Annotated in this window: 58 protein-coding genes, 1 tRNA gene, 1 pseudogene and 1 other annotated feature (2 of these 61 running past the window's edge); of the genes and pseudogenes, 15 read left to right on the top strand and 45 right to left on the bottom strand. The window is 37.7% G+C overall.

The genetic code is table 11. The features are described 5' to 3' along the window. The 8 genes from IGK70_RS02005 to IGK70_RS01970 all read right to left on the bottom strand — a co-directional run. Positions 1-777: the 5' portion of an MATE family efflux transporter gene (locus IGK70_RS02005; protein ID WP_220421677.1), read on the bottom strand. It extends 564 nt beyond the left edge of the window; 777 of the gene's 1341 nt are visible here — the first part of the coding sequence; the start codon lies at positions 775-777; its stop codon lies off the left edge, out of view. A gap of 174 nt (positions 778-951) precedes the next feature. Continuing rightward, positions 952-1602 (bottom strand): uracil-DNA glycosylase, encoded by a 651-nt coding sequence (locus IGK70_RS02000; protein ID WP_002361229.1) that lies wholly within the window; start codon positions 1600-1602, stop codon positions 952-954. 86 nt (positions 1603-1688) lie between these two features. After that, entirely contained in the window at positions 1689-3089 is a 1401-nt protein-coding gene (locus tag IGK70_RS01995) for a M24 family metallopeptidase (RefSeq protein WP_104874317.1), read from the bottom strand. Between the two features lie 12 nt (positions 3090-3101). Then, entirely contained in the window at positions 3102-3863 is a 762-nt protein-coding gene (locus IGK70_RS01990; protein WP_104855763.1) for a DeoR/GlpR family DNA-binding transcription regulator, read from the bottom strand. 128 nt (positions 3864-3991) lie between these two features. Next, positions 3992-4837: a VOC family protein gene (locus IGK70_RS01985; protein WP_002355476.1), complete on the bottom strand. Its 846-nt coding sequence runs from the start codon at positions 4835-4837 to the stop codon at positions 3992-3994. Positions 4838-4879: 42 nt separating this feature from the next. Beyond that, a complete protein-coding gene (locus IGK70_RS01980) occupies positions 4880-5476 on the bottom strand; it encodes a nitroreductase family protein (protein ID WP_002355475.1) in 597 nt (198 codons plus the stop codon). 170 nt (positions 5477-5646) lie between these two features. Continuing rightward, the gene (locus IGK70_RS01975) at positions 5647-6582 is read right to left on the bottom strand and encodes a LacI family DNA-binding transcriptional regulator (protein ID WP_220421676.1); all 936 of its coding nucleotides are present in this window, start codon (positions 6580-6582) and stop codon (positions 5647-5649) included. Positions 6583-6586: 4 nt separating this feature from the next. Beyond that, the gene (locus IGK70_RS01970; RefSeq protein ID WP_002366136.1) at positions 6587-6871 is read right to left on the bottom strand and encodes a hypothetical protein; all 285 of its coding nucleotides are present in this window, start codon (positions 6869-6871) and stop codon (positions 6587-6589) included. Between the two features lie 115 nt (positions 6872-6986). Between IGK70_RS01970 and IGK70_RS01965 the strand changes: the two genes are divergently transcribed. Next, positions 6987-7322 (top strand): hypothetical protein, encoded by a 336-nt coding sequence (locus IGK70_RS01965; protein WP_162783041.1) that lies wholly within the window; start codon positions 6987-6989, stop codon positions 7320-7322. 182 nt (positions 7323-7504) lie between these two features. After that, positions 7505-8359: pseudogene (locus IGK70_RS01960) on the top strand (M48 family metallopeptidase). Positions 8360-8429: 70 nt separating this feature from the next. On the opposite strand, the gene IGK70_RS01955 reads toward IGK70_RS01960, so the two are convergent. Together IGK70_RS01955 and IGK70_RS01950 are read right to left on the bottom strand one after the other, a co-directional pair. Further along, entirely contained in the window at positions 8430-9443 is a 1014-nt protein-coding gene (locus IGK70_RS01955; RefSeq protein ID WP_010774439.1) for a lipoate--protein ligase, read from the bottom strand. 187 nt (positions 9444-9630) lie between these two features. After that, positions 9631-10248, bottom strand: coding sequence for a nitroreductase family protein (locus IGK70_RS01950; protein ID WP_010774438.1), 618 nt, complete (start codon positions 10246-10248; stop codon positions 9631-9633). Between the two features lie 111 nt (positions 10249-10359). Between IGK70_RS01950 and IGK70_RS01945 the strand changes: the two genes are divergently transcribed. Continuing rightward, positions 10360-10707 (top strand): winged helix-turn-helix transcriptional regulator, encoded by a 348-nt coding sequence (locus IGK70_RS01945; protein WP_002355464.1) that lies wholly within the window; start codon positions 10360-10362, stop codon positions 10705-10707. A gap of 13 nt (positions 10708-10720) precedes the next feature. Here IGK70_RS01945 and IGK70_RS01940 read toward each other — a convergent pair whose 3' ends face one another. Both IGK70_RS01940 and IGK70_RS01935 read right to left on the bottom strand, forming a co-directional pair. Continuing rightward, a complete protein-coding gene (locus IGK70_RS01940) occupies positions 10721-11689 on the bottom strand; it encodes a GDP-mannose 4,6-dehydratase (protein ID WP_438775153.1) in 969 nt (322 codons plus the stop codon). Positions 11690-11710: 21 nt separating this feature from the next. Then, positions 11711-12679, bottom strand: coding sequence for a TDT family transporter (locus IGK70_RS01935; protein ID WP_002355462.1), 969 nt, complete (start codon positions 12677-12679; stop codon positions 11711-11713). 141 nt (positions 12680-12820) lie between these two features. Here IGK70_RS01935 and IGK70_RS01930 point away from each other — a divergent pair, with 141 nt between their 5' ends. Continuing rightward, positions 12821-13648, top strand: a complete 828-nt coding sequence (locus IGK70_RS01930; protein ID WP_002355461.1) for a LysR family transcriptional regulator — start codon at positions 12821-12823, stop codon at positions 13646-13648. Positions 13649-13694: 46 nt separating this feature from the next. Here IGK70_RS01930 and IGK70_RS01925 read toward each other — a convergent pair whose 3' ends face one another. Continuing rightward, positions 13695-14105: a DUF4809 family protein gene (locus IGK70_RS01925; protein WP_002361221.1), complete on the bottom strand. Its 411-nt coding sequence runs from the start codon at positions 14103-14105 to the stop codon at positions 13695-13697. Between the two features lie 15 nt (positions 14106-14120). Further along, positions 14121-14483 (bottom strand): DUF4809 family protein, encoded by a 363-nt coding sequence (locus IGK70_RS01920; protein ID WP_104855931.1) that lies wholly within the window; start codon positions 14481-14483, stop codon positions 14121-14123. Positions 14484-14650: 167 nt separating this feature from the next. On the opposite strand from IGK70_RS01920, the gene IGK70_RS01915 reads away from it, so the two are divergent. The 3 genes from IGK70_RS01915 (at position 14651) to IGK70_RS01905 (ending at position 16842) form a co-directional block, all read left to right on the top strand. Beyond that, entirely contained in the window at positions 14651-15604 is a 954-nt protein-coding gene (locus IGK70_RS01915) for an L-lactate dehydrogenase (protein WP_002358635.1), read from the top strand. A gap of 131 nt (positions 15605-15735) precedes the next feature. Beyond that, entirely contained in the window at positions 15736-16242 is a 507-nt protein-coding gene (locus IGK70_RS01910) for a phosphatidylglycerophosphatase A family protein (RefSeq protein ID WP_010710809.1), read from the top strand. Between the two features lie 150 nt (positions 16243-16392). Beyond that, complete coding sequence (locus IGK70_RS01905) at positions 16393-16842, top strand: YehR family lipoprotein (RefSeq protein ID WP_002382937.1); 450 nt, start codon at positions 16393-16395, stop codon at positions 16840-16842. Positions 16843-16894: 52 nt separating this feature from the next. Here IGK70_RS01905 and IGK70_RS01900 read toward each other — a convergent pair whose 3' ends face one another. The 12 genes from IGK70_RS01900 to IGK70_RS01845 form a co-directional block, all read right to left on the bottom strand. Continuing rightward, positions 16895-17812 (bottom strand): hypothetical protein, encoded by a 918-nt coding sequence (locus tag IGK70_RS01900; RefSeq protein WP_104855977.1) that lies wholly within the window; start codon positions 17810-17812, stop codon positions 16895-16897. A 355-nt stretch (positions 17813-18167) separates the two neighbouring features. Then, on the bottom strand, positions 18168-19574 hold the full coding sequence (gene nhaC / locus IGK70_RS01895) for a Na+/H+ antiporter NhaC (protein WP_002363118.1): 1407 nt from the start codon (positions 19572-19574) through the stop codon (positions 18168-18170). A 124-nt stretch (positions 19575-19698) separates the two neighbouring features. After that, entirely contained in the window at positions 19699-21117 is a 1419-nt protein-coding gene (tyrP, locus tag IGK70_RS01890) for a tyrosine-tyramine antiporter (RefSeq protein WP_002355453.1), read from the bottom strand. A 202-nt stretch (positions 21118-21319) separates the two neighbouring features. Next, positions 21320-23182 carry a tyrosine decarboxylase gene (gene tdc, locus IGK70_RS01885; RefSeq protein ID WP_002355450.1) on the bottom strand — a complete coding sequence of 621 codons (1863 nt, stop codon included), beginning with the start codon at positions 23180-23182 and terminating at the stop codon, positions 21320-21322. Positions 23183-23480: 298 nt separating this feature from the next. Further along, positions 23481-24737, bottom strand: a complete 1257-nt coding sequence (tyrS, locus tag IGK70_RS01880; protein WP_002355444.1) for a tyrosine--tRNA ligase — start codon at positions 24735-24737, stop codon at positions 23481-23483. Between the two features lie 191 nt (positions 24738-24928). Next, positions 24929-25143 (bottom strand) — a binding site (T-box leader). Between the two features lie 291 nt (positions 25144-25434). Continuing rightward, complete coding sequence (cls, locus tag IGK70_RS01875; RefSeq protein ID WP_002361214.1) at positions 25435-26880, bottom strand: cardiolipin synthase; 1446 nt, start codon at positions 26878-26880, stop codon at positions 25435-25437. A 166-nt stretch (positions 26881-27046) separates the two neighbouring features. Continuing rightward, positions 27047-27529: a VOC family protein gene (locus tag IGK70_RS01870; RefSeq protein WP_002382933.1), complete on the bottom strand. Its 483-nt coding sequence runs from the start codon at positions 27527-27529 to the stop codon at positions 27047-27049. A gap of 22 nt (positions 27530-27551) precedes the next feature. Further along, positions 27552-28427, bottom strand: coding sequence for an aldo/keto reductase (locus IGK70_RS01865; RefSeq protein ID WP_275887625.1), 876 nt, complete (start codon positions 28425-28427; stop codon positions 27552-27554). A gap of 277 nt (positions 28428-28704) precedes the next feature. Next, positions 28705-28778: transfer RNA gene (locus tag IGK70_RS01860), tRNA-Lys, on the bottom strand. A gap of 81 nt (positions 28779-28859) precedes the next feature. Further along, positions 28860-28997, bottom strand: a complete 138-nt coding sequence (locus IGK70_RS01855; RefSeq protein WP_002383714.1) for a hypothetical protein — start codon at positions 28995-28997, stop codon at positions 28860-28862. 6 nt (positions 28998-29003) lie between these two features. Continuing rightward, positions 29004-31154, bottom strand: a complete 2151-nt coding sequence (gene feoB, locus IGK70_RS01850) for a ferrous iron transport protein B (protein WP_002355363.1) — start codon at positions 31152-31154, stop codon at positions 29004-29006. Then, on the bottom strand, positions 31151-31624 hold the full coding sequence (locus IGK70_RS01845; protein ID WP_002355361.1) for a ferrous iron transport protein A: 474 nt from the start codon (positions 31622-31624) through the stop codon (positions 31151-31153). Before IGK70_RS01845 ends, feoB begins: the two co-directional genes overlap by 4 nt. A 512-nt stretch (positions 31625-32136) precedes the next feature. Here IGK70_RS01845 and IGK70_RS01840 point away from each other — a divergent pair. From IGK70_RS01840 to nrdF, 4 genes are all read left to right on the top strand, one after another. Then, positions 32137-32361: a redoxin NrdH gene (locus tag IGK70_RS01840; protein WP_002355360.1), complete on the top strand. Its 225-nt coding sequence runs from the start codon at positions 32137-32139 to the stop codon at positions 32359-32361. A gap of 1 nt (position 32362) precedes the next feature. Then, on the top strand, positions 32363-32740 hold the full coding sequence (nrdI, locus tag IGK70_RS01835) for a class Ib ribonucleoside-diphosphate reductase assembly flavoprotein NrdI (protein ID WP_010827138.1): 378 nt from the start codon (positions 32363-32365) through the stop codon (positions 32738-32740). Then, positions 32721-34880: a class 1b ribonucleoside-diphosphate reductase subunit alpha gene (nrdE, locus tag IGK70_RS01830; protein ID WP_002355358.1), complete on the top strand. Its 2160-nt coding sequence runs from the start codon at positions 32721-32723 to the stop codon at positions 34878-34880. Before nrdI ends, nrdE begins: the two co-directional genes overlap by 20 nt. Positions 34881-35080: 200 nt before the next feature. Continuing rightward, positions 35081-36046 carry a class 1b ribonucleoside-diphosphate reductase subunit beta gene (gene nrdF / locus IGK70_RS01825; protein ID WP_104855385.1) on the top strand — a complete coding sequence of 322 codons (966 nt, stop codon included), beginning with the start codon at positions 35081-35083 and terminating at the stop codon, positions 36044-36046. Between the two features lie 39 nt (positions 36047-36085). On the opposite strand, the gene IGK70_RS01820 is transcribed toward nrdF, so the two are convergent. The 7 genes from IGK70_RS01820 to IGK70_RS01790 form a co-directional block, all read right to left on the bottom strand. After that, a complete protein-coding gene (locus IGK70_RS01820; RefSeq protein ID WP_010827137.1) occupies positions 36086-37372 on the bottom strand; it encodes a TPM domain-containing protein in 1287 nt (428 codons plus the stop codon). Between the two features lie 45 nt (positions 37373-37417). After that, on the bottom strand, positions 37418-37987 hold the full coding sequence (locus IGK70_RS01815; protein ID WP_002386098.1) for a LemA family protein: 570 nt from the start codon (positions 37985-37987) through the stop codon (positions 37418-37420). Between the two features lie 158 nt (positions 37988-38145). After that, positions 38146-38847, bottom strand: a complete 702-nt coding sequence (locus IGK70_RS01810; protein ID WP_002355354.1) for an MgtC/SapB family protein — start codon at positions 38845-38847, stop codon at positions 38146-38148. A 95-nt stretch (positions 38848-38942) separates the two neighbouring features. Beyond that, a complete protein-coding gene (nagB, locus tag IGK70_RS01805; RefSeq protein ID WP_002379080.1) occupies positions 38943-39644 on the bottom strand; it encodes a glucosamine-6-phosphate deaminase in 702 nt (233 codons plus the stop codon). A 129-nt stretch (positions 39645-39773) separates the two neighbouring features. After that, positions 39774-40982: an LCP family glycopolymer transferase gene (locus IGK70_RS01800; RefSeq protein ID WP_002383706.1), complete on the bottom strand. Its 1209-nt coding sequence runs from the start codon at positions 40980-40982 to the stop codon at positions 39774-39776. A 149-nt stretch (positions 40983-41131) separates the two neighbouring features. Then, on the bottom strand, positions 41132-42112 hold the full coding sequence (dapF, locus tag IGK70_RS01795) for a diaminopimelate epimerase (RefSeq protein ID WP_002367903.1): 981 nt from the start codon (positions 42110-42112) through the stop codon (positions 41132-41134). A 147-nt stretch (positions 42113-42259) separates the two neighbouring features. Beyond that, positions 42260-42868 carry a superoxide dismutase gene (locus IGK70_RS01790; RefSeq protein WP_104855979.1) on the bottom strand — a complete coding sequence of 203 codons (609 nt, stop codon included), beginning with the start codon at positions 42866-42868 and terminating at the stop codon, positions 42260-42262. 193 nt (positions 42869-43061) lie between these two features. On the opposite strand from IGK70_RS01790, the gene IGK70_RS01785 reads away from it, so the two are divergent. Further along, the gene (locus IGK70_RS01785) at positions 43062-43871 is read left to right on the top strand and encodes a DUF1189 domain-containing protein (protein WP_104855978.1); all 810 of its coding nucleotides are present in this window, start codon (positions 43062-43064) and stop codon (positions 43869-43871) included. A 126-nt stretch (positions 43872-43997) separates the two neighbouring features. Here the strand turns inward: IGK70_RS01785 and tnpA are convergent, their stop codons facing one another. From tnpA to IGK70_RS01745, 8 genes are all read right to left on the bottom strand, one after another. Beyond that, positions 43998-44453 (bottom strand): IS200/IS605 family transposase, encoded by a 456-nt coding sequence (gene tnpA, locus IGK70_RS01780; protein WP_000063801.1) that lies wholly within the window; start codon positions 44451-44453, stop codon positions 43998-44000. Between the two features lie 330 nt (positions 44454-44783). Further along, positions 44784-45203, bottom strand: coding sequence for a PTS sugar transporter subunit IIA (locus IGK70_RS01775; RefSeq protein ID WP_002363016.1), 420 nt, complete (start codon positions 45201-45203; stop codon positions 44784-44786). A 9-nt stretch (positions 45204-45212) separates the two neighbouring features. After that, positions 45213-46202 carry a serine hydrolase domain-containing protein gene (locus IGK70_RS01770; protein ID WP_104855526.1) on the bottom strand — a complete coding sequence of 330 codons (990 nt, stop codon included), beginning with the start codon at positions 46200-46202 and terminating at the stop codon, positions 45213-45215. A gap of 12 nt (positions 46203-46214) precedes the next feature. Further along, positions 46215-47105 (bottom strand): N-acetylmuramic acid 6-phosphate etherase, encoded by an 891-nt coding sequence (murQ, locus tag IGK70_RS01765; protein WP_002409113.1) that lies wholly within the window; start codon positions 47103-47105, stop codon positions 46215-46217. 14 nt (positions 47106-47119) lie between these two features. Next, positions 47120-47971, bottom strand: a complete 852-nt coding sequence (locus tag IGK70_RS01760; RefSeq protein ID WP_002355339.1) for a MurR/RpiR family transcriptional regulator — start codon at positions 47969-47971, stop codon at positions 47120-47122. Between the two features lie 16 nt (positions 47972-47987). Further along, the gene (locus tag IGK70_RS01755) at positions 47988-48464 is read right to left on the bottom strand and encodes a PTS system mannose/fructose/N-acetylgalactosamine-transporter subunit IIB (RefSeq protein WP_220421674.1); all 477 of its coding nucleotides are present in this window, start codon (positions 48462-48464) and stop codon (positions 47988-47990) included. A 30-nt stretch (positions 48465-48494) separates the two neighbouring features. Then, the gene (locus IGK70_RS01750; RefSeq protein WP_104855525.1) at positions 48495-49313 is read right to left on the bottom strand and encodes a PTS system mannose/fructose/sorbose family transporter subunit IID; all 819 of its coding nucleotides are present in this window, start codon (positions 49311-49313) and stop codon (positions 48495-48497) included. Beyond that, on the bottom strand, positions 49306-50109 hold the full coding sequence (locus IGK70_RS01745; RefSeq protein ID WP_438775152.1) for a PTS mannose/fructose/sorbose/N-acetylgalactosamine transporter subunit IIC: 804 nt from the start codon (positions 50107-50109) through the stop codon (positions 49306-49308). Before IGK70_RS01745 ends, IGK70_RS01750 begins: the two co-directional genes overlap by 8 nt. Positions 50110-50278: 169 nt before the next feature. On the opposite strand from IGK70_RS01745, the gene IGK70_RS01740 reads away from it, so the two are divergent. Then, entirely contained in the window at positions 50279-51049 is a 771-nt protein-coding gene (locus IGK70_RS01740) for a sulfite exporter TauE/SafE family protein (protein ID WP_189656411.1), read from the top strand. 43 nt (positions 51050-51092) lie between these two features. On the opposite strand, the gene IGK70_RS01735 is transcribed toward IGK70_RS01740, so the two are convergent. Further along, a complete protein-coding gene (locus IGK70_RS01735) occupies positions 51093-51494 on the bottom strand; it encodes an organic hydroperoxide resistance protein (protein ID WP_002355332.1) in 402 nt (133 codons plus the stop codon). A 220-nt stretch (positions 51495-51714) separates the two neighbouring features. Between IGK70_RS01735 and IGK70_RS01730 the strand changes: the two genes are divergently transcribed. Both IGK70_RS01730 and IGK70_RS01725 read left to right on the top strand, forming a co-directional pair. Next, positions 51715-53241 (top strand): AMP-binding protein, encoded by a 1527-nt coding sequence (locus tag IGK70_RS01730; RefSeq protein ID WP_104855964.1) that lies wholly within the window; start codon positions 51715-51717, stop codon positions 53239-53241. Between the two features lie 251 nt (positions 53242-53492). Further along, on the top strand, positions 53493-54191 hold the full coding sequence (locus IGK70_RS01725) for a glucosamine-6-phosphate deaminase (protein ID WP_002355326.1): 699 nt from the start codon (positions 53493-53495) through the stop codon (positions 54189-54191). Positions 54192-54247: 56 nt separating this feature from the next. Here the strand turns inward: IGK70_RS01725 and menC are convergent, their stop codons facing one another. The 3 genes in view from menC to menD are tightly spaced (each overlapping or abutting the next) and all read right to left on the bottom strand, a layout consistent with a single transcriptional unit that may run on beyond the window. Continuing rightward, on the bottom strand, positions 54248-55351 hold the full coding sequence (menC, locus tag IGK70_RS01720) for an o-succinylbenzoate synthase (protein ID WP_002373222.1): 1104 nt from the start codon (positions 55349-55351) through the stop codon (positions 54248-54250). Next, a complete protein-coding gene (gene menH / locus IGK70_RS01715) occupies positions 55352-56176 on the bottom strand; it encodes a 2-succinyl-6-hydroxy-2,4-cyclohexadiene-1-carboxylate synthase (protein WP_002373220.1) in 825 nt (274 codons plus the stop codon). It abuts the gene before it with no gap. Next, positions 56164-57671, bottom strand: the 3' portion of a protein-coding gene (menD, locus tag IGK70_RS01710; protein WP_002373218.1) for a 2-succinyl-5-enolpyruvyl-6-hydroxy-3-cyclohexene-1-carboxylic-acid synthase. The gene runs 226 nt beyond the window's last position; 1508 of the gene's 1734 nt are visible here — the last part of the coding sequence; its start codon lies off the right edge, out of view; it ends in the stop codon at positions 56164-56166. The genes menH and menD overlap by 13 nt, the downstream gene beginning before the upstream one ends.

Genomic DNA, 57671 nt, shown 5'->3' with positions numbered 1-57671 from the left:
TAACAAAACAATATTAAATAAAAACATGACAAAGGCCGAAGAAAATTCATTTAAAAAGGAGGAAAAACCAATCGACATAATTTCTCGAACATCCTGAAATTTCACTTTAAACTTTTCAAAACGTAAAACTCGTTGCGGCGACCACTTATGCAACGTAATCAGGATTAAGCTTGTTAAAGGTGACATCACCGTTGCAATGGCCGCGCCTGCCATGCCCCACCCAAATTGATAAATAAAGACATAATCCAAAATAATATTGACAATTCCCCCACTGACAAAAGCAATCGTTGCCAAACGAGGATTATGGTCATTTCTTAAAAAAGTAATCAGGCAATTGTTTAAAATAAATAATAATGAACAGCTAAGGTAAATCATATAATATTCCTTTGCCAAACCAAACAAGACACCGGTCCCCTGAAGTCCCCGAATAATTTGATCGGAAAAAATCAAACTCGCTAAAGTAAAGAGACTTCCTATAACGAAAACTAACCCAATCGTTAAACTAAAATACTGATTAGCTTTTTTGATTTCTTTTTGCGCAACCGTGGTCGAAAACAACGTAGCGCCGCCAACCCCAAACATCCAACCTAATCCATTAATAATATTAATGAGTGGTAAGACAATGTTAAGCCCCGCCAACGCCTCGGTGCCGATCCCATTTGCAATGAAAAATGTGTCCGCCAAAATAAAAATTGATTGCGCCGCCATACTTAAAATTCCTAACAGAACATTTTTATAAAACAACGCAGTAAAATGGTTTTGCTGTGTTTGCTCCATACCCAAATCTCCTTCTAACAAAAAAAGGACTCATTCTTTTTGCTTCAAGGCTTACGCAAAAATCAGAATCCTTCAATTATTCAACCCAGCGATTAAATAATCTGTCTATTTATTGATACTTCTAGGTTAGCATTCTCTCTTCGAAAAAACAACCATCCTTTTATTTTTCTCATTTTAAACTTTCTTAAGCAGTTGCAGTTGTTTTTGAACCACTTGCCAATCTTCTTTCACGACTTCTTTTAAACGATAATTATAAAAGACAGCCGCTGGATGGAAGAGTGGAATGATTTGATAGGTTTTCTGCGTCCAATGATAGTTTTGTGATTGCTCATCAAATGTTTGAATGGGCGACTGAATGACCGTTCCGTGCACTGCAGTGATTGTTGGCTTTGGTCCTAAAAGTCGTTGCAACCCAATATTCCCCAGTGTCAAAATTAGTTCAGGTTGGCAAACAGCGATTTCCCAATCAAGCAAAGGCGCAAAAATTTTGATTTCTTCTTTGGTTGGCGTTCGATTAGGAAATTTGGTTACTCTTTCTCCCGTTTTTGCAATCTGCTTCGTTTTTACAGAAAAAGGCCGACTCCTAACCGCACTGGTGATATACACCGTTTCACGACTTAAGCCAACTTGTTGTAATTGTTCCATCAACAATTGACCTGAACGCCCTATAAATGGTACGTTTTCTTTAATTTCTTCTTTTCCAGGGGCTTCCCCAATCAGCATCACTTTTGGCTGTTGCGGGCCTTGCCCTTCCACAAAACCTTCTAATGGTAAGTCTTTCGCTTTAGCTAAAACTGCTTGTTTCAGATGTTCAGGATAATGCATTTACCATCACGCCTCTCTTCTGGTGTTCTTCCTTCGCTATATTGATTATAAATAAGGCCCAAAAGAAACTCAAAAAAGGAGCCTACTCATTTAGGAGCTGGTTTTTCTACACACAAAGCTTTGTCTTTAGCTAAATAAAAAGGCCGTAAGTAACCAACTAAATTAGACATTGGTAAAACCTCCGTTGGTAAGTCAATCTTCAATGTCTCTTTTAAATAGGCTCTGCGTGTCGCAATCCGTTGCCACATGTCTGGATAAGTTTGCTGAATCTCTTTTTGCAATGTTTCATCAGCCAAAGCCACACATTCTTCTGCACTCACCCCTGTATAACCAGGTACAGAAGGAATAATATCCACTTGAAAGAGCATGCCACTTTCCAAGCGAATGGCTGAATCTGGATAAATAGGCGACGACATCCATTCATCATCCGAAACTAAATGCCCAGGATTCAAATGCCAGTGATAGATTTCTTTTGGTAACTGTTCTTCAATCGCTTGGTACATTTCTCGCCCTAACAGTCCGATTCGAATGGTTTCAAGCCAGTGAACGACAGCTTGAAAATAGGGTTTTGCTACGCGCTCTAAATAATCACGTTGCGCTTCTGGCAATTGCTGCTCGTTTTCAATAACAAAACCTGTTCGGCTAGACAAGCCGCCTTTGTAGCCTGTAGTTAATGATAAGGCATCACCTAACTGAATTTTTTTGGCAGTCGGATACATGTTTGCATATTCAAAACGTTGACCAGTTGCCGCAATGGTTACTACCGTCGGCGTTTGACCTTCATCATTTAACAAAGCCCCAATGTCCGTTTCACGCTGTCCTACTTCAATTGCATTTAAGGCCTTTAACATACTGCGAGAAGCCAAATTCGCCCCATATTCATAGTGCGCCAATTCGTTGGCATTATTTGTTGTGCGGGCCCCCTTTGCTCCAATCAATAAGTGGGTCCCATTTAGTAAACGAGCTTCTTTCGGCAGCGCTTTTTTCAGTGCTTCGACAATAAAATGTGGCACATCAAACATAGTAGCAGGTTCTTGCTGTTGTGTCGTAAACATTTTCCACCCAACGATACCTATTTTTTGAGCAGTTTCATCGAGAAGCGTTTCAAAAATCTGCGCCAACTTTTGTTCTCCAGCCATTGGTTGATTCGGTAGCGAAAAAGCTGGATAATGAATTAAATCGGCTGAGATGCGGGCATGTTGGCACAGTTTTAAATTTTCATTGCCTAAAATAAGTGTCGCCGCACCATCCTTATTTAACACAAGGAGTCCTTCTTCAAACCTCGGAATAAAGCCAGTTAAGTATTCAAAATTACTGCCATGCTCTTTGTCTGCATAGAAGACCAATTGATCGAATTTTTCTGTTTTCATTCGTTGTAATACTTTCTGCTTACGCGCCATCATCGTTTCATTCGTCAAATACGTTGGAAAAACATTCTCAAAAACAGTAGGTTCAGCAATATGTGTATAATTAATTTTTCGCTTCATTATTATCCTCCATTATTCATCTGCAACAATCAACGTTACGCCTGCTTTCGCTAACTGCTCGCAAAATTTTTCATCAGGTCGTGTATCTGTCACTAAACAATCAATTTCTGTTAATTCGCAAATTTTAAATAAACCCGTTTTGTTTAATTTCGTTTGGTCTGCTAAGGCAATGACTTGTTTGCCTTGTTGAATCATTCGCCGTTTGACTTGACCTTCTTCTTCTGTGTGAATAAATAATCCTTGTTCAGATAACGCAAACACACCTAATAATGTATAGTCAGGGGCAAATTCCCCAACCTTAGCGACTGTTTCTGCCCCAAACAAAAAGAGTTGTTGTTTATGCAGTTGCCCAGGTAATACTGTAATTTTGGTTTGATCCATTTGCGCTAGAAGTAGCGCATGACTGAGAGAGTTCGTGATCGCGTGAACCGGACTATTTTCCATCGCTCGAATAGCTTCTTCCACCGTGGTTGATGAATCAAAAAAAATGGACGCTTGTTTGGGAATGGTTGCCCAAACTTTTTGGGCAATCGCTTGTTTTTTCTCTGGATGCTTCACTATTCGTTGAGCATAATCGTAAATAGTTGCTTCAGACTGCACTGAGATAGCACCACCGTGCGTTCTCTTTAAATGTCCTTCCTTTTCTAAACGAATTAAATCTCGCCGAATAGTATCTTTTGAAACGGAGACTTGCTCCGCTAACGCTTCCATGGAAATACTTTTTTGTTCATTCACTATTTTTTGAATCTTGGCTAAACGTTCTTCAATCAACATGCTTCCTCACCTCTTCTAAGTAAAGATAGCATCTTTTGCATTATTTTGCAAACAAATGCAAAATAATGCAAAAAAGACAAAAAAACTAGTCCTTCATTTTCTAACGAAGGGCTAGTTTGAGAGTGGTTTTAATAGGTAAATTGAATAATCATGCCGCTAGGATCTTCTAACGCAAGTAAATGATCTTTGGCAATAAAATGTAACTTTGCTTCTTCCGCATTGGCTTGGACGATCTCTAAATCTGCCGCAGTTGGTAAACGGAAGGTGTAATTTTCTAAGCCAAATTGATTTTCTTGAATCGTTGGCAGCTGTTTGCCGCTCCATGTATTTGTCCCAATATGATGATGATACTGACCCGCTGCAAAAAACTTCGCTTGTTGACCAAAGTTAGACTTTAAGCCAAACCCTAAGTTTTTATAGAACGTTTCAGTGGTATCTAAATCGGCCACTTTCAAATGAATGTGCCCAATTTTAGAACCTTCGGAAATTCCTAGCCAGTGACCGTCAGCTTCTGCAGCTAAACTATCACCGTCTAATTCTTCTGTCACACCGATAATTTCACCATTTGGACGAATATCCCAGACTTCTTCTGGTTTATCCCAATAAATTTCGATGCCATTATTTTCTGGATCACTTAAGTAAAGGGCTTCACTATAGCCATGATCTGCTGCGCCAATTTGCACATTTTCCTGCAAAAGCCACAGCAACATATTGCCTAAATCTTTGCGGGTTGGTAGCAGGAAAGCAATATGGTACAAGCCAGTGGTACCCTGATTTTCTTCCCCAGCTGTTAATTCTTTTAAGACAAGAATTGCATCGTTGGTGCCTTGTGGCGCTAGCCAAGCACGTCCCTCTCCTTGTTTTAAAAGTTTTAAGCCAATTGTTTTCGTATAAAAGTTTACCATTTTATCTAAATCAGCCACTTTCAAAGTGACTTGTTGAATCCCAATATTACTTGGTAATGCTTGAACCATTTGCTTTCACTCCTTTCCTCTTTGTTTTACTAAAGCAATGATTTAGTTGAATTCTTTAAAACGAGCACTATCTTCCATGTATTCTTTTTCGCCAGCTGGCGCTTCAATGGAACCAATAACCATTTGTGCACGTAAATTCCAGTTTGCAGGAATTGACCATTCTGCAGCAACCGCTTCGTCAATGACTGGGTTGTAGTGTTGTAAGTTTGCGCCAATATTTTCTTGCGCTAAGGCAGTCCAAACGTTCGCTTGTGTTAAACCAGTTGCTTGTTCAGACCAAACAGGGAAGTTATCCGCATATAATGGGAAGCTATCTTGTAAGTTTTTCACGATATCTGTATCTTCAAAGAATAAAATTGTGCCCGCACCAGCTGCAAAACCTTGTAATTTAGCTTGTGTGTTTGGAAATGCTTCTGCTGGAGTTAATGGTTTTAAGGCATCTTCAGTCATTGCCCATAATTTTTTGTGAGCATCGCCGAATAAGAACACAACACGTTGTGTTTGAGAGTTAAAAGCTGTTGGACTTTCTCTAACAACTTCTTTTACTAAAGCAGTTACTTCTTCTTTTGAAATTGGTAAGTTTTCTCCTAAAGCATAGATTGAACGACGGTTTTTCATCATTTCAGTAAATTTTGACATAATATGTTCATCCTTTCGAATTTCCTCAGTAAATTCATTTAATTTTGTTTACATGCTTACTATACTACCTTACTAAAAGTAAGTAAAGCTTTTTGTCTTACTTTTTGTAAGTTTTTTTATTTTTTAGCGAAAAACCTTATTCTACCAAAGAAAAAACAACCAGCTTTTTTCTAAGAAAAAGAAAAATCTGGTTGTCGATTAATAAATGTAGAAGTCAATTGAATCGTTTTCGGCCGTTTTTCTTGAAATAAATGTGTGGCTTTTTCCCCTAATTCCATTAATGGATGACAGATTGTTGAAAAATTTAAAATTTCACTTAATAAAGTTTGTTCCTGTCCCACTAAAAAGAGTGGTCTTTCAATAATGGCTTGAATCCCTGCGGCAATTTCATCACCGTTGGTCACAACCGCCTGGAGCGTTGGATCTTGCCCACAGTGTCGTCCTACTTCACACCCATCTTCATAGGTTAAACAGTCCTTAAATAACCGATTTTCAGGAATCACTCCATAAATTTCCTGATATGCGTCAACTAAATAACGTGCGCTTGTACTTTTTTCTGGTGCACGGTTAATCGTAATTGCCACTTCTCTACATCCTTGTTGTTTCAACGCTTGGAAAACCCGCCGATAAACGGTTAAACGATCGATATAGATACTAGCATAACTAGGGTCTTCTATTTTTTCACAAAAAACAACTTGCTCTTTATACGGAGCAAACACACTTAAAGGATTTGCCTTTGACAAAACAATCATGCCATCAAACGCACCCGTAGCCATTTTTTCCAAGTAACTTTTTTCAACTTCTTTATCATAATCCGTTGGTAATAAACTGACCATCATCCCTTGCTGAAATGCTTGGTGGATAATGCCACTTAAAATAGCATCAAAATAAGGTTGATTCGTATAAGGAACCATGACACCTAATGTGTTACTTTTCCCAAAGCTAAGATTTCTCGCTAATATATTGGGCTTATAGCCCAACTCATCGATAATTGCTTGGATTTTCAGTCGTTTTTCTTCAGAAACATAAGGATGATGATTAATCACACGCGAAACAGTCGTAACTGAAGATCCTGAAAGGCGCGCAATTTCTCGAATTGTTGTCATACTTTCACCTCATTACTTTACAAAATTGAGTTAAATAAGGCACAATCCCTGTCCCGTAATCAACAAAACGATAAAAGGTCTCCTGCCAAGCAAAAGAAATTTCCTGAATATCCTCCTGCTGTGTCAAGTGCCACTCCGTTATCTGATGGTACGGAATTTCTTGATGCCAAATCTTATAGTATTTTTTGGGACTATTTAACTGCAGACTTTTGGCCGTCGTAGTCACCGAGACAAAATAGTAATCCATACCAAGTCTATCGCTTATCTCCACTATAACATTCATTTTCATGCCCTCCAATATTTTGATACACCTAGCTTACCTTATGAAACGCGTACCAGAGCAAGAGGAAAAATAAAAAAAAGTGAGACCATGTTATACTAGATGTATCATATAAAAGCAAAGGATGAGTGCAATGGAAACTGTTACGGTAGCAACAAAAAGCGACTTACTAACGAATTTGAATAAGCAAACGGATGAAATCATTATCTCGGGGGCACTTGCACAAGAAATTTACCACTTAAAAAAACAACAATTAACCGAAACGGAAGAAATGGGCTTTTTAGTGGGCAGCCAAGGTACTGGCTCATTTTTAACCTATTTAATCGAGAAGTTATCCTATATAAATTCGGAGCTATCGCCAGAAGAACAAAAAATTGAACATGCGATTTTGCGTTTGTATGTTATTAAAAAATTGACTCCAGAAACTACTTTATTACGTCTAAAACAGTTAGATTATTAAAATTTTATTTAATCAAGATAGACCAATTCCCCGCGTACAACGAGTCCCTTTCATTAATCACTTGATATAATTACCTTTATTCAAGTTCCCACCATTGTCATTATCGATTAACCAATGGTATATTAGAAGTAACAGATAAGTCATTTTATTTGAAAAAGTGTTTGGGAAATGTTTGGGGAGGAATGTTTATGTGTCAACCGCAGGAAAAAAAGAAAGAAATTTCTGTTGCTAAGTTACGTTATCGTTTTGAATTACCAATGATTATCATTGGTTTTGTTTTATTGTTTTTAGCATTGGGGTTAGTTGCTTTATTGATATTGAGTGATTTGCCGATTCCTGACTGGTTATTAATTGTCTTAATTGCACCAATTGCGCCAGTCATTGCTTTTTTTACCATTCGTTATATGTACATGGATACTGCTTCTAACGGAGTGGAAATTACAGAAAATCAGTTACCAGAAATTTATTCTTTGTATATTGATTTGGCAAAAGAAATGGGCTTTGGCACTAAAAAATTAAGGATGCCACGTCTTTATTTAATCAACGGGAATGGTGTCTTAAACGCTTTTGCGGCAAAATGCTCTTTACACAGACGCTATGTTGTCATTCACAGTGATTTGTTGGATATCGCGTACAATACAGGCGATTTTTCGCTGATTCGCTTTATTTTGGCACACGAGCTAGGACACCATAAATGTGGACACACTAATTTATGACGGCTAATGTTATCCATTATTTTGAAACCAGTTGCGTTAGATAAAAGTTTTACAAGAACGCAAGAATATACCGCTGATCGCGCAGGTTTATACTACGCCGAAGAAGGTGCTTTAAGTATGATTTATTTATTTTCAGGAAAATACATGGGCAGTCGTGTGGATTTAGAAGAATACTTTCACAGTATTGATTTACATGATAATACCATCTGGCTTAAATTGAGTAACTTCTTATCCGATCATCCTGTTGGCTTCCGTCGAATGCAAACATTGAAAAAAGCCAAAGATACTGGCAATTGGGACGTTCATGGGAAATTTTTCTAGCAAGAGCCAACCATCATTAAATAAACGTGCTGGGACAAAAGATTCTTTAACTTTTGTCCCAGCACGTTTATTAATCCACCAATAAATGAACAAATTCTTCTTTGGTGATATTTACAAAGTAGTCTTCAAAGTTAAACGCTGCTAATGCTTGCCAAATTGATGAATACTGATAGTCCACACCTAATAAAGCTGTAACGATTTCCGTTGTTTCTTTTTTGGCAAAATAATCACCATAAATCGTTAACTCAATTATTTTACCTTTTTCAACAGTCAAACGTGCATCCACAATGCCGCCTTTAAACTTTTCTTCTTTTTTGATCGTAAATTTAGGCGCTTCACCAAAAATCCAAGCTTCATTGCCATACACTTCAGCGACCAATTTTCTAATTTCCTGTTGATCTGCTTTGGTTAGGACATATTCTTTCTCCGCAATTTCAGTTAGAGATTCGACATCAAAGAGCTCCATCAGTAAACGATTGCGAAATTCCTCAATGGTTAATTGTTGATATTTTTCGTCTAAGTACGGCCGTAAATTGGTTACGCGTCCCCGAACAGATTTTGTCCCTTTTGATTCAATTTTTTTCTTAGAAACAGTTAAAACACGTTGAACTTCTGCCAAATCAACATCATACATCAAGGTACCATGAGTATACATCTTCCCCTTTTTTGTATACATGGCATTGCCAGAAAATTTTTTCCCTTCAATTAATAAATCATTGCGACCGCTAATCTCGGCCCCCGTTGCGCCCATTTTATGTAATGCTTCAATAATTGGTTTAGTGAACGCTTTAAAATCCCCAAAAGCTTGATGTCCTTCCTGAACAACAAAACTAAAGCTGACATTCCCGAGATCATCATAAACAGCACCACCGCCCGATAAACGGCGAGTAATAACGATTCCCTTCTCTCTAGCATAAGCTAAGTCAATTTCTTCATAAGCATTTTGATTTCGGCCTAAAATAACACAGGGTTCCTGAATATAGAACAACACTAAGGGCTCTTCAAAAGAGAGAGTGTTTAATAGATAATCTTCCGTTGCTAAATTTTCACGAATATCTCGTGACTGCATTATGACATAACGCATAAGGTCGCCCCACTTCTTTTTCTTCTAGTGTATCACTTTCTTTCAAAATTGGTTCACTAAACGTCTTCTCTGGCCATTCTCAAAAGCGGATGATCAACAAAAAAACGAACGTGGGACAACAATCACTTTGGATGTTTGTTCCACGCTCAAAATCTAATAAACAGCAATTACAGAACTGTTTAGCTTTTTAGTCTAACCAAGTTACTACTTCTGAAACATCTCGTCGGACTGTTTCAAAGCCGGGTGTTTGAGCTTTGCCAATCGGAATAATCAGTCCGTTCACTAAATGATCCTCAATATTAAATAACTTGCGAACCGCTTCTGTTTCAAAACCAGACATCGCCACAGTATCATAGCCTCGATCTTTTGCAGAAAGCATCAGCTGCATTGCAACTAAGCCTTGGTCTAACATTAGCCACTCTCTTTTTTGTTCTTCACTAACATCATAGTACCAAGAAACATTTTCATTAATTCCTTGACGAATTTCTTCCGTCATCGTTCCTTGTGCGACAGCTTTAGCACTGATTTCATCTGCATTGGCCACTGTATAAGCAGTCAAATCACCTAATAAAATAATCACCGCCGCTGCCCCTTTAACTGCTGGTTGTTGCATCGAAACTTCGTAAAGGATCTCTTTTTGTTCTTTTTCTGTGACAATTAAAAAACGCCATGAATTTAAATTGGTACTATTTGGCGCGAACATTGCTTCCTCAATTATGGCCATTAATTCCTCTTTAGGAATCTCAACATCTGGCATAAAATCCCGAACTGAGCGGCGGCTGCGAACAACATCTTGATACATCATATTTCTTCTTCCTTCCTCTTGCCTTACTTGACATAGTTATTATTACTCACTATGATGGAGAAAAAAAGTACGCACTTTTTATTCACCTAGGAAGAAAAAAGTAACCATTACGTGTCACAAGGAGAAACTATGACAACTGATAAACAAACCAGTATCAACTTAGCTCTTTCCACCATTAACGGCAAATGGAAATTATCATTAATGGATGAATTATTCCAAGGAACCAAGCGCAACGGTGAATTGATGCGTGCGCTCGACGGAATCACTCAACGCGTCCTGACAGATCGCTTGAGAGAAATGGAAAAAGATGGCCTAGTCCATCGAGAATCCTTTAACGAACTGCCCCCGCGTGTGGAATATACGCTCACTCCGGAGGGATATGCTCTTTACGATGCCCTCTCTTCACTTTGCCATTGGGGCGAAACATTTGCACAAAAAAAGGCGAGACTTAACAAATAAGTCTCGTCTTTTTTTATCTATTTTGGGTATTATGGGTAAACTTAAAATATTTTTGAAGTCCTTCTCGAATTGAATAAACGGGCGAAAAACCTAAGCCTTTCAAAGCAGAACTATCTGAAAGAGAATATTTTATATCGCCATCTCGTTCCTTTTGATAAGAAACTGGCAAAGAAAGTCCCACTAATTGGTTCATTTCTTCAATTAATTGATTAAGGGAAATGGCAACTTCGGTACCCACATTATAAACATGTCCCAACGCTTCACTTTTGGTTGCTACTAAATTTAATGCAGTTAGGACATCCTCAATGTAGATAAAGTCACGTGTTTGCTGACCATCTCCAAATATTTGAAATTGGCTCGCTTGCCCTTGTTCTAACTGGATATAACGATCCATCAAAATGGACAGGACACCAGAATAGGGTGAAGCAGGATTTTGATTGGGACCATAGACGTTAAAGAAGCGAACTGCGCTCGTGGGTACCCCGTGTAAATGGTATTCATTGAGAACATAACGTTCAGCAGCAAACTTATCAATAGCATAGGGACTCAAAGGGCAAATCACCGAAGTTTCTCTTTTAGGCAACGTTGGCTCTGCACCGTAAACGGCTGCCGACGAAGCAAAAACAAAACGTTTGAGCTCTTTTTGATATTTTTTTATTGATTCCAATATTTTCAATACACTTAAAAAATTGACCTCATGTGTCTCTAGAGGCTGTGCCACAGAACTTGCCACGCTTGCCACGCTTGCCACGGCCGCAAGATGAAAGATATACTCAAACGAATGCTTTGAAAGTACTTCGTCCAATAATTGCTGATCCGTCACACTTCCTTTAATAAAAACCAACTGCTCAGTTTGTTGCAAATTTGACACTCGCCCCATGGACAAATCATCAATCACAAAAACTTGATACTGTTGACTATAAAAATTAGCCAAATTAGAACCAATAAAGCTAGCTCCTCCAGTAATTAATAGTTTCTTCACCTCTTTGCTTCCTCTCTTTTTTTAATTTAATTCCACTTTTTTCGTGTTATTTTCTCTTTGGAATAAAAAAATGCAATATCGAATGAACACATAACTTACAATAGCCACAGCTAATAAGAGTTCAAAAGTAGACAAAATATTTAACAGACTCGTTAGGCCTACCTTTTCTGCAAATAAAGGTTTAACTTTGACTAATGCTGTCGCAGAAATTACTAATGGGAATGTAAAGGCAGCATAACTTGGATAGAATGTCACTTGCATAATTTTATATAGATTCACTACTACAATCCCATAAATACATTGAGACAAAATTAGCAAGAAAACAACTAATGGCATATACAAATGACCACCCATTGAAATATAGCCAGCTAAACATAACGAACCTGGCGCTGTCATAATCGTCAATAAAGGAATGGTCGATTCAGGCATTTCTTTCGACTTCGTAATTCTCTTGATTAAAATTGGTAACAAGAGTAAATAAAAGAACAACGCTACCCAAAAAACAATTTTTCCCAACTCATTGATAAACAATTGAGAAGTATTAGGAATAACGCCAATGCCGACAAACGTAATAAACCAGCTTGGATAAATATGTTCCAGTTCGATTTTTGTTGGAAAAATATGCACCGCTACAAAATAAATCATTAAAATAAAATGTAAAATCACTGCGCCAATCCACAACACGTTAATCCAAGCAGCATTGGTAAATATCCGATCTAAGAAAACACAGATAACCATTAAAGCCATTGTAAATGTTGGTGATACCGAAGCAATAATTGGATCATCTAAGGTGCTTAATGCATGTTTCATTGTAAAAATAATTTTTAAAATAACTAAAATCATTAAGAGACTGCCAAGTACACAATAAATGGTCCCAATTGTTGCATATCCCAAGGAATAAAGTAAATTCCCCAAAGAAACCATCCCTAAAATTAGTCCGCAAATGGGAATCGGGACTTTCCGCAAGAATTTTTTCGCACTTTCTACCATTATGTAGTCACACTCCGTCTTTATTTATTATTATTGATATTAATCAAAAGTATGTTATTATACTAAATGAAATATTTATATTTGTAAAATAAATATTTGCAATAACAACTATTAAGATAGTAAATAGAAAGAGGCGATTTTATGTTCGAATGGATCAAAACATTTATTGCTGTGTATGAAACCAAAAATTTTAGTGCGGCGGCCAAACAATTGTATATTTCTCAGCCAACTGTTTCTTTGCAAATCAAGAAATTAGAGCAACACTTTTCGATCAAGCTGTTCTATCGTAATGGAAAACAATCGGTTATTCCTACCAAAGAAGCTGATTTTTTATATCCAAAAATGCTCTCGATTATTGAAAGCTTAACTACTTCTTTTGCGCAAGCTGCAGAAAAAGAGAATTTTAAAGAAGACTGCATTATAGCCTCTTCAAATACAGTTGCTATTTATTTATTGCCAGATATTATGGAGAGTTTGGTTACCGCTTTTCCACTCATCAACTTTTCGATTCAACTGATGAATTCAAACGAAGTCGTGGATATGGTTCAAAATAATCATGCCCACATTGGACTAATTGAAAAACCCATTGAAACCAAAAATCTACACAAAGAAATTGTTTATGAAGACCAACTAGTTCTAGCAGGTGATGCCGCTTCAAAATTTTGGCTCTTAAGAGAAAAGAACTCTGGCTTACGTTTTTTCAATGAGCTTTATCTCAACGAACACAGCATCAACTTACCAATTATCGAATTAAACAACAACGAAGTCCTGTTGCAATTACTAAAAAATAACATTGGGCAATCAATTGTTTCTCGATTATCTATTTCCGATGAGATCCCTTGGCAACCAATTGATCAGTCCTTTGCTTCTCGAAAAATTTTCATTGTCCAGACCGATCACCATGCCAACACTTCCTTCTCTGAAGTTTATAACCGAATCGTTGAAAAAATTCGTGAACGACAAGCCTAAAAAACAGGAAAACGACTTAGCTTTCGCTAAATCGTTTTCCTGTTTTTTATTTATCAGTTTCCTCTACCAATTCAAATTCAAAAGGTTCTAACTCAAATAGTTGGTGTAAAATTTGCTGGGTTTCTTGGAACACTTGTTGTGGCTCTTTAGACAAAAGAGTGCTTTGAATGGTCTGTTTTTTTGATTGAAAAAGAATTCTCGTTTCCTCTTCCTTAAATACAACTTGATGAGTTTCCCTTTCAAACATCGTATATTCTTCGAACATTTCCATAACTAATTTTTGACGAAACCCTTCTTTGAGTGCTAATAAAGTTACTAAATCTGCAACGGTTAGCGTTTCTAACGCAATTGTTTCATCTTCTACATGAACAAGATAATTCGTACACTTCACATTCGGACAGGCATTGCAGCCGCCATTAATCAAGTCTGAGGTAGTTGTTATTTTCACCTGTTTCATCTTAATCCTTCTTTCCTACTTTTCGAGAAAAACACAAGGGGTCTCCTCAAAAATATTCAATAAAATATGATTGACTTCTTGAAAGACTTCTTCGTGATTCCGGCATTGTTTTTCCATTACTAAACGCAGATCATTCACAACAAAAGTCAACGTCGTCGCTTGTTGGGAAACATGTATACAACGGTTGCCTTTAACAAAACATTCTGTTTGTTCTTCAATGAATGGTTCTTTTTGATAGCCATATGCTAAAGCGACACATTCCAGGATTTCGTAGATTTCTATTTTTGGAAGTTCATAGCTACAGCTACCGATAACTAGTTGAAAACGGTTCGGCTGTTTTTCATTATTGCTTGCATAATACACTGTTGTCGTTGTCATTTTGCCTCCTTATCTTCTCTATTTTCCTACTCTTATCATAACAAAAAAAGCACGCTTCCCTTATTTAAATTGTTAATAAAGACTATTACAGATTGGTATAACCACACCTAAAAAGTTCGTGATATAATTCACTAAGAAAGAAATATTACAGAAAGAAGAGATGAACGATGAAAGTATTTAACAAAAAAGTCGCAATTATTGGTACTGGTTTTGTTGGCACAAGTATTGCCTATTCCATGATCAACCAAGGGATTGCAAATGAATTAATCTTAGTTGATATTGACAAAGCCAAATCTGAAGGCGAAGCAATTGACTTATTAGATGGTGTGTCTTGGGGTCAAGAAAATGTAAACGTCTGGGCTGGCGACTATCAAGACTGCCAAGATGCCGATATCGTCGTGATTACAGCTGGCGCTAATCAAAAACCTGGGCAAAGTCGTCTAGATTTGGTTTCAATCAATGCAGAAATTATGAAAACAATTGTTAACAATATCATGAAATCTGGTTTTGATGGAATTTTAGTGATTGCCTCAAATCCTGTCGATGTACTGACTTATGTGGCTTGGCAAGCTTCTGGTTTACCTGTTTCAAGAGTAATTGGAACTGGTACAACTTTGGACACAACTCGTTTCCGCAAAGAACTGTCTCAACGTTTAGCGATTGATCCACGCAATGTTCACGGCTATATTATTGGCGAACACGGGGATTCTGAAGTGGCTGTCTGGTCTCATACCATGATTGGTACCAAACCTATTTTAGAAATTGTGGATACGACAGAACGCTTAACTAGTGACGATTTACCAATCATTTCTGATAAAGTGAAAAATACAGCTTATGAAATTATCGATCGCAAACAAGCGACCTATTATGGGATTGGTATGAGTACTGCACGCATTGTTAAAGCCATTTTAAATAATGAACAAGCTATTTTACCTGTCTCAGCTTACTTAGATGGGCAATATGGGCAACAAGATGTATTTACAGGGATTCCTGCAGTCGTTGGCAATCAAGGTGTGACTGACATTATTGAATTGAATCTGAATGCCGCTGAAAAAGAACTCTTCCAAAAATCAGTGACACAATTAAAACAAGTGATGGCATCGTTACAACCGAACGCTTAGTAATTTTTAACTAAAAATAACACTTCAACTAAATTATTCTCTACCAAAATAGATTCTAATTCCCCTTTATCGTTCTTTTTGGTACCATGAAAGAAGAACTTCAACTAAAGCAGAAATTAGGAGGACAAAAAATGGTAATCCAAGGAGATACGTTAGAAAATAGCGCACGTCGTTTATTGCAAGAACGTGGCGTAACAATGAATGATTTAGCTGAACTTGTGTTATTTTTACAAAAAGATTATATTGATAATTTAACATTAGATACTTGTTTAGAAAGTATTGATGCCGTGTTAACAAAGCGTGAAGTACACAACGCGATTATTACAGGTGTCCAACTGGATATTCTGGCAGAAGAAAACAAGCTACTCTCACCGTTACAAGAAATTTTAACGGAAGATGAAGGGCTTTATGGCATTGATGAAATTATGGCGCTCTCCATTGTAAATGTTTATGGATCTATCGGCTTTACGAACTATGGGTATATCGACAAGGTAAAACCAGGCATTTTAAAAGAGTTAAATGCGCATGATGGCGAACATGTCCACACATTCTTGGATGATATCGTGGGCGCAATTGCGGCTGCGGCTGCCAGTCGGTTGGCTCACTCACAACCAGATTTAAGTGATATTACTAAATAAAAAAACTTGCCTCTTCTCATAAAAATGAAGAGGCAAGTTTTTTTATTTAGTTTTATTTGCTGGACTTCTCACAAGCTTTCTACTTAACAGTAATTATTTGCCATGTTATGTTACAGTCAAGAATAAACAGCTAAAGGAGGTTATCTAGAAATGAAAAAATTTTTACGCGTATTTTTAATTTTTATTGGGGTATTTTTTCTTGCAAGTTGCGGTTCAAAAATAGAGACAAAAACCTTTGTAGGTTCGCCACAAGATGGGATTGATTCCACCTTAACCTATACGTACCAAGGAGATAAAGTCTTAACGCAAACGGCTAAAAACATTGTTTCTTATGACAAATTGGGGATTACAAAAGAAGAGGCAAAAACAGCGTTGGAACCCGTTTCTAAACAATATGAGGACATCAAAGGGCTTAATTACAAACTGACCTATGAGGACAAACAAGCCATCGAAAAATTGACGATTAATTATGAAAAACTTGATTATGATAAAGCCAAAAAAGTAGATGGTATCCAGATTGATGGAGATTCTTCTAAGGGAATTAGCATGAAGAAAAGCCAAGAATTGGTGGAGTCACAAGGTTATACAGAACAAAAATAATAAAAAGAAAGCGTGCGACAATGGGCATTGTCGCATGCTTTCTTTTTATTAATTACATTGATGTTGCCATCTTCACTGCTTGAATTGGGTCAAAATGATGGACAGAGTAAACGACTGTACCGGCTTGCCAAACTACTGAGTTTCGATTATAGTCAGTGGTTCCTGCCACGTTCAGTGTGATTTGACCAACGGTATTCGGTGCTGGCAACGTTTCTTGTTCCAAAATGTTGACAACATTTTTCGCTAAATCATCAGGCGATTCACCATTGATATTTGAGGCCCGTACGACTAAACTCCAATTGCCTTCTTGCCAAGATAAGTAACTAGAACCTGCCGCCCCTTGTTTATACCCAGTAATATTGTAACCTAAATCTACTGGTTGACCGCCATTGTCAATGATTTGGTTCACTGCATTTTTTGCTTCGGCATCAGAGCCATATGTTTTTTTCTCAAAAGAACTAATTGGCGTTAACTGATTGACACGTGCATCATTCACTGGAATCGCTTCTTTTTCTGCATAATATAAAACACGGAAATTGTTTTGATCCGCTTGTGAAGTTGTCGCTGCAGTTAAAAAGTTATTCGTTTGACTCGTTAAAATTGCCTGCGGTAAGCCTTGACCAGGAAACATGTTTGCTAGCTGGTTAAGCACTTGCTTGGCTTGGTCATCTGGATTCGCATTTTTCGCTGGTGATTGTTTTTCTGCTAAGCCATTATTTGCCGCTTCCTTCGTAGAAGAAGCTGTTGCTTTCGAATCAGCTGTCGTTGTTCCTGACGGTTTCGCATCACTAGATTTCGTTGCTGCTTTGCTACTTGATTCTTTTGTAGCAGATGCTTTTGTACTCTCGACTGTGGTACTTTCCGCAGCACTGGAACGACTATCCGTATTTTCTGTACTTTTTCCGCCGCCGCATGCTGCTAAAGCAAGGGTTAAAAGAAAAGCACTAGAAATAAGCCCTATCTTTTTCATAAGAATTCCTCCTTGTTTTCCCTACCCCTATTGTACCTTAATCATGTGTATCCGTCACTTGTTTGTGTTTCGTTCTAGTTGGTTTAAATAACAGAAAGTGGACGGTAGGATTCGAACCTACACCTCAACATTGAGCAAGAATAAACTACTGTTAGTCTCTATGAGTTTAACACCACGTTCATCCACCTATTTGATTGATCCTTTGTATCATAACTTAGAATAATTAAATTGCCTTTAAGGAGCTTCAAAGATTATATGAAGAATTGTAAAAAATCTGTGACGAAAAAACGATTGAACCAATCAGCAGAGACACTGAGGTTCAATCGTAACCAATTATTTAATTATCTGAAAAAACTCACAATTCAACGTTAGTCCCTGGTGCTTTTTTGTTTTCCCCTTGTTGTTTTTTTAAGAATATCCCCAGAATGACGGTAATAATAGGGCAAAGCAATGGGAAAAAGGCATACGGTAAGTATTCTAGTGCACCAACTTTTAACGTTCCCATAATGAAGGTACCACTAACTCCCCAAGGAATTAACGAGTTGACTGCCGCCCCAGCATCTGCCAAAGTACGAGTTAAATATTTTTTATCAATACCTAAACGAGTAAATGAGGATTTAAATGTTTCCCCTGGTAAAATAATTGACAAATATTGTTCGCCAACTAGTAAGTTAATTCCCACAGAACTTAAAGCAGTTAAAGCGATTAATTTGGCTGGATTATTCACATAGCCTTTAATTTTATCAATTAAAGTAGCCACGATGTTAAACTTAATCAACAAGCCGCCCAAACCTAATGCCAAAATAATCAACGCAGCAGAACCTAACATGCTTTCAATCCCACCACGAGATAAAAGTGTATCAATACTTTGATCCCCTGTATCTGCCACATAACCACTCATTAAGATAGTAGAAACTTTCGCTAAACTTAGGTGATGATCATTTATAAAAGCTAAGATGACCGCCACTGTAGAGCCGACTAGTAACGTTGGAATAGCCGGTACCTTTTTCCAGGCGAATAAGAATAAAACCGCTACTGGCAACAATGTAATCGGTGAAATCCAGAATCCTTGATGTAACGTTTGGACCATTGCATCAACCGATTGTAAATCCGCTGAACCAGATTGATGCCCCAAAAAGATATAGCCGACAATCGAAATAATAAACGCCGGAATAACAGTGTACATCATGTTTAGTATATGTTCAAAAAGGTTCACGCCACCAATTCCAGCAGCTAAGTTTGTTGTATCAGATAACGGTGAAATGTTGTTCCCTAAAAAGGCACCTGAAACAACTGCGCCAGCTGTCATCGCATTGTCGAATCCAAGAATATGTCCAATACCTAGAAAGGCAATCCCCATAGTTGAAACAGTCGTAAAGGAGCTCCCTACCGTCACACCAACTAGTGCACAGACCACAAAAACGGTTGGTAAGAAGAACTTCACTGAGATAATTTTAAAACCATAGACCATAATTGTTGGAATCGTCCCAGATAAGATCCAAGTAGCAACTAAGACACCTATCAGCAAGAAAATAATAATCGGAATGATCCCTGGTTTAATCCCTTCCACAATGCCCTCGTGGATCTCATCCCAAGAAAATCCTTTCCATTTGCCATAAAGCAACAACAACATGAATACAAAAAGAATCGGTATGTGAGGGGTTAATTTTTGACCAATAATTAAGTACCCGAGAATCGCTAATAAGGCAATCAAAATGCCTAAACTTTCAGCGAACGAAACAGTGGGTTTCGTTGATTTCATATGAAAACCTCCTTTTATGGAAAGCGAAAACTGAAGCAATAATCGAACTTGCTTCAGTTTCCAAACGACAATTTACTATAGTCATCAGGTGAAGAGGCACTCAGCAAAATAATTGCTAGCCTTTTTATTCACCTAAATCTTCTTTTACTTCCGTTGCCCAACTTGCTTTTTTAAAGCGATTAATGATTAACGGAATCACAAACATAACAATAGTGATTAATGCAACTAAGACTGCATCAGTCACGGTTGTTGTACCTAATGTGGCGAAAATAACAATGATAACACTAAAAATTAACATTGCTGCCACTAAATAAGCTAAGCCATTACCTTTTTTACCAATTCGGTAAGGACGTAGTGTATCTGGTTGAGATTTACGTAATTTAATTAGGGAAATCGCAATCAATACATACACAATACTATAAATAATTGTTGTTGCATTTGTTAAAGTTAAGAATACAGCGTTGACATCATCCATTACCCCATAAAGTAAAGCGAATAATGAGATAACCACAGATTGTGTTAACACAACGTTACGAGAAACGCCATATTTATTTTCGCGATGGAAACCAAATTTTGGTGGCAATAAGCCATCACGAGCAACTTGAATAATTGTTTTTGATGGTCCAGTAACCCAAGCAGATAATTGTAATAACACACCTAAGAAGACCATGAAACTAAAGATATTACCAATAATTGTTGGTAAACCTAAAACGTCACAATAAAGCAAAATTGGTTGTGTAATGTTAGACAATTCCATTTTGCCATTTGGAACAATATTAGCAACAAACATTGCATTAATAACGTTTAATAAAACTAAACCAATTAATGAAATGAAAACGCCTTTTGTATAATTTTTTGTTGCATCTTTCAAACGAGGAATATAAACAGAAGACATTTCAATCCCAACAAAGATAAACGCAATCCCTGCTAGATATTTAAATGTGTCCATATTTTCTAAGTTTGGTAAAACTTTTGACCAAGAGAAGGCACCTAAATAGCCGCCAGGTGTTAAGCCTACTTTAATCATTGAAAGAAGACCTAAAACAAACATAACTAATACTGGGATGTAAACACCTAGCCAAACACCAATATTTCCGCCAACTTTCGCCATATCAAATTTCAAGTTCAAGATTGTAATAATCCAGTAAATCACTAAGATACAACCTAATACGAACCAATGATTTTCACCTAAATGAACATTACCAAATGTATTACCTAGCAAAGGGCCTAATGTAGAAGCAACCATTACCATTCCTGGGAACATTTGCACCCATAGTAACCAAGCGACAACAAAACCCCATTTGCTACCTAAGGCAGTTTTAACCCAAAGTTGAGGGCCACCTTCTTGAGGAAGCATCGTAGATAATTCACCAGATATCAATGCGATTGGACCAGCAAAGAATAAGACCGCGAAAATTGTGTAAGAAATTAATGTCCAACCAACAGCAGCAAGTGTTGGGATACTACGTACAGTTGCACACAATGCCATTGTTAAACCGATAAAAGTACCTAATTCAATTTTTTTAACTTGTTGTTTATCCAATTTTGTACACTCCTTATAAGATTTTGGATAAGGAGCATGAATGACTGTTATACGCTGAGTAAAACAGTCATTCGACTGCCTCTTACCCAGACAAAGAATTGGTTAAGAGGTTAGCCGTCTGATTGATTTATCTCTTAAATAAATCAATCAGACGAACGTTCCCTCATTCGGTTACCATTTCTTTTTTCCGTTTAAGATTCAATTATTTTACGTCGTAAATTTGTTCTAATTTTTCTTGTAAAGCAGCTTGAATCTTAGGAGCGTAAACATCAAATTCTTCTTTATCGTTCATGTATGGAGTCATTACAGCAGCACGTAACACAGTTACTTTACCTGCACGGTTCCATTCTTCGTCACTAAATCCTAAGCTGTTTACAAATTTTAATGGGCTGTTGCCATAATCTGGAATAGCAAAGTCAGTATGTGAAGTAATGAATTCGTTGTTGTAAATATTTCCTTTAACGTATGATGCATAGTCATATACATCATGGTTTAATTTGTTCATTGCTACTAAATCATCGTTGCCTTTTTCTTTAAACACATAGTCAACCATGTTGAAGTCTGGATGAGTCAATGTGTGGACTTCGATTTCTTTGTCGCCAACTTTGAATGTTAAATCATTCAAGAAGTTATAGAAGTGATGTGATCCTTCAATTGAAGCACCAATTAATTTACCATAACCTGCAACGTTTAAAGGTAAAACGTGATGTGCAGCCCATACAGAAGCAGCTGTTGCACCAGCTTTTGAACCTTCAAGGATATAAGCACCTAGTAACGCAGGAATATCGGCACCTTTTTCAAATACGTAAGTTGCGAAGTAAGAAATAACGTCGCGCATACGGATATCTTGGATAACGATACCACCAGCTGAATAAGGGATATAACCCATTTTATGAGGGTCAATTGTTACTGATTCTGCTAATTCGATTGCTTTATATGCATCGTACACTTCTCTTGAAATGTGTTCTTTTTTCTCTTTGAAGACACCGTATTCTTCGTGAACATCTTGTAAATCTTCGTAAGGGATGAAGTTGTTGTCTTCGTCTAAGAAGATGGCACGTCCATAACCACCATAAGCAGCATCAACGTGTACATAATAGTAAATACCGTCTTTCATTAATTCATCGCGTAAAGCAATAATTTTATCGATTGAGTCAACGGCACCTTCTTCAGTAGAACCAACTACACCGACAACACCTAGCACTGGAATTTGTTCTTCTGCTAAGCCACGAACGATTTTTTCTAATTCGTTGATATCCATACGGTAGTTATGGTCAACTGGTACTGGGATAACTTGATCTAAACCGATACCGATAATATCAGCAGCTTTTAACCAAGAATAGTGTTTAGTTTGTGGGACTAACCATTTACCGATTGCTTGTAAATGTTTACCTGAACGAGCTGAATGAGCTTTGATTTCATCAATTTCATCTTCAGCTGATTCTAATAAGTCCATAATTTCTTTTGTTGGCATGTTCAATAGTTCCCAATCTGATTTGCCAGCAACTAATTCTGGTTTTACTTCTTTCATAGCAAATGGTAATGATTTAATGTTACGGGCATACCATAAGCCTTCTAAGTTAGCTAAAGAACCATCAGCAACGATGTGTCCCCAACCATTTTTGTAGCTCATTAAGTGAGCAAATTCATGTCCTACTTCTTCTTCCATTTGAGAAGTTGCTGGAGAAGATTCATAGGCAACGTTGTTCCCGTTCCATAGCATTGCAAAGTTGTAAGCTAATAGAGAAGGCATTAATGTTTCTGAGTTCATATGTCCCCAATATCTACCTGCTGTATGCCATGGAACTGAATGTGTACGCATGCGAGAAGAGATTTCATTCAATACATCTTTCATATGGTTGACAGTTTTTTCGTAGCTTTCAGATGTGCGTTCTTGAGAAGAGATAACTGGCATGTCTTGTGGCATGTAGTTTTGACGCCATCCTAAATGTTCATCTACTAAGTCGATCAACAAGTCTTTATATAATTGTCCGTTTTCGGCTTTGTCCCCAATGAATAGTGCATTAAGGTTCATTTCGCCTTTTGCTAATTTTTCGTTTTTCATACGAAAATTCCTCCTTACAAATTTTAATGAATTAGATTTTGCATTCACAACTTACACCCAAACGGCTAAAGTGTAAAGAAGAAAAATAACAATGGTTATCATAGCTCTTTAATTTTATAATTTTTTCACAAGGTGTCTTGTCAGAACCATTATATAAAAAAATAAGAGTGGGATTGTGTGTACAATCCCACTCTTATTAGGTGTATTAACGGTTTCACCACTACCTGTAAGGAGAAATAGAATTTTAACTTTGATCAAATAATCACACGTCTTCTCTTCGTGAAATTATTATCAATTTCTAATCCATTACTTTTGCTAAAAAGTAATTTTTCTTCCCTTTCCGTACAACAACGAATTTTCCATCGAAATGTTGTGTTGGATCGACTGCAAAATCTAAATCGGTAACTCGGTCACCGTTAATACTTATAGCTCCTCCGCTCACATCTTCGCGAGCTTGACGTTTTGATGGTTCGATTTCTGTGTCAACTAACCAATCTACGATGTTTTTAGCATCTTTGGTAATTTCAACAGTTGGCACATGTTCTAACCCTTGCTCGATTTCCTCAATCGTTAAGTCTTTAATATTGCCTGAGAAAAGAGCTTCTGAAATTTTTTGCGCTTCTTCTAATGCTGCATCATCGTGAACAAATCGTGTCACTTCTTCAGCTAAGCGTCTTTGTGCTTCACGTTTACCTGGTTCTTTTTCAACTTTTTCAGCTAACGCATCGATTTCTTCTTTATCTAAGAAAGTAAAGAATTTCAAGTATTTGATGACATCACGATCATCTTGGTTTAACCAGAATTGGTAGAATTCAAATGGTGAGGTTTTCTTAGGATCTAACCAGATAGCGCCACCCGCTGTTTTCCCAAATTTTGTACCATCTGCTTTTAGCATTAAAGGAATAGTTAACCCGAATACTTTGGCTTCTGGTCCTTCTTTTTTACGAATCAAATCTAATCCTGCAGTGATATTGCCCCATTGATCAGCGCCACCAATTTGCAATTGAATATTATGTTTTTTATGCAATGTGTAAAAGTCAATTGATTGAAGAATTTGGTATGTGAATTCTGTAAAGGAAATGCCACTTTCTAAACGACTAGCGACAATGTCTTTTGCCAACATCGTGTTGACATTAAAGTTTTTCCCGTAATCTCTTAAAAAATCTAATAAAGATAGTTCTGATAACCAATCGTAGTTGTTCACCATTGTTACCTCAGCATCTTTACCAAATAATTTTTTCATTTGATTTGAAAGACTGTCCACATTATGTTGCACAGCTTCCATCGTTTGTAAGACACGTTCAGTTGTTCGTCCACTTGGATCACCAATTGTTCCAGTTCCGCCACCAATTAAAATGTATGGGTGATGACCTGCTAATTGGAATCGTTTCATCATCATAAAAGGAATTAAATGTCCAATATGCATGCTATCTCCAGTTGGATCGACACCGCAATATAGCGAAATGCTCGTATTTTCTGTAAGTTCTCTTAGTCCTTCTTCGTTTGTTTGTTGATTGATTGCATCACGCCATGCTAGCTCGTCAATGATATTCATGTTATCACCCTCCATATTTATAATTATCTCTTTATAGGAAATCGTTCATTTAAAGAAATAAACGATTAACACACTTGTTTTTACACGATATTCCGTGTTTATTTCTATGTATACACGGGTTCACGAAATTTTCTTTGGTCTGCCACGTATTCAAAAAAAGAATACAAAAAATCCCTAAGCCGTCGAAACGACTTAGGGACGAATTTCTCGTGGTACCACCCAAATTTATACATAGTTTAGTTTATTTAAAATACTATATACCTCTTAACAAATAACGCTGTTACCCGTGCCCTGTAGGCAGAAGCTCAAGAATGTAATTCGATAAATAACGTGTACTAGTTTCCAGCGCCACTAGCTTTCTGTAACAGTGGTTATTTCTCTACTGCTTTTCTGTCATTGCTTTGTATTTAACTTGTACATGTAGCATATTCCTTTTCGTTTTTTTTGTCAACACTCTTTGCTTAATTTTTTTTACTTTTAGAAAAGATGTCCCTTTTTCACAAAAATAAAATAACGAATTCACAATAAAATTTATTTGTTTTAACAGCAACTACAGATAAAAAAATAACGAATAAAATTAAAAAATATTCTTTAAAATTTTTTTGACTTTTTTTGTGATTTTCTATACTTTTATAAAATTCCCGAAGAAAAATGACGAACTTCGGATCAGAAGTTCGTCATTTTGTGAAAAACAGTTTTAAAGAATTGGTGAGAATAATCGTGAAATTTGTTGTTTAAAAATCAACCATTTTGACATGTCGCGAACAACTTCTGGAGTCATTGTTGTACATTTTTTTCGATCTTCTAAGAAAATTGCTTCTAATTGATCAATGATTTTTTTATCATATAACACAGCATTTGCTTCAAAGTTTAATTTGTAACTTCGGATATCTTGATTGGCTGAACCAACTGTGCAGACTTCATCATCCATAATCATTGTTTTCGCATGTAAGAAACCACCGTTATAAATTAAAATTTCAATATTTTCTTTCATCAACAAGCGCCCGTAATACTGTGTTGCTCGATAAATAAACGGATGGTCGGGCTTATCTGGAATCATAATTTTAACATCTACTCCTGAAGCCGCAGCAACCTTTAAAGCCGCCAAGACACTATCATCAGGAACTAAATACGGTGTTTGAATCCAGACTCTTTTCTTGGCAGAAGTAATCAATTTAATAAAGGCCAATTTAATTTGTTCACGGTCACTATTAGGACCACTGGCAATCATCTGAATGGATGTATTTGCCTCTGGAACCAATGCTTCAAGTTTAAAGAAATAATCCAATTGATACGCCACACGATTTTTCTCGGGGGAAGAGACGTTCCAATCCATTAAAAAACGCATTTGCAGTAATGAGGCTGCTGGCCCTTGAATCCGTAAATGTGTATCCCGCCAATAGCCAAACTTTTTAGTCGTTCCAGCATATTGATCGGCAACATTAAAGCCGCCAATGTAGCCTACTTTCCCATCAATAACAACAATTTTCCGGTGATCATGATAATTCAAACGAAACTTCAAAAGTGCTTTTTGAGAAGTAATAAACGTTTGGACAAAACCGCCGTTTTTTTTCAATTCATTCAAATGATGAACCTTGGTGCCCTTTGAGCCAAAGGCATCGTAAAGCAACCGCACTTCAACCCCTTCAGCCGCCTTTTCTTCTAATAAGTTCAAAATTTTGGTACCGATATGATCCGTTACAAAGGCATAATATTCAATATGAATGGAGTGCTGAGCTTTTTTTATGTCCGCCATCAACGCATTGAATTTTTCCGTACCATCCGTAAAAATTTCAACATCATTTTTCTTAGTCAGAGGCATCCTATTTAACGAGGAAAAAAAGTCTGTAAACTGTTGTTGCTCCTCCGTCGGCATCTTTTGACTATAAAGTTCAAAACTTTCTTCTTGGAAGTTCTGAAAATTCTCTAATTCCCGTAAATCACTTTGTTGCAAATAAAATTTCTTTTTGTCGGTTAAACCGCGCCCAAAGAATAAATATAAGAAAAAACCAAAAACGGGTAGAGCAATCAGTACGAGTAGCCATGCCCAAATTGCTGCTACATCTCGAGGTTTTAACAAAATGGTAATTCCCGCAATAATTGCATTAATAAAATAAATAACTGTTAAGACGCTAAGAATCAATTGTCTTCCTCCTTTATTTGTTACGTTTTAGTATACCATCAATTACGGATTTGGAATATCTTTTCTTTAGCTGCTTCTGTCTAAAAAAATAAAAAGAACCCCTCATTCTAGTTACTGGTACTAGAATGAGGGGTTCTTTTTGATGTTTGTTTGAAAGTCTTTTAACTTAATTTCGTGTAAATGGACCTTTAGGAGCAATCAATTCTAAATTTGTACCATCTGGATCGGTAAAGTAAGCGACACCTGTACCAAAACCGCTCTTCAAGCCATCTTCTTCTTGGAATGTAATCGGTTCTCCATCAGGTTCTACGCCAATCGCTCTTAAACGTGCAACAGCTGCATCAATATCTTCCACTTCGAAACACAGATGCATTGCACTAATTTGTTCGTTGGAATAAGAAGCTTTTTCTGATTTTGGTTTAACATATTCTAATAAATCAATATTGATGTTTTCTAGATGCACATTGGCATACTTGATTAATGTATCATCTAACCCTTGTGTTTGGGCCATCCGTTTTCCACCAATTTCATCACGATTTGCGATTTTTGTTCCTGTTAATGCTTCATAAAACTTTACTGATTCATCCAAATTACTGACTGTAATCCCCACGTGGTTGACTACTGAAAAACCTTTAACTGCTTCACTCATTGTATCTTCTCCTAGTTAATTTTTAGAAATCAAACGTGTCTGGATCTGGTCCCACACGTAACGATTCATTCAATTGGTTAATTTGCGCCATTTCTTCTGCACTTAGTTCAAAATCAAAGACCGCTGCATTGCTAATCATCCGTTCTTTGTGGACAGATTTCACGGCTAATAAGATATCTTGTTGAATATCCCAACGTAAAATCACTTGCGCTGCTGATTTATTATGGTTCTCAGCAATCGCCAAAATAGTTTCATTCGATAATAATTGACCTTGCATCAATGGTGACCAAGCTTGGACTTTGATATCATGTTTTTCACAGAAATCACGTACTTCTTTTTGATCCAATTTTGGATGTAGTTCCACTTGGTTAATTACCGGAACAACTTTTGCATAAGAAAGTAAATCTTCTAAATGATGAACTTGGAAGTTGCTGACACCAATCGCTTTCACTTTTCCTTCAGCATATAAAGTTTCTAAAGCTTGCCATGATTCTTTGTAAGAATTATTTCCTGGCCAATGAATTAAATACAAATCTAAATAATCTAAACCTAAACGTTCCAAACTATCATTGAAAGCTTGAATTGTTTCATCATAGGAAATATGCGCGTTCCAAACTTTCGAGGTAACAAATAAGTCCTCACGGTTCAAACCAGTTGCCGCTAAGCCTGCTTTAATTCCCGCTCCTGTGCCAGATTCATTGCCATAGATTTGCGCTGTATCGATTAAACGATAACCATTGGTAATCCCTTCTTCGACTACTTTTGCTGTCTCTTCATCTGGTATTTGGAATACTCCGAGACCCATTCCTGGAATTTTAGTGCCGTTGTTTAATGTTACTGTATCTGCTAGTGATGTAATCATTTGATTCGCTCCTTTAACGTTTTCTGATATCATCATATACCGTGCCGTACATGCTGCATAGTACGTACTTTTTCGTTTCATAGGAACCAAAAAGTGCGCTTTTTGTTAAATTCGCTTTTTTAGCCTGAAAAAATTTTAACTTTTTTATATAACGTACTTTCTCGCTCTTCTAAGCGTAGCATTCTTTAAATGATTTAACTAGTGTATCTCTCACGACACTCGACATTTTATGCAAAAAAAGAGAACGCGTACTCCGTCTTCGAAACGTCCTAAGACGCCGACAGAATACCGTTCTCGTGGGTTTGGCACCCAATGGGGGCATAGGGATTCGAACCCTAGACCCTCTGATTAAGAGTCAGATGCTCTAACCAACTGAGCTATGCCCCCGTTGTATAAAATGGCTTTTCAGCTACCTCAATATTGTAGCACTCCGCTATTATTTATACAAGAGGGAATTTTTTTCAGTTGTTATTCTTGTGAAGATTGTTCTTTTTTTACAGGACAAGCTGTTTGACAATCTTCACAACTTCGCCCTTTTTTGATTCGTCGATAGGTGATGATTCCTGCTGTTCCAAAAATTAAAATGGATAAAATAATTGTTGCCATCCGTTATTACCCTCTTTCTAAAGAAGTGATTGCTTGGACACTTTCTTTGCCTGGCTTTGGTTTTCTTATAAGGAAGTAAAATCCAGCTAAAACAACGCCCATCGCTAAAAAAGTCCCCAGAGTTAGTGTGCCTTTTTCGACTAACACATGGCCTAATTGATAAATCACAAAACTAACCATATAAGCCAAACCGCATTGATAACCAATGGCTCCTAATGTCCATTTGAGGTCTCCCATTTCACGACGAATTGCGCCAATTGCAGCAAAACAAGGTGCACATAATAAGTTAAAAGTTAAGAACGAATAGGCCGCGACTGGCGTAAAGGTGTGTTGCAATGCGCCCCAGACTTCTACCCCGTTTTCAGAAACATCTTTCACATTGCCAAATAAAATGCCTAAGGTACCAATAATATTTTCTTTCGCTATCAATCCTGTAATTGTGGCAACTGCCCCTTGCCAATTACCCCAGCCTAATGGGATAAATAGCACCGCCAATCCTTTACCTAGAAATGCTAGAATACTTTGACTTTCTGGAACGGGTTGAAACGTCACAGAATAATGTGACATGAACCAAATGAGAATACTGGAAACAAAAATAATCGTTCCTGCTTTTTTTACAAATGAGCGACATCGTTCATAGGCATGTCGAACCACACTTCTAAGCTGTGGCAAATGATAGGCGGGAAGTTCCATAATAAATGGTGCTGGATCTCCCGAAAAATGCTTGGTCTTTTTTAAAGCAATCCCTGATAACACAATGGAAGCAACCCCTAAGAAATAAGCAGAGGGCGAGACCCAACTTTGGTTAGGAAAAAATGCACCTGCAATCAGAGCGATAATTGGCAACTTCGCCGAACACGGCATAAAAGTCGTGACCATAATAGTCATTCGCCGATCACGTTCGTTTTCAATCGTTCGACTAGCCATCACGCCTGGGACCCCACAACCTGTCGCAATTAACATTGGAATAAACGACTTACCAGATAGGCCGAATTTCCGAAACAAGCGATCCATGACAAAGGCAATCCGTGCCATATAGCCACAATCTTCTAAAAAACCTAAACATAAAAACAGGACGGCCAGTTGTGGTAAAAAGCCTAACACAGCCCCAACACCTGCAATGATCCCATCTAAAATTAAACTTTGCATCCATGGCGCTACTTGCCATTGCGCCAACCAATTTCCTACAAATTGAGGAACCCATTCCCCAAAAAAGACATCATTTAACCAGTCTGTCCCCATTGTACCAACCGTTTGAATAGACAAGTAATAGACCAACCACATCACAAACGCAAAGATTGGCAACGCCAACCACCGATTGGTTACCACTCGGTCAATCTTATCACTGTGAGTAAATGTCATTTCTGTTTTTTTCGTCGCACACAAAGCAATTAATCGAGCAATAAAGGCATAGCGTTCATTGATGATAATCGCTTCACTTTCATCTTGAAAGATTTTTTCAGTAATTTGAATGACTTCTTCAATTTCTTTTTCTTGAAAAGAACTCAATAATAATTGCTCTTTGGTTCGAACATCTCGTTCAAAAAGTTTTAAACTATACCAACGCTGTTGCGTTTCAGGAACAGTATTCCCTAAAATATCAACAATTTCAGCAAGTGCTGCTTCTAAGCGATTATCATAAGAAGGATAAATAACTTCTGTCTCTATGGCATTCGCTCGCTGCTTACTTTGTTTTAAAGCATGATCCAACCCACGATTCTTCAAAGCACTAATCTCAACGACAGGCACGCCTAAGCCATAACTTAACTTTTCACTATTCAATGTTTGGCCGTTTTTTTCCAACAAATCCATCATATTTAACGCACAAACAACCGGTAATCCGGTTTCAATTAATTGTGTTGTTAAATAAAGATTCCGTTCCAAATTGGTCACATCGAGAATATTCAAAATCACTGAAGGTTGGTCCTCCAAAAGATAATCTCGTGCCACAATTTCTTCAGGCGTATAAGGAGAAAGAGAGTAAATCCCTGGCAAATCTTGAATAATGAGTGTCTTATCTTTCTTTGCCACCCCCTCTTTGCGTTCCACAGTCACCCCTGGCCAGTTTCCAACATATTGGTTGGCTCCTGTTAACATATTGAACGTTGTCGTTTTACCGCTATTAGGGTTACCAGCTAGTGCAATTTGCTGAGTCATTCGCTTTCCTCCTTCTCAACCAAGATTAGTTCCGCTTCACTTTTTCGTAACGTTAGTTCGTAGCCACGTACATTGATTTCAATTGGATCAGCTAAAGGAGCTACTTTGCGAATAAAAATTACTGTTCCTTTTGTTAAGCCCATGTCCATCAACCGACGTTTCACCGCTCCTTGTCCGTGGATCCCTACTATTGTAGCGCGTTCTCCAACTTTCAAGGTATCCAAGGAGACCCAAACTTTCTCATTCGCCGAGCGCTCCTCCACATGAATCGCTTGTAAAATCGTATCTGTCAGCGCAATTCGACTATTATGTAATAAAACAATACCATTTTGATTCTGATAATTGACAAGGACAACTGCTTGGCCTGCAACGACACCTAAATTGTTCAGATGTTTCTTTGTCTGAACATCTGCTTGGACGCTTTCGACTGTATAGACTTTCCCAACTTCTGCCTGCGCTAACGTAATCATTTACTTTCCTCCATGTGAAAAAGTTTCAAACGAAAATGAGAATCGTTCTCAATTAAAAGAATACGCTTGCTTACACGGAAAGTCAATAAATTTCTGGATGTATCTCCTGTTTTCTTCTATTTTCCTTCTATATAGAGACACTTTTTTCAGGTTACCATTTTTGAAAAAAGTCAGCACTTGTTTTTTATGTTACTAGCTACTGTAAAATTCCACTCATTCAATAACAAATCCGCTTATTTTTTCTTCTTGTGCCTAACTCAAATGTCAACACAATATTTAGTGTTTTTTCACTAAATGTTCTCTTTCAAAATTTTAATTTTTTTGTTTGTCAAACACTGACCAATGTGTTTTTTCTTCCAAAAACGAGGATTCACGTGTTTTCATTTTTCTTTCAAAAACACAAAAACTAGTATTATGAGAAAAACGCACCACAATATATAGTGTTAAAGTGTTGACTTTTTTCTACATAGATTTATACTAGTCTATGTAGAAAAAAAGAGGAGGAACTTTCAATGAACGTAAAAATCTTTTCAAAAAATAACTGTATCCAATGTAAAATGGCGAAACGTTTCCTAAGTGAAAATAACATTGCTTTTGAAGAAATCAATATCGACGCACAACCAGATGCTATCGACTGGTTAAAAGAACAAGGGTTCCAAAGCGTACCGGTAATCACATCTGAAGCAACAACCGTTGTTGGCTTCCGTCCAGACCAATTAAAACAATTGGCTAGCTAAGATGAAACTTGTTTATTTTTCAGTCACCGGTCAAACAAGGCGCTTTATTAAAAAATTGGATTTGCCTGCTTATGAACTTGAGCCAGCGAATCCTTTTTTTGAAATAAATGAGCCTTTTATTCTTGTCATTCCTACCTATGATGCAGAAATTACAGAGGTAGTGAATGACTTTATTGATTATAAAAGTAACCAAGAACTGTTAGTTGGTGTAGCTGGTGGGGGCAACCGTAATTTTGCTGAATTATTTGTCTATACCGCCAAAGATATTGCCCGCGATTATCACGTTCCGCTTCTATACTCCTTTGAGTTTAGCGGAACAGACGAAGACGTGGAGACCTTTAAGAAAGTAGTGGAAGAAATTGAGTCTAAAAGAAATTAAAGATGTCAGCTATTTCAAACTGAATAACGAGATTAACCGTCCTGTTGATGGTCAAATCCCTTTAAATAAAGATAAAGAAGCACTCGCAGCCTTCTTTAAAGAAAATGTAGAACCGAATACACGTAAATTCAGCTCTGCTGAAGAAAAAATCAACTTTTTAATGAAAGAAGATTTTATTGAAACTGAATTCATCGAAAAATATTCAATGGACTTTATTGAAAAATTATATGCTTTCTTAGATGAACAACATTTCCAATTCAAGTCTTTCATGGCGGCTTATAAATTTTATTCTCAATACGCTTTAAAGAACAACGCCGGAACAGAGTATTTAGAAACATATGAAGATCGGGTTGCCTTTAATGCCTTGTATTTTGCGGATGGCGATGAAGAGTTGGCTTTAACATTGGCGGATGAAATGATCCATCAACGGTATCAACCAGCCACACCTTCTTTCTTAAACGCTGGGCGTAAACGTCGAGGTGAATTGGTTTCTTGTTTCTTAGTTCAAGTAACAGATGATATGAACAGCATTGGGCGTTCAATTAATTCTGCCCTTCAATTATCACGAATCGGCGGCGGCGTAGGAATTACTCTTTCAAACTTACGTGAAGCGGGCGCACCAATCAAAGGTTATGATGGCGCAGCAAGTGGTGTTGTCCCTGTTATGAAATTATTTGAAGATAGCTTTAGCTACTCTAACCAACTAGGTCAACGTCAAGGTGCTGGTGTGGTTTATCTAAACGTCTTCCATCCAGATATTGAAATGTTCTTATCTGCTAAAAAAGAAAACGCTGATGAAAAAATCCGTGTAAAAACGTTGTCTCTTGGTGTTATTGTTCCAGATAAATTTTACGAATTAACACGTAACAACGAAGATATGTATTTATTTAGTCCTTATAGTGTGGAACGTGAATATGGTGTACCTTATTCCTATGTAGATATTACCAAAGAATATGATAACCTAGTGGCCAATCCAAACATACGTAAACGTAAAATTAAAGCCCGTGACTTAGAAAATGAAATTTCTAAATTACAACAAGAATCTGGCTATCCTTATATCATCAATATTGATACAGCTAACAAAAACAATCCGATTGATGGCAAGATTATCATGAGTAACTTATGTTCTGAAATTCTTCAAGTTCAAACGCCTTCTGTTATTAATGGTAAACAAGAATATGAAGTTTTAGGAACAGATATTAGTTGTAACTTAGGTTCAACTAACATTGTTAATTTAATGGAAAGTCCTGACTTTGGAAAATCTGTCCGCGCTATGACGCGTGCGTTAACTTTTGTAACAGACGCTTCTGAAATTGATGTCGTACCAACTATCCAAAATGGAAATCGTTTAAGCCATACAATCGGGCTAGGCGCAATGGGCTTACACACCTTCTTCGCTAAAAATCATATGGAATACGGCTCTGAAGAATCACTAGACTTTACAGATATTTATTTCATGTTATTAAATTACTGGACTTTAATGGAAAGTAACCAAATTGCGAAAGAACGTAACCAAGTCTTCCACAATTTTGAAAAATCAGATTATGCTTCTGGTGCTTACTTCGATAAATATATTGAAGGCAACTTTACACCAAAATTTGATAAAGTGAAAGAAATCTTCAAAGACATTCAGATTCCAACAGCTGAAGATTGGGCTGCATTACGCGATGCTGTGAAAAAAGATGGTCTTTATCATCAAAATCGTTTAGCCGTAGCGCCAAATGGTTCAATTTCATATATTAATGATACTAGTGCCAGCATTCATCCAATTACTCGCATGATTGAAGAACGTCAAGAGAAGAAAATTGGTAAGATTTACTATCCAGCGCCTTATTTAGCTAATGATACAATCCCTTACTATACTTCTGCTTACGACATGGATATGCGCAAAGTGATTGATGTCTACGCAACAGCGCAACAACACGTTGATCAAGGAATGAGTTTAACCTTGTTTATGCGCTCAGAAATCCCTGAAGGCTTGTATGAATGGAAAGAAACACCAAAACAAACAACCCGTGACTTGAACATTTTACGTCATTATGCGTTCAACAAAGGGATTAAATCAATTTACTATATTCGTACATTTACAGATGATGCTGAAGAAATTGGCAGCAATCAATGTGAGTCTTGCGTGATTTAATGAAAAGCACTTAAATAAGGCGTTCTGCTTGAGCGTCTTATTTTTTAGGAATGTTCTCTTTTTAAACAGGACATTTTCAGATATACTGGACAAAGAAGAACGGCTGCACGCTCCTATTTGGACTCTGTAGAACGTTTTAAGCGAAGAAACGAGACAACTAGTCAAACAGACTGCTGTCCCAGCATACAGGAGGAATAACCATGGCAACGTATTATGAAGCAATTAACTGGAACGCCATTGAAGACGTCATTGATAAATCCACTTGGGAAAAATTAACCGAACAATTTTGGTTAGATACACGGATTCCGTTATCCAATGACTTAGATGATTGGCGGTCTCTTTCCGATTTAGAAAAAACTACTGTCGGCTACGTTTTTGGCGGTTTAACTTTATTAGATACCGTTCAATCAGAAAGCGGCATGGATCAACTGAGAAATGATGTGCGGACGCCCCATGAAGAAGCCGTCTTAAATAACATCCAATTCATGGAATCTGTCCATGCCAAAAGTTATTCTTCTATCTTCAGTACATTAAATACAAAAAAAGAGATTGATGATATTTTTGAGTGGACAAATACCAACAAACATCTGCAATATAAAGCAGAACGGATTAACGAAATTTATAAAAACGGCACTCCGTTAGAGAAAAAAATTGCTAGTGTATTTTTAGAAACGTTTTTATTCTATTCTGGGTTCTACACTCCCCTTTACTATTTAGGAAACAATAAACTAGCGAACGTCGCTGAAATTATTAAATTGATTATCCGTGATGAATCAGTGCACGGCACGTATATTGGCTATAAATTCCAATTAGGATTTAATGAATTACCAGAAGATGAGCAAGATAAACTAAAAGACTGGATGTATAATTTACTTTACGAATTGTACGAAAACGAAGAACGTTATACAGAAGAATTATATGATGACTTAGGTTGGACCGAAGAAGTAAAAACCTTTTTACGCTACAACGCCAACAAAGCTTTAATGAACTTAGGTATGGATCCCTTATTTGCGGATACAGCCAATGATGTGAACCCGATTGTAATGAATGGTATTTCGACAGGAACTAGCAACCATGACTTCTTCTCTCAAGTAGGAAATGGCTATTTACTAGGAACAGTTGAAGCCATGAAAGATGATGACTATCTTTACGGTTTAGATAAATAGCAAAAAGCTAGAAACGATTAACGTTTCTAGCTTTTTATTTTACCAACTTCCTGAGGCACCGCCACCGCCGAATGAGCCGCCACCGAATGAACCACCACTGCTGCTACCAGAACTACTATGATTAGACGGATTGTATTGTGAGTTTAAATAAGCATACGTCAAAACACTACCATCATAACTATATAAAGTATCTCCTACTAATAAACGCCCAAAAGATTGTTTTTTTGCATTTGGATATATACTTAGTAAAGAACCACGCTTAGTGGCACGTCTTATTTTCCCTTTTGTGGCAAATAACGTTGCTCCATTAAGATATAAACAATAAAAAGAAGTCTTTTTCATCTTATTTAATACTTTCTTTGTCTGTTCTGAGTTATTTAGGACAGCCTTTGTTGGTAAACAATTCAAATAATCTTGATACATTTTTTTAACAAGTTTTCTTGTTCTTAAAATTTGTAAAGTATAAACAGCACAAATGAGCATCCCAGCAATACTTGCCATTAAAAGAACATTTCTTTTCGTTGTGTTAGTGTTTAACTCTGTTTGTATATTTGTTAATTCATTATCCACTTGTGCGGTTTTTGAATTGATTGCAGCCGATACTTGATCAATAATTTTATTGAGACCTGTATTATAATCCTCGTCTCTAAAAGCCTCTTTTACTTCTTCATTATTAATAATATCATCCGCATAGCTATCCGTTAAAATACTCTCTAAGCCATATCCAACTTCCAAGCGAGACTCGCGATCCTCAATTGCCATTAGAAAAACCACACCATTATTTTTTTCACGATCCCCTACACCTAATTGATTAGCAATCTTATTGCTGTAAGATTCAACAGATTCCCCACTAGGTAACGCAGGAACGGTAATAAGCATAAATTGTGCGCCATTCGCATTTTCCAACAATTGTTGATTCAATTGAAACATTTTCTGTTTAAGTTGATTTGAGACAATACCTGCATTATCTGAAACATAGATATTAGCATCATTAATGTTCAACTGCCCATTCGTTCCAGTAATTGTCACTAATTCATTTTCACCAGTTATTTCTTGTTTAGAAAAGTTATTTATTGTTGTCTGGGTTGACGCTTCAGTCATTTTCCCTGCTAAGATATCGTCTCTCTTTTTTTGTAAGGCATGTTGCTTCTCTCTCAGTGCAGTTTGTTTTGCTTCATAAGAGATTCCCTTTCCTTCATACCAAGCAGCCATTCCTAATATTAAAATCATACTTAAACTAATTACCACAACAATCGTTGTATTCCGCTGATGCTTTTTATAAAACAAACGAACTTTTTCTTGAATTTTTTCGACTTTTTTATCCAACCTTCCTCACTTCTTTCTTTTTAACCCAAATTTTCTACAAATTTTTTATTTAAATTCCACTTGCGGCACTTCTTTTCCCTGCTCTGTCGCAACATAGTTAGTTTTCTTCTCAAATCCTAAAAGTTTTGCAATTATTTTATCAGGGAATTTTGAAATCTGTTGGTTATATGTTTCAACAGCTTGTATATAGTTACGGCGTTCAACAGAAATTCGATTTTCAGATCCTTCTAATTGAGTCATTAAGGTTTTGACATTTTCAGAAGAAGCTAACTTTGGGTAATCTTCATTCAATACTGTAACAAAATTACCTAATCCTTTTTCAATTTGCTCATTTGCTTGCCCTTTTTCAGAAGAAGATTTTGCTCCTGCGTATGCTTTACGTGCTTCCGTTATTTCTTTTAAAACTTCTTTTTCTTGAGTCATACTGCCTTGAACACTACTGACAAGATTAGGAATTAAATCAGCACGTCTTTGCATTACATTCTCTACTTGTGACCATTCTGCTTCGACTTTATTATCTAAAGTAATCAATTGATTATAAGCTTTCATCACAAATGCACCAATAATCACAACGACAACAACAATAATACTAAGAAATTTATTTTTTTTATTCATCTTACTTATCACCTTTCTTTCTAACTCGTAATACAATCATAACTCTTTTGTAATCTTTTTGAAATATTAAACTTAAAAAATCAGTCCTAGGTCCTAGAAGAAAACCGCCATAAGCATTTTAACTTATAGCGGTTGTCATTAATTATAAATAGATGTTTCTACACATTAATCAATCGTAATTTTGTTACATTATTTGAAACAGATAGATCTTCGATAACATCGGCATACGTTAGGCCTTTAGGTAAATCAATAGTATAGATATTCGTATAGATTTTTGTATCATCCACCCAAGAAACATTGAAATTCACATCATAAATTTCAATATGTTTTTCTTCAAAATACTGATTAATAAATTCTTTGGTTTCTTGTTTATGTTGATAGCGAATTTCTAATTTTTTGATTGTTGGTACGTGAATAATTCGTTTGACAATGGTTAAGGCAAATAATACACCGATAAAACTTGTTAAGGCAATCGTATAGTAGCCCATGCCCACCGCGATCCCTAAACCAGCAACGGTCCATAGTGACGCTGCTGTCGTCAATCCGGTGACACTTTGTTTCGTTACAATGATGGTTCCAGCACCTAAAAAGCCGATTCCACTTACAACTTGTGCAATCAACCTTGCTTGATCTGAACGAATGACCCCCGTCAAAGCCGGATTAGCTAACGCATCTTTCAATGCATTGATTGCAATTTGCGACTGAATTAACGCAATAATAGCCGCGCCCATACAAACTAAAATGTGAGTGCGCATCCCTGCTGGGCGATTCTTATATTGTCTTTCAAAACCAATTGCGCCACCCATCACCATCGCTAGGACTAACCGTAAAATAATTTCTGGAATTGTTAGCTGTAACATCCTTTTCACCTCTTCTTCTATTACTTCCAGTATAACAAAAAAAGAACTTGAAACATAAGGAAATCCTTATGTTTCAAGTTCTTTTTCATCAACGATTATAATTTACTTGCAGCTGCATCATCAATGATTACAACAACATCTTGATGGTTTTGTAATGCACTTGCTGGCATGTCTGTTGTTACTGGTCCGTCAATCATTCCTTTAATGGCCTCTGCTTTTGCTTCGCCATAAGCCATTAAAATCATTTTTTTACCTTTCATGATTGAGCCAATCCCCATAGAAACAGCACGTGTTGGGACATCTTCTACTTTGTCAAAATAACGTTTGTTTGCGTTGATTGTTGATTCAGTCAACTCAACGACATGTGTTAAGCTATCTAGAGGTGTGCCTGGTTCGTTGAAACCAATGTGTCCATTTTGACCAATACCTAAGATTTGGATATCTACTGGATGTGCATCGATAATTTTTTCATATTCTGCGGAAGCAGCATCTAAATCTTCTGCTTTACCATTTGGTACAAATGTTTCTTTAAATGGTTTTTTGTCGAATAAGTGTTTGTTCATGAAATAACGGTAACTTTGCTCATCTTCGCCACCTAAACCAACATATTCATCTAAGTTTACAGAAGTCATTTCTGTAAAGTCGATATCACTTGCTGTCATTTCTTTATATAATGTTTCTGGTGTACTACCTGTTGCTAAGCCTAAAACTTTCGCACCATTGTTCATACCTTCTTTAATTAATTCAAACGCTTTTTTGCCGCCTTCTTCTGCATTTGCTACACGGATAATTTGCATTTTGACACGCTCCTTACGGTTTATTTTGGTATAGTCCAATTATAACACTTTCTGAAAAAAATTTCTAGAATAAAAGAAAAAAACTTCTATTTCCATCAGAAATAGAAGTTTTCGAGCTTGTTTAACAGATTAATATTGTGGTGCGTTGGGATCCACATACGTATTTGGATCAGCATAAGCGTTTGGATCTGTGTACGTATTTGGGTCAACGTACGTATTCGGATCGTAGGCTCCTTCTGCTGCTTGTTGCGTATTGCCGTTGTATTCTGTTTGACCGGCTGTGGTGTCCGCTGTGCTACTCGAACTAGTAGAGCTATTGGCACTTGAATCACCAGATTCACCAATCAGTGCAGTATCTGTAACAGCATAGCTAAACTGATTATAAAAGGCTAAATCTTTTTCACGTTCAGAAGCATGTTCTTTTAAACCAAGTTGTTTTCTAAGTGTTGTTTGTGTTTTGTATAAACTATTTGGATCTAGGACTTGATAATAAATATCATCAATAGTTGCACTGTATCCTTGTAATTGTTCAGAGTCAATTGTTTTAAAGGCAGACAAATATTTTGATTGGATGTCCATCATGTCATCCCAAGTTAAGTCTGTTTTTACATTGGCTTCAACAGCATCAAGAATTTTTCGATATTTTGAAACACCGTCAAAACTCATGACTTTGCGCACAATTTTCTCAACAACTTCTCGTTGGCGGCGTTGACGACCCACATCTCCTTCAGGATCTTCGTGACGCATCCGCGCATAAGCCAAACCTGTCGTGCCATCTAACTTGATTTTACCTGCTGGAACAGTAATACCGTCCAACGTAAATTCACCAATCGTATTATCTACTTCAATACCGCCTACCGCATCAATCAGGTCTTTTAACCCTTTCATATTGATGGATACATAGTGATGGATGGGAATATCCAGTAATTCTTGGACTGTATTAATCGCCATTTCGGCGCCACCAAATGCATAGGCATGGTTCAATTTGTCTTGTGTGTCATTTCCAACAATATCTGTTAGAATATCTCTATCCAAACTGATCATTGTGGACTTGTTTTCTTTCGGGTTGATGGTTACAACCATTGTAGTATCTGAACGACCTTGCTCTGTTCGGCCTAAATCGCCTGTGTCAATCCCCATTAAAAGAACAGAGAATGGTTCTTGCGCATCAATATTGGCCGTGGCTCCTTTATTGGACTTACGGTTAACTGATTGATAGATCCCATTAATTGTTGAATTGGCATCTGAATACATCTTAATCCCGTAAGCACATACCCCAGCTACTACCACTAGCAAGACGCTCAAGAAGCCCAGTACTACTTTTTTCCATAGTTTCATAAGACACTTCCTCGTTTATCTAAGAATAATTCTTAATTCATGCCCTTTATTTTCTCATAGTTTGCTTATTCAAGCAATATTTTTTATTTTTTGGAACAAGAACTTAACACAATTGTAAAATAAAAGAGCGCTTTATCAAGGAACAATTGTTATTTTTGAGAAAGTGTTTGCAGAAATTCTTGATAATGTTTTTGTTCATTCGTTTCAGTGATAGTTATTTTCTCAAATGCACCATTTAGTAAATCAGTCAGTGATCCTTCAATCAAATGCGTAATCGTGGCATTCCCAATTAATTCCATCCAATAACTGCCATCAGACGTTTCGTGGACGACTGTTTTCACCATACCTCCAGCATTTTTGACGGTTATTTCTTCATAAAAAACACCATCTTTCAATAACGTATAAAGTAAACTACTTGCGCACATAGCTGTCCCACAAGCACTTGTAAAACCTACACCACGTTCATACGTTCGAACAAATAGTTGATTTTTGCCAAGAATTTCAACAAAACTCACATTTATCCCTTCTGGAAAATATGGATTTTCATTATTTACATAGGAAGCGATTCGTTCAAATTCTGGACCATTTAAGGTTTCGTGATCCACAAATGCTACAAGGTGCGGATTAGGCACTGCTACCGCTGTAAAGCGAATGGTTTTAGATAAGGCTGGTACAATTTCATCAATTAATGTTTGGACCCCTAAATGCATTGGGATAGTGACTGCTTCAAAACTTACTGGTGAAATTTCCACTTGGTAAGTCGCCACTTCTTCAGCTAAATTGGGGGCTTGACGTACTTTCAAATCTGCAAACATTGTTTCAACTGTAAATGATTTTTCTTGGTTTTTTTCAGCTAAATAACGGGCAACCGTACGCAAGCCGTTCCCGCACATGCTTGCTTCACTACCATCGCTGTTAATCACTCGCATTCTAGCATTGGACGTGCCGTGAGTCCCTTCTCCTACCAAAAGTAACCCATCTGCTCCCGCCAATAATCCTGTTTCCCGCGAACATAACTGGATGCGCAATTGCTCAATTTCCTCAGCGGTTAAAGAGCGCTCAAACTGTGTTTCATCCAATAAAAAGAAATCATTTTCTGACCCGTGTACTTTTTGCATCATAACATTCATTTTTTTAGCTCCTTCTTTATGTATCCGTTATCTTTCCCTACTTACTTTAGTATGCCATAAACGAACAACTATTTCGACCCTGGATTTGTAAAAGGAAAGAGTCAAATGACAGCCGTCATTTGACTCTTTCCTTCACAATTGGCAAACTTATTTTTCTGCAGCAAAAAGTTCGTTTACTTTATCCCAGTTAACAACGTTCCAGAATGCTTCAATGTAATCTGGACGAACGTTTTTATATTTTAAGTAGTACGCATGTTCCCAAACGTCAAGACCTAAAACAGGTGTTTGGCCATCCATTAATGGTGAATCTTGGTTTGGTGTTGAAGTGATTTCTAATTTACCGTTATTCACAACTAACCAAGCCCAACCTGAACCAAAGCGGCCAGTTGCAGCTGTTTTGAAAGCAGCTTTCATTTCATCAAAGCTACCAAATGTTTCATCGATTGCTTCTTTAATAGCGCCAGTTGGTTGTCCACCAGCATTTGGTGCCATAATTTCCCAGAAGAATGTATGGTTTGCGTGACCGCCACCATTGTTACGAACGGCTGTGCGGATATCTTCAGGAATAGCATTCATATCTGAAATTAAGTCTTCTACAGATTTTTCGCCTAATTCTGGATGTTTTTCAATCGCTGCGTTTAAGTTAGTCACATAAGTGTTGTGGTGTTTATCATGGTGTAAGTGCATTGTTTCCACGTCAATGTAAGGTTCTAATGCATCATAAGCATATGGTAATTCTGGTAATGTGTAAGTCATTTTTTAAATCCCCCTATTTTTTAGTATGTAACATACGTCTTTCATACAACTATTATGATAACAGAGTGAACCGCTTTCTACAAAATAGTTTGCTTGCCAAAAGAAAAGTTTTACAAAAGAGGGAGATTACCTTGTGTTTCCCTCATAAATTCGCTAGAATGACCTGTAGAAGAATGATGTGAGGAGTAAATAAATGAATACATTGCAATTATTTAAGCAGGCCTTTTTTTCAGTTTCAGAATTACGGCATGCGAAAAAAATGGCGTTTTGGAAAGTAATTCTCTATGCTGTTTTTTTAAGTGCTATTTTAGCACTACCTATTACCAAACAAGTCTTTTCTGTGCTACAAGAGGTGCAACAAGATGGCCAAAAAATTGCAGAAAAGTTGCCTGACTTTTCTATTGAAAATGGCACGTTGCAAACAAAGGCCAAAGAATCTGGTTTTATTTATCAAACCGACTCGATTATTTTTACGTTTGATCCAGATGGAAAGCGTACAGTCGCTGATGTCCAAAAGGATTTAATTGGTAATGCGTTTGGTTTGGCTTTTTTACAAGATGAATTTGTAGTCGCCTTACCAAATTCAGGCGCAACTGAATCAATTCTAGGCACCGACCAATTTATCTTCCCCTATAGTAAAGGAACCTTAGATGGAGTTAACGCTCAGAGTATCAAGACTGCGCTAAGCGAAGCAGCAATCCCTTGGTGGACAAAACTCATTGTCTTTTTAGTGGCTATCTACCCTGTTCTAATCGGTTTAGTTTTAGACTTACTGATTGCCGCTATCGGTGCATCTCTCTATTCAAAATTACGTTTTTATTCTTTACGTTTGATTGATTGTTTAAAAATTATTACGTATTGTGCTACCGTGCCAGTTATCTTAAGTGCTATTTTAAACTTCGTAAATCCGATGTTTAACGATGGCATCCTAGTTATTTTATTGAGTCTATTCTTTTTCTTTGTCACAACCAAAAACGAACCGCGGAATATCCCTGGTTCTTAAGTAAATATCCACCCGCATAGCGGGTGGCTTTTTAATAGCCCTAGAAGGGCTCGCTACCTGCTGCTCCCTTTAAGGGAGCTTTTTTTAGAGACTGCCAACCGCTACCATTCTATTCTTATCTAGTTGTTACTTCCTAAATGGATCTTTATACTCTCTTTTGTTTATACTATCCCTTATTCGATCTTCTGCTTCTTGTTCTCGTATATACTTAGCTATCGTTTTTTGGTTCAATCCTACAGTGCTCACATAATAGCCTTTTGACCAAAAGGATCGATTTCCATAATTGTATTTTAAATTCGCATGACGTTCATGAATGATTACTGCACTTCTTCCTTTTAAGAAACCCATAAAACCTGATACACTCAACTTCGGCGGAATTCTTACCAACATATGGATATGGTCGGGCATTGCATGCGCTTCAATGATTTCGACTTCTTTCATCTCACACAATTTCCTTAGTATTTTCCCTATATCTCGCCTCAATTGACCATAGATTACTTTTCTTCTATATTTTGGTGTAAACACAAGATGATACTTACAATTCCAACGAGTATGTGCTAAACTTTTATCGTCGTTCGACATTCAAAAACTCCTTTCGATTTGATAACGGTTGGTAGCCTTTATCTATTATATCGAAAGGAGTTTTTATCGCTAAAGCTCTGGCCTCCACGCGCAGTACGCGTGGTTTTTTTGTCGAAATCTCTTTAGAGATTTCGACTGACTAAAGTCATTAAAAAAGAGCCTGGGACAAAAATCACTTTGGATTTTTGTTCCAGGCTCAAAACCTGATAAACGGCGGGAACAGAATCAACTCCTTCGGAAATAAGCCGAAATTCTCCAAAAATTAAAAAGCAATTTTCGGAAATTCCTTCTTATTTCTCGGAGCTAAACGGTTCCGTCCCGACCTCTTTCCTATTCTTCAAATTCTTCTTCATCTGTTAATTCAGGTAAGTCAATCGTGGTCACCGCAGATTGGCCAATTTGCGTTAAATATGCAGCTAATTCATCCACATTTTCCACAGGTGACACGGCTGCTTCAATTGCCATTGCTAAATTAAGTCCGGCGACCACTCGCAATTGCGGATAAGTGCCCATGGCCATCATAGCCACATTACAAGGTGTTCCTCCTTTTAAATCAGCTAATACAAGCGTCGGGACATTGCCAGCTTCTTTTAAGATTGCTGCCAGTTTTGCTTGCGTGCCGCTCAAGCCATCTTCTGCGGTCATTGACACAATCGCAGCATCTGCTAATTCCCCGACAATCATTTGAGTAGAAGCTAAGGTTTCTTCTGCCATCCGTCCATGGCTCATTAAAATTAATTTTGGTTTCATCATATCCTCCTAAAAATACTGCTGATAAATTTTTGTTCGTGCTTTCAGAAAGCCACGTTCTTCACGAGTGGGATGAATCCGATTCGTCAACAAAATTAGGGCTTCTTTGGTCTCTTTTTTCATACCAATCGCCGTTCCAGTAAAGCCAGTATGATACAAATAGTCTGCCCCTGCTTGCGTCTTTTTCACTTCCCAACCAAATGTACGTCCCCCTTGATTCATAGACCAGAGAGCAGTGAACATTTTTTCAGAAAATAATGGTTTGCCAGACGGGTAGCGATTGTTCATAAAACACTGAACAAAAGTGAGTAAATCTGGTAAAGTTGTAAATAAACCTGCACTGCCGATTGGCGCTTTCAGTTGATAGGCTTTCGAATCGTGGACCACCCCCTGAATAACGCCGCGTTGTTTTGTAATCTCTGTGGGCACTGCCTGGGCAAAATCGCTGACCGTAAAACTTGTATGCTGTAGGTTCATTGGTTGAAATACATATGTTTGAAAGCTCTCTTCTAATGAGCAGCGATCCAATACTTGAATAATTTCTCCCAATAAGTAATACCCTAAATCAGAATAAATGGTTTTCCCTCGTTCAGATAACGAATGCGTCAAAATAATTTCTTGCAAGCTTTTTTTTGTGACATTTTTCTTATCGACAACATCAGCTGGCAGTCCGCTCTGATGCAGTAGAAGCTCCCCAATCGAACAAGATAGTCCTTGATAATCAGGTAGGATTTCCCCCACAGTGGTTGAAAAAGCAAGCTGATTTGTATCGATTAATTGTAACATTCGACTTGTTGTCCCAATAACTTTCGTTAAGGACGCTAAATCATACAGGCTAGCTGATGAAACCTTTTGTCTTGCAAATGGACCAGTATTACCTAAAAAGCCCGTATACTGTTCTGATAAGCTATCTTCTGTGATCGTCCCCCAAGCGACACCCGGAACGACTTGCTGATTAATCAGTCTCTGAATTGTTTCTTGAATTGCGATTTGATTCATTGTTCACCACTTCTATGCTAAAACTTCTGAAATCCGTCCGTCATGATCTGCTAATAGTTGTTTGGCTTTTTGAAAATCAACGTGGGCTTTCGCCATTACAATGGCTGGTGCCACTTCTAGCTGTGCTGCCTCCAAGTATTCTTTGGCTTGCGATTCCTCGATTTCTGCTGCTTCTTTAATGATATTCGTGGCACGTTGAATTAATTTTTCGTTCGTTGGTTGTACGTTGACCATCAAATTTTGATAGATATTCCCTACTTTAACCATAATCCCTGTTGAAAACATATTTAACACCATTTTCTGTGCTGAACCCGCTTTCATTCTAGTTGACCCTGTAATGACTTCCGGTCCTACAATTGGCGCAATCCCAATTTCCGCCAATTGATTCATCGGACTTTGATTATTACAGGTAACTGAGATGGTTAGAGCGCCCACTTTTTTTCCGTATTCAATTGCGGAAACAGCATATGGTGTCCGACCACTAGCAGCAATCGCAATTACGACATCTCGGGCGGTCAATTGATGTTGCGTTAAATCTTCGATAGCTAATTCTTTCGAGTCTTCAGCGCCTTCAATTGCTTGATACATTGCTTTTTCACCACCAGCTAAAATACCAAATGCGCGTTCTGGCGACACACTATATGTGGGCGTTAATTCAATCGCATCCAAAGCCCCTAAACGTCCAGACGTTCCTGCACCACAATAGATTAAACGGCCCCCTTTTTTAAATCGTTCTGCCGCTGCATCAATTGCTGCAGCAATCTGCGGAAGCACCTTTTCAATTGCTTGTGCTACCTTTTGGTCTTCTTGATTTATTAAAGTCACCATCTCTAATGTTGACACTTGGTCAATCTTTTTAGTCGCTTCATTTCTGGCTTCTGTCGTTAATCCTTCTAAGTTCATTTGCTTGCACACCCCTACTTCTCTTTTAGACGGCTGACAAGTTGACTCGTTTCAATCATATTTCGTTCGATTTCTGTGTCTAAATCATCTTGAATTGAACCTAAATACAGAACATCGCCAATTGCCATTGACGAAGCAATCGATGAAATAGCCCCCACTCGAATGAGGTGCTCATTATTGGGGACTAAAAGAACTTCATCGCTCAATGATCGCACGTTTTCTCCATCGTTACTGGTAATAAAAATAACCGTTGCGCCTCTATTTTTGGCAATTTCACAGGCGATTAAGGCTTCTTTTGTCAAACCACTATAGGAGACCGTGATCAAAATGTCTTGTGCCGTTGCATAATTTAAAAACTCCAACATCATGTGACTATCATAATTAAAAATTGCTTGGCGACCAGCGCGGTTAAACTTGTGATAAAGATTATAAGTCGTTAAAGAAGAGGCACCAATTCCAACCAAATGAATTTTTTCCGCTTTTTTAACATGCGCGATTGCTCGTTCCAAGGCTTGTTTATCCACTGTATAAAATAAATCCTCAATCGTAGCATTTAATAAAGATTCCACTTTCATACAAATAGTATCCACCGAATCATCCGCCGCTACAATTGGATCAATATCTTTTTTACCGTTACTGGCAGCTTGTACCGCTGCAATGGATAGTTTTAACTCTTCCCAGCTGTCAAACCCTAATTGTTTAGAAAAACGGGTAACTGACGCCGGAGAAGTTTCGCTATTGCTAGCAATTTCGTTTGCTGTTAATGAGAGAAGACGGGTCGGATCCTTCAGTATATAGTCTGCGATTCTCTTATTTACTTTGGAAAAGTCCTTATATTTTTGTCTGATTGAACGGATTGGCTCCATCTTCTCATCTCCATTTCTATTTTATGAAAGTTAAAATTGCTTCGTTTGGTTCAGAGGGGATCATCTGTGCGGTAATAGTCACCCCATTATCTGTTAAACGACGAACGGTTTGAATATCTTCATCGGTTAATGCAACAGATTTTTTAATTGCTCGACTGCCTTCTTTTTGAGAAATATTGCCGACATTGAAGCTCTGCAACGGAACACCGCCATCAATTAAAGCCGCCATATCTGCAATGTCTTTCGTAATTAAAAAGACTGTTTCTTCATCATAATTGCCTGCTAAAATTTTTTCAATCGCTTTACGTTTTGATAAAATGGATAATTTAACTCCTGCAGGCTTAGCCATTTTTAAGGCACCAATTTGTAATTGATCTTTGACAGCGGCATCATTTACTACCATGATTCTTTGTGCGCCAACCGTATTCGTCCAAACGGTTGCAACTTGTCCGTGAATTAAACGCTCATCTACTCTTGCATGTACAATTGTCATAATAAATCTCTCCTATTATATACTATTTTTTTAAAATAAACCGCCAACCCAAGCCAACATTGGTTGTAAATTGCCTAAAACCATGCCAATTAAAATTAAAACAAAGATTAGCCGTGTTGAATTCATTTTCTTTTTCCCTAGTAACCAATAGGATAAAAGAACAATCCCTAAAGGAATTAATGCGGGTAAAATTTTATCCAACATTTCTTGAACAGATAATGTTACATCTCCCATTTTATAAGTTAAATCTAATTTGTAAGTAATTACCGAAGGAATCAAACCGCCGACCACTGTTAACCCTAAAATGGCTGCACCTTGCGTAAACAATTTCATTTTATCCGCAAATTCTGTCGCAATTTTTTTCCCTTGATGGTAACCAATCCAAGTAAATTTATAGCGAACCCATAGGACCACTGCTCCGGCAATTAACGGGATCAGTAACCCAATAACCTGGCCCCCTTGCGCCATGTAAGCTGCAATCGAAAAAACAATCGCACGATAAATCGCGATAAAAATGGTATCACCAACACCAGCAAACGGACCCATTAGACCTGTTTTCAAGCCAGTAATGGCCGTTTCATCTTCAATGCCGACTTCTTCTTCCAAAGCCATATCAGCTCCGACAATTAAATGCGACATGGCTGGCGTTGTATTCATAAAGCCAAGATGTGTCTTCAAGGCTTTCTTCATAGCTACTGGATCTTCACTGTATAGTCGCTTTAATGCAGGCATCATCACCCAAGCGTAACCAAGTCCTTGCATTTTTTCATAGTTCCAGCCCCACTGATAGCCAAAAAGATTACGGACGTAAACTTTATTAATATCCTTTTTTGTTAATTTGTTAGTCATCAATCTCAACCTCCTCATCATCTTCGTAAATAACCGTGCCACTTGTTGTAGCTGCGCCGCCTTTGTTATGATTCATCACATAAATCGCTGCTAAAGCCAAGCCAACCAGTGCGACACCTAAAACTGAGAAGAATTGGGCCCCATAAGCAAGTAACACGAGCCCAATAATAAAATAAGGCCAGTATGTTTTAATTGGCAAGTACCGCATTAAAATAGCAATCCCCATCGCTGGTAAAATAGCACCTGCTGCTTTTAACCCATTCATCACCCAAATAGGAATCCAATTATTGATAGCGTTTACAACTTGTTCACCAAAAGCTAGGCCAATAAAAACTGGGATGACACGAGAAATCGTCCAAGGAAAAATTCCTAAAACATTGCAGCGCTCGACCCCTTTATAATTGCCTTCTTCCGCATAGCGATCTGCTTTGTGTTGGAAAAACGTATTAGCCATTCTGCCTAAAATATCTAGTTGTGTTAATAATAACCCAATCGGAACCGCAACTCCGATACCATACTCTGCCCCTTTCCCTGAAATGATTGCATAAGCCGTTCCCATAATGGCCCCCGAAAGAAAGTCTGGGACTGTTGCTCCTCCATAAGTCGCTACGCCTAATGTCATCAATTGAAGCGTTGCCCCAATCATCAAACCTGTTTGAACATCTCCTAAGACTAGGCCAGTAAACGTTGCAGCAAACAATGGTGTATATGGACCAATCTGAATAGAAATTTGGTCAAGTACACCAACAACTGTGTAAAGACATAAAATCAAAATAATACCAATCGATACTGTCATGCTTTCTCATCCTCCTTGAATGCGTTTTCTTTTTTGTATTTGTAGAATACCATTAAAGAAATATCATTTCAAGTTCTTTTTAAAAATATTTTTAAATGAAATTTCATTTCTTATATAATTTTTGTGCTATACTAAAAGAAAACGGTTTAGGAGTGATTATGTGCGGGTTTTGCTGATTTATTTCATAACTATTTTTCTATCCAATACAGTTGGGGCGCTCTCTGGGATGGGTGGAGGCGTCATTATTAAGCCTGTTTTGGATTTTCTTGGGTTCCATTCGTTAAATAGTATTGCGTTCTATTCAAGTGTCGCTGTTTTTGTCATGTCCATTTCTTCGACTTATAAACAGTATCAAAATGGTGTCCAAATTGAATGGAAAAAAGCCGCGAGTATTTCGTTTGGTTCCTTAGTCGGCGGTATGTTGGGTGATTTACTTCTTAATCAGGCGATTGCACTAGCGCCAAATGAAGAAAAAGTACAACTAATCCAATATATCATCATGTTGGTGACCTTGGTTTTGGTTCTTCTCTACAATCAATTTTCCAACTGGCACTTACACCTCAACGGATTGAGCATTTTTCTGATTGTCGGATTAGGCTTAGGGATTCTGTCAACCTTTTTAGGCATCGGTGGCGGTCCCATTAATGTAGCTTGCCTTATTCTCTTTTTTGGAATGGATATCAAATCAGCAACTGTCTATTCCATCATTACTATTTTTTTCTCCCAACTCGCCAAACTTGGCAATATCGGCTTGACCACAGGGTTTGCGGTTTTTGATTTGACAATGCTTTGGGCTATTATTCCTGCCGCTTTATTCGGTGGTTATGTTGGCGGTCTTTTCAGTAAAAAATTATCTCAACAACGGGTCGCCCAAATTTATAGTTTAGTTGTTTTTTTAGTTATTTTGTTAAATATGTATAATTTGTGGACTGTTATCTAAAAAAGAAGCGCTTTGTCGTATAGACAAAGCGCTTCTTTTTTAATTAAATCACTGTTAATTTAACATCTATATTATTTCTTGTTGCTTTAGAATATGGGCAAATTTCGTGGGCTTTTTTAACAAGTTCTTCTGCTTTAGCTTGATCTACCCCATCAATATGAACTTCTAATTCAGCACCAACGCTAAACCCATCTTCTCCTTGGAATAAGGATACACGTGCAGTTACTGTACTTTTACCTTCGACTTTTTCTTGATCCATCACTAATTCTAATGCACCGTTAAAGCAAGCACTGTAAGCCGCTGCGAATAATTGTTCTGGATTTGTTGTATTTTCTTTCTTGACACCTGGCGAAGCAACCGCATAAGAAAATGATTTATCCGGTGAGTGAACTTCTCCTGCACGTCCACCCGTATTAATGATAGTTGTTTCATAGATTTTTTTCATGTAAATTCCTCTCCTTTGTAAAGTTTTACACTTCTGAGAACTTTTTACTTACATAATTATTGTAGGAAACTTTGCCAGATACAGCAAACGTTGTGCTTGTGAATAATAAAAAATAACATTTAACGTTGTATTTTTGACGTAGAAAAAGAACCCATTCTATGATAGGATAAAGTGAACTTGTACATTTGTACACAAACTATTTTACAAAGGAGACTTTCCCTTGACACACTTACTTGATTATCAACCATTAAACCTCTACACAAACTATCAAGAAGCCGCAGAAAAAACACCAACTGTTCCAATTATTTTTGATGAATCTTTGCCTGCTTTTCCTGCACTTGGCTTAGAAACAACTTATGGTGAAAGCCATCAAGAAATTTTGAAACGGGCATATCAATTAGCCGCTTTAGGTGTAAAAAAAGGCGACAAAATTATTATTTATAAAAGTCCTAAATTCGACACGTATTTACTAGCTGTTGCAGCCTCATATCTAGCCGCCGTTCCTGTAATGGTTTCATATCATTTACCTTTTGAAACAATTGAAGTATTCGTTGATCGTTTAGAAGATCCTTATATTTTATTTGATGATGTGACTGCTGAAAAAGTTGAAGCTGTTCGTAACAGCTCTGCCAATAAAAAACTTTCGGTTGCTTCTCTTTTAGAAGCTGATGCCACGGAAGTTCCTCAAGACGAACTGACTAAAGACGAAATTGCCTACATGACCCACACCTCTGGAACAACAGGTATTCCTAAACTTATCTGTCATTCCAATCACTCTATGGGTTGGCGTACAAAATGGCAAAAAACCATTTTTACAAAAATTGCTGAAAAGAAATTAGTTGGCTTTCATATTTCGCCAGTTCATTCTCGTTTTAACATTGGCGTGTCTTCTTTAATGGCCATGGGCTTCCCTATGATGCCTTTAGCAAATGCTTCGAGCGAAAAAGTCGCTGAAATGTTCAGCACCTATCAACCAATCGCTGTAGAAACACACCCCAATAACTTCGTTCAATGGGTTCGTTTGACCAAAGAAAAACCTGAAGCTTTCGCTAGTGTCCATTATTATCATTCTACTTTTGATGCAATTAACAACGCTACAATGGTGGCTTTCTTAAAAGCATCTGCTGCCAATGAACCAATTTTCCTACAAGTTTATGGACAAAGTGAATGCGGGCCAATGATCTTACGAGCGCATACTTTAGACTCCCTAAAAGATTCAGATGCTCGTGACATGGGTGTTGGTTTAGAGGATTTAACACAAGCTCGAATTACTGATGAAAAAGGACAAGTTTTACCTGCGATGACGGACGGCCATATCCAATTCTTATCAAAAGGACGGGCCTTAACATATTACAAAGAAGATGCCCGCTTTGCAGAAAATGTCTACGGCGAATGGTGGGACAGCGGCGATTACGGAATGTTAGATGAACGCGGCCACTTATTCTTGAAAGATCGCCAAGTAGATCTAATTGAAAACATCGACAGTAATTTAGCTATTGAAGATCATTTATTGGATGCATTAGATTTCTTAGAAGAAGTGATTATTGTCCGTGGCAAAGAAAATGAACCTCAGCCAATTTTAGCGGTTGTCCCTGGGGAAGAAATGGATTGGGACGCTTGGTGGACACAGGTAGCCGATTTACCACATTTAAACGAACCTATCATTATGGCTTTTGACGAAATCCCTCACACAGCTACTATGAAAGTGCAACGTTTACAACTAGAAAAATGGTTAAAAGAACAATAAAATAAAATTCTTTGTTAAACAGTGTTGGTCAAAAGAACGTTTAGACCAGCGTTGGAGCAAGTGGAGCAGAAAGCTAAAAAGTTAACTCGTTGTAGGTTATCTTAAGTTTTAAAAAGAGGAGCAGCCATCGTTTTGACGGCTGCTCCTCTTTCTTTTGCCTACCGTTAATTAAATCCTTTTTGTGAAGAGCTTGACATGGGATGGTTCCCACAAATTATACTTAGCTTATTCAAAGAATGGAGTGAGCAAGTATGAAAATTTTAATTAAACAAGATTTCGACACGATGAGCGAATGGGCAAAAATGTTACTTCTAAGCACGATGAGCCAAGATAAACGAGTGAATTTATCAATTACCGCTGGTAAAACGCCAGCACTTGTTTACCAAAAATTAGCCTCGATTGTGAAAAATTCATCTGACTTTGATAATGTTCATTATTATAACTTTGATGAAATCCCCGTTCCTCATCAAAAGGAAGGCATTACTCTGACAGATTTGCGGACGCTGTATTTGACACCTGCGGAAATATCCGAGCAAAACATCCATCCATTAACTGTTGAAAACTTTCAACAACAAGAACAACGGATTGCTGACGCAGGCGGCTTAGATTTGATGTTAATTGGCTTAGGAGCAGATGGTCATTTTTGTGGGAACATGCCCACTACCACTCATTTTAAAAACGAAACCTATCAAGTGACCGTCACTGGTTCAGAGCCTTGGTTTGTTCCTGAAATGATGCAGCCAGGCATGACCTTTGTTACGATGGGGCCAGCCAGCATCATGAAAGTTAAGCATCTTGTCCTAATTGTAAATGGTGAACAAAAAGCTCAGATGGTCAAACAAGTGCTCCAAGGACCTGTCACAGAAACGTATCCTGCCTCTATTCTTCAACTCCATCCAAATTTAACGGTTCTCTTGGATGAAGCCGCAGCGAGTCAATTAGAAAAATAAAAAATTGCGCCTAGATTATGCTTCTCTGCATAGTCATAGGCGCAATTTTGTTATCATTACATGATTTTTTGATACTGACTGTATTTTAGCAAATTCGTCTGGGAAAGTGTAACACCAATACCAAGTCCCTGAGGCACGGTCATTGTCCCTTGCTCTAAAATAAAAGGTTCCGTGATGATATCTTCATAAAAATAGCGTTCCGTTGCTGAAATATCACCTGGAAAGGAAAAGGTAGGCTGTGACGCAAATTGCAAATTCAATGCGCGACCAACACCAGACTCAAACATACCACCTAACCAAACCAATAAATCATTTTCTTGGCAAAATGTGGCAATCTTCAACGCCTCGTGAATCCCACCTACACGAGGAATCTTCAAATTGATACTACGGCAACTGCCCAATGCTAACGCCACTTGGCAGTCTTTGAGACTACGAATATTTTCATCCAAACAAATTCTTGTCTTCAGTTCTCTTTGTAATTGTGCGTGATCTAAAAAATCATCTGCAGCAAAAGGCTGTTCAATCATCGCTAATTGATAGTGATCTAAACGTTGCAATTGAGGCAAATCTGCCAATGTATACGCTGAATTTGCATCGACCATTAAAGGCAAGTTAGGAAAATGCTGACGAATCAAAGCAACGGGTTCCACATCATAACCGGGACGAATTTTCAGCTTCACTCGTTGATACCCTTTTTCTACAGCTAACTGAACTTGTTTAAGTAATTGAGGTAAGTCTTCTTGAATCCCTAAACTAATCCCTACAGGAATTTTCCTCCGCGTTGGTCCAAAAAATTCAGTTAAACTCTTCTGTTGCCGTTTGGCATATAAATCCCAGATGGCAGTTTCTAACGCAGCTTTTCCCATCCAATGTCCTTTAACTTCTTCAAAAATTGTTGAAACCTCTTGCGGCTGTTCAATCGCTTCTGTTAAAAGTAACGGAATTAAATGCTGTTGGATGATGAAGCGTTCGGTTACCAACGTTTCTTGCACATAATCAGGTTGCTCAAAAGCCACTAATTCGCCAAACCCTTGATTTCCTTGCTCATCTGTTATTACAAATAGATCAAACGCTTTTTCTTCCAGGCGACCATAGCTCGTGACAAACGGCGTTTTTAAAGGCAAACGAACCTGATAGGTTTCAATTGATTGAATGTTCATTCAGATAGCTCCTTCCAATAACGCTGTCACCTTTTCATAGAAAATCGTTGGTTGTTCTAAATGGATACAATGTCCTGCTTCAGGAAAAATTGTCAGCCTCAACAACGGTTGACGTACCTGCATTTTTTTCGCAATCCCAATAAATTTTTGATCTTCGCCGCCTACCAATAAATCGGTAGGAATCGGCTGCAATTCTGCTAGACGTTCCCAGTAACTCTCTTGCGCTCCTGTCCCCATATACCACAAACTACTAGCCAATCCAAAGGCCGATTGGCTCAAACGTTCCTGCCGAATGGCCATTTGCTGTGCCACAGACAAGGCTTTTTGCGTTTGAAATAACGGTAATTCTTGCCAGAAATCAATAAAATCCACAAGCGGTTCCTCTAAGAGACGTTCCGCCAAACGATGATCTTGACAGATACGAGCCTGACGTTCTGCGGCGGTGGCCAAACCTGGTGATCCACTTTCCAATAAAAGATGCTGTACCTTTTGTGGATAATGTAATGCAAAACCTAAAGCTGTTCGAGCGCCCATTGAATAGCCTAATAAACAAAAGCAAGGCAAATTTAGCGATTCGGTTAGTTCAGCAAGATCATGGCAAACCTGTTTCATGGTATAACGCTCTGGTGCTACCAAACTAGCAGTCGCGCCATGCCCAGGTAAGTCAATTCCTAAAACGTTATAAGGTGTTTGACTGGGAAAAACGGCTGCAAACGTGGCTAACGTTCCTGTGAAACCGTGTAAACAGACTACTGTCGTTCGCTTTGCATCAAAAGGTGTTAACCATTGATAATGGTACTGCATCCCCCGAATTAACCGTTCCATGAAATCCCCTGTCTTTCTACTCGTCTACCAATTTCAGCTAAAATTGATTCGTACAAATGAACATTCTCTTGGCGATTTCCTTTGACTTCTATCACTTGAAATTGTGGTTCTTCAGCCGCTGCTTGTAAAATTTGCTTGAGCTCCGCGATTGTTTTGACTTCTTGGTACGAAGCACCGTAAAGTTCAGCAACTAACGAAAAATCTAAATCAAGCGGTGTTCCAAATAAAGGCTCGAAATCGTCCTCACGTAAAGTTCGTTGAGATAGAAAAGAGAAAATCCCGCCACCATTGTTATTTAATAAAACAATTGTTAACGGCAACTGATAACGTTTAGCCAAAAATAAACCATTCATATCATGATATAGCGCTAAATCACCAATCAGTAGAACGTTTTGCTGTGTCGGTGCTACGGCACTCATTCCTAAAGCAGTTGAAACAATCCCATCAATCCCGTTGATGCCGCGATTTCCAAACATCCGATAAGGGCGACTATCCATAAATCGATCTAAGTAGCGGATAGCCATACTATTAGATACAAATAACTGACCGTTCTCTTTCATTGTTTGGTGAACAGCTAAGCTGGCTGTTGTTTCATTTAATTCTGTCGCGTTCAGCGTTTCTAGAAGAACTTCAGAGACCGTTTTTTCCAGCAGGAGCCATTGTGCTAACCAAGTCGCTTCTGTTGGTTTGACAACCGTTAGCAATTGTTCTACAAACGTAGTTTCCTTTGCCTGAATAACTGTTTGTGATTTTTTCAATTGCTCTTGCCATTGCCCATTTTCGTCCACAAAATAAAAAGCAGTCTCTGTCGTTGCTAAGCGTTTCAACCATAACATGATGTTTTTAGAAATTGGCAGCGAACCAAAACGCACTACCACTTCTGGTTCTTGTGGCAAGGTCGCCACATTTAGAAACAGATCACTGTGTGCAATAACAACTTCACTATTTTGACCATGTGTCACAATGTTTGCTAAAGGATCCGCTAGTAAAGGCCATTTCAAAGCTTCGGCTAATTGAATAAATAACGCCGCTTCTTCCTCTGTATGACTGCCACCGACAACCAAGACGCCGTTTTTCTGGTACCATTGATCCGCTAACTGTTGCACTTGTTCTGTAGAAAGGATTGATTGACCAGCGAATAAAGCCGTTTGTTGAGAACTCTTTGTTTTTCTCTCTAAGTCAGGTAATAATGGTTCCCGCAAAGGAAAATTCAAATGAACAGGTGCTGCAGGCGTTTGTTGCGCGAAAGCTGTTCCTTTAGCGCCTTGCCAATAGGCGTAATTCAACATCTCTTCTGTTGCTTCTGGCAAAGCCATTTCAACAAATAATTTCACATGATTTTGATACATTTGTAATTGGTCCATGGCTTGAGGAGCGCCAACTTGACGTAACTCATGCGGCCGATCCGTTGTTAAAACGACTAAGGGTACATGGCTAATATTGGCTTCACAAATTGCTGGATAATAGTTTGCAGCTGCTGTTCCAGAGGTACAAA

This window comes from Enterococcus sp. DIV0358, from assembly GCF_051713465.1.
In the GTDB taxonomy this organism is placed as follows: Bacteria; Bacillota; Bacilli; order Lactobacillales; family Enterococcaceae; genus Enterococcus; species Enterococcus faecalis.
Note: the sequence above shows the minus strand (reverse complement) of the source record. Positions and strands in the feature narration are given on the sequence as shown.

Bases quoted from the DNA above. Each gene is read 5' to 3' on its own strand.
- IGK70_RS02000 (WP_002361229.1), bottom strand. From the start codon at position 1,602: ATGCATTATCCTGAACATCTGAAACAAGCAGTTTTAGCTAAAGCGAAA.
- IGK70_RS01995 (WP_104874317.1), bottom strand. From the start codon at position 3,089: ATGAAGCGAAAAATTAATTATACACATATTGCTGAACCTACTGTTTTT.
- IGK70_RS01990 (WP_104855763.1), bottom strand. From the start codon at position 3,863: ATGTTGATTGAAGAACGTTTAGCCAAGATTCAAAAAATAGTGAATGAA.
- IGK70_RS01985 (WP_002355476.1), bottom strand. From the start codon at position 4,837: ATGGTTCAAGCATTACCAAGTAATATTGGGATTCAACAAGTCACTTTG.
- IGK70_RS01980 (WP_002355475.1), bottom strand. From the start codon at position 5,476: ATGTCAAAATTTACTGAAATGATGAAAAACCGTCGTTCAATCTATGCT.
- IGK70_RS01975 (WP_220421676.1), bottom strand. From the start codon at position 6,582: ATGACAACAATTCGAGAAATTGCGCGCCTTTCAGGATCTTCAGTTACG.
- IGK70_RS01970 (WP_002366136.1), bottom strand. From the start codon at position 6,871: ATGAAAATGAATGTTATAGTGGAGATAAGCGATAGACTTGGTATGGAT.
- IGK70_RS01965 (WP_162783041.1), top strand. From the start codon at position 6,987: ATGAGTGCAATGGAAACTGTTACGGTAGCAACAAAAAGCGACTTACTA.
- IGK70_RS01955 (WP_010774439.1), bottom strand. From the start codon at position 9,443: ATGCGTTATGTCATAATGCAGTCACGAGATATTCGTGAAAATTTAGCA.
- IGK70_RS01950 (WP_010774438.1), bottom strand. From the start codon at position 10,248: ATGATGTATCAAGATGTTGTTCGCAGCCGCCGCTCAGTTCGGGATTTT.
- IGK70_RS01935 (WP_002355462.1), bottom strand. From the start codon at position 12,679: ATGGTAGAAAGTGCGAAAAAATTCTTGCGGAAAGTCCCGATTCCCATT.
- IGK70_RS01930 (WP_002355461.1), top strand. From the start codon at position 12,821: ATGTTCGAATGGATCAAAACATTTATTGCTGTGTATGAAACCAAAAAT.
- IGK70_RS01925 (WP_002361221.1), bottom strand. From the start codon at position 14,105: ATGAAACAGGTGAAAATAACAACTACCTCAGACTTGATTAATGGCGGC.
- IGK70_RS01920 (WP_104855931.1), bottom strand. From the start codon at position 14,483: ATGACAACGACAACAGTGTATTATGCAAGCAATAATGAAAAACAGCCG.
- IGK70_RS01915 (WP_002358635.1), top strand. From the start codon at position 14,651: ATGAAAGTATTTAACAAAAAAGTCGCAATTATTGGTACTGGTTTTGTT.
- IGK70_RS01910 (WP_010710809.1), top strand. From the start codon at position 15,736: ATGGTAATCCAAGGAGATACGTTAGAAAATAGCGCACGTCGTTTATTG.
- IGK70_RS01905 (WP_002382937.1), top strand. From the start codon at position 16,393: ATGAAAAAATTTTTACGCGTATTTTTAATTTTTATTGGGGTATTTTTT.
- IGK70_RS01900 (WP_104855977.1), bottom strand. From the start codon at position 17,812: ATGAAAAAGATAGGGCTTATTTCTAGTGCTTTTCTTTTAACCCTTGCT.
- nhaC (WP_002363118.1), bottom strand. From the start codon at position 19,574: ATGAAATCAACGAAACCCACTGTTTCGTTCGCTGAAAGTTTAGGCATT.
- tdc (WP_002355450.1), bottom strand. From the start codon at position 23,182: ATGAAAAACGAAAAATTAGCAAAAGGCGAAATGAACCTTAATGCACTA.
- tyrS (WP_002355444.1), bottom strand. From the start codon at position 24,737: ATGAATATCATTGACGAGCTAGCATGGCGTGATGCAATCAATCAACAA.
- IGK70_RS01870 (WP_002382933.1), bottom strand. From the start codon at position 27,529: ATGAGTGAAGCAGTTAAAGGTTTTTCAGTAGTCAACCACGTGGGGATT.
- IGK70_RS01865 (WP_275887625.1), bottom strand. From the start codon at position 28,427: ATGATGATATCAGAAAACGTTAAAGGAGCGAATCAAATGATTACATCA.
- IGK70_RS01855 (WP_002383714.1), bottom strand. From the start codon at position 28,997: ATGGCAACAATTATTTTATCCATTTTAATTTTTGGAACAGCAGGAATC.
- feoB (WP_002355363.1), bottom strand. From the start codon at position 31,154: ATGACTCAGCAAATTGCACTAGCTGGTAACCCTAATAGCGGTAAAACG.
- IGK70_RS01845 (WP_002355361.1), bottom strand. From the start codon at position 31,624: ATGATTACGTTAGCGCAGGCAGAAGTTGGGAAAGTCTATACAGTCGAA.
- IGK70_RS01840 (WP_002355360.1), top strand. From the start codon at position 32,137: ATGAACGTAAAAATCTTTTCAAAAAATAACTGTATCCAATGTAAAATG.
- nrdI (WP_010827138.1), top strand. From the start codon at position 32,363: ATGAAACTTGTTTATTTTTCAGTCACCGGTCAAACAAGGCGCTTTATT.
- nrdF (WP_104855385.1), top strand. From the start codon at position 35,081: ATGGCAACGTATTATGAAGCAATTAACTGGAACGCCATTGAAGACGTC.
- IGK70_RS01815 (WP_002386098.1), bottom strand. From the start codon at position 37,987: ATGAATAAAAAAAATAAATTTCTTAGTATTATTGTTGTTGTCGTTGTG.
- IGK70_RS01810 (WP_002355354.1), bottom strand. From the start codon at position 38,847: ATGTTACAGCTAACAATTCCAGAAATTATTTTACGGTTAGTCCTAGCG.
- nagB (WP_002379080.1), bottom strand. From the start codon at position 39,644: ATGCAAATTATCCGTGTAGCAAATGCAGAAGAAGGCGGCAAAAAAGCG.
- IGK70_RS01800 (WP_002383706.1), bottom strand. From the start codon at position 40,982: ATGAAACTATGGAAAAAAGTAGTACTGGGCTTCTTGAGCGTCTTGCTA.
- dapF (WP_002367903.1), bottom strand. From the start codon at position 42,112: ATGAATGTTATGATGCAAAAAGTACACGGGTCAGAAAATGATTTCTTT.
- IGK70_RS01790 (WP_104855979.1), bottom strand. From the start codon at position 42,868: ATGACTTACACATTACCAGAATTACCATATGCTTATGATGCATTAGAA.
- IGK70_RS01785 (WP_104855978.1), top strand. From the start codon at position 43,062: ATGAATACATTGCAATTATTTAAGCAGGCCTTTTTTTCAGTTTCAGAA.
- tnpA (WP_000063801.1), bottom strand. From the start codon at position 44,453: ATGTCGAACGACGATAAAAGTTTAGCACATACTCGTTGGAATTGTAAG.
- IGK70_RS01775 (WP_002363016.1), bottom strand. From the start codon at position 45,203: ATGAAACCAAAATTAATTTTAATGAGCCATGGACGGATGGCAGAAGAA.
- IGK70_RS01770 (WP_104855526.1), bottom strand. From the start codon at position 46,202: ATGAATCAAATCGCAATTCAAGAAACAATTCAGAGACTGATTAATCAG.
- murQ (WP_002409113.1), bottom strand. From the start codon at position 47,105: ATGAACTTAGAAGGATTAACGACAGAAGCCAGAAATGAAGCGACTAAA.
- IGK70_RS01760 (WP_002355339.1), bottom strand. From the start codon at position 47,971: ATGGAGCCAATCCGTTCAATCAGACAAAAATATAAGGACTTTTCCAAA.
- IGK70_RS01755 (WP_220421674.1), bottom strand. From the start codon at position 48,464: ATGACAATTGTACATGCAAGAGTAGATGAGCGTTTAATTCACGGACAA.
- IGK70_RS01750 (WP_104855525.1), bottom strand. From the start codon at position 49,313: ATGACTAACAAATTAACAAAAAAGGATATTAATAAAGTTTACGTCCGT.
- IGK70_RS01745 (WP_438775152.1), bottom strand. From the start codon at position 50,109: ATGACAGTATCGATTGGTATTATTTTGATTTTATGTCTTTACACAGTT.
- IGK70_RS01735 (WP_002355332.1), bottom strand. From the start codon at position 51,494: ATGAAAAAAATCTATGAAACAACTATCATTAATACGGGTGGACGTGCA.
- IGK70_RS01725 (WP_002355326.1), top strand. From the start codon at position 53,493: ATGAAAATTTTAATTAAACAAGATTTCGACACGATGAGCGAATGGGCA.
- menC (WP_002373222.1), bottom strand. From the start codon at position 55,351: ATGAACATTCAATCAATTGAAACCTATCAGGTTCGTTTGCCTTTAAAA.
- menH (WP_002373220.1), bottom strand. From the start codon at position 56,176: ATGGAACGGTTAATTCGGGGGATGCAGTACCATTATCAATGGTTAACA.